Source organism: Bacillus sp. I-2 (assembly GCF_001974945.1).
Classification (GTDB): domain Bacteria; phylum Bacillota; class Bacilli; order Bacillales; family Bacillaceae; genus Bacillus; species Bacillus safensis.
In genome coordinates, this window is record NZ_LZRW01000047.1 from 1 (window position 1) to 57671 (window position 57671).

The window sequence follows — 57671 nt, forward strand, 5'->3', positions numbered from 1 at the left end:
TACACTAATCGGATAACTAACTCTTTTTCCCATACAAAAAACACCTCCAAATTGTTTTCAGATATGCTATACCCGATTTTTCAATTTAAAGGTGTTTTTATTTGTCTCACTTTATGGGGTCAGTCCCTTGCTCTACAGGTTTTTTATTTCCACTTCTTTATTCATTTAATTCCTCAATCATAAGCGACAGTTCTGTCCAGCGGTCCATTGCTTGTTCTAGTTCTTCCGCAACGGCTTTTTGTTCGGCCATCAGCTCTTGAATTTTCCCAAAATCACTGCCTGCTTCTGCAATACTTGCTTCAAGCTGCTGATGTTTTTCCTCTAATGCCTGTATCCGGTCTTCAATCCCGTCCCATTCAAGCTGGTCTTTATAAGAAAGTTTTTTTCTCTTTTTCGGCGCAGCTTCTACTTGTTTTTCAGCAGGCTTTGCCTCTGTCCGCTTCTGCTCTTTTTCCTGTTCCATATAATCACTGTAAGCACCTTGGAAGTGTGAAATGCGCCCATTTCCTTCAAAAACAAGCAGACGGTGAACCACTCGGTCTAAGAAATATCGATCATGGGACACGGTGATGACGACGCCAGGGAACTGCTCTAAATAATCCTCTAAAATACTGAGGGTCTCTGTATCAAGGTCGTTCGTCGGCTCATCTAAAAAGAGAACATTCGGCTCTTCCATTAAGACCTTCAATAAATACAATCTGCGGCGTTCTCCCCCTGACAGCTTACGGATAAACGTCCGCTGCATCGATCTTGGGAAAAGGAACCGCTCCAGCATCTGCTCTGCTGTGACAATGGCGCCATCAGATGTCTTGACGATCTCAGCTGTTTCCTTGATATACTCAATGATGGTCAGCTCATCATTCATTTCCTTGTGATCCTGCGTGTAATAGCCAATACGAACGGTTTGTCCAATGGTCAATTGTCCTGAGGTCGGTTCGATTTTACCCGCTAAACAGTTCAGCAGAGTGGTTTTGCCGACTCCATTCGGTCCGATGAATCCGATACGATCACCCGGCACGACTAAATCTGTAAACCGCTCCACAAGGGTCTGACCAGCAAATGAAATCGATAAGTCTTCTGCCTCGATCACTTGTTTTCCCAAGCGGTGCGAGCCGATGGCAAAATCAAGCTCTCCCTTCGCATCAGGTCCTTTTTGATCCTTCAGCTCTTCGACTCTGCCGATTCGTGCTTTCTGCTTTGTCGTTCTTGCTTTTGCTCCTCGTCTCAGCCATGCAAGCTCTCGTCTAAGCAAGTTTTGACGCTTCGTTTCTTTCACCTGAGCTTCTGCTTCCCGCTCCGCTCTTTTTTCTAAAAAGACTTCATAATTTCCTTTATACGTATAAAGCTGTCCTTGATTTAACTCATAAATCCGATTGGCCACCCTGTTTAAGAAATAACGATCGTGCGTCACGAGAATGACAGCACCGCTATATTGGCTTAAATATCCTTCAAGCCATTCAATAGTGGCATTATCAAGGTGGTTGGTTGGCTCATCTAAAATCAGCAAACCTGCAGGCTGAATTAAATTTTTAGCAATGGCGACACGTTTCTTCTGTCCGCCTGATAATGCATGTACAGAGCGGCTCACATCTTTCACACCAAGTTTTGTCAAAATCGTTTTGGCTGAAAGGTTCGCATCCCAAGCGTCTTCCTGATCCATTCGGTTTTGCATGCGCATCAGCGCCTCTTGTTTTGCCTCATTTTGCGGATCATGCTCTAAATCGGCGAGTGCCTGTTCATACGCCTTCATCGTATGAATCATTGGTGCCGTTCCAGAAAAAATGTAATCAAGAATCGTTTCATTTCCGCTCATTTCAGGATCTTGCTCAAGAAATTCAATATCAAGTGTCCCTGCTTTCGTGATGTCACCTTCCTCAAACGATTCAAGTCCCGCGATGACCTTTAAAAGCGTTGACTTCCCTGTTCCATTTGGTCCAATCAGTCCGATGCGTTCCTTTGGTTCTATATGAAAAGAAATATGATCAAACAGCGTTTTCTCGCCATAGGTTTTATATAATCCTTCAACATTCAATAAACTCATTTTATCAGCCCTTACTTAGATTCTTCCTTTATTTTAAATCAGCCAGTGGCAGAAAACTAGTTTTAAAAAACCCGCTGCGGAAAAGAATGTTTCCTTTTGATGCCCGATACACTATGAAGAGGTGATCTAAAGATGATAACCATTAGTTTATGTATGATTGTGAAAAATGAAGAGGAAGTGCTGGCGGACTGTCTTTCTTCTGTTCAAGACATTGTCGATGAGATGATCATCGTTGATACGGGATCAACAGATCAAACGAAGGAGATCGCTCATTCTTTTTCAGCAAAGGTGCTGGATTTTGAATGGGTGCAGCATTTTGCAAAAGCACGTAACTTTGCTTTCTCACATGCAGCGAAAGAGTATATTTTATGGCTCGATGCTGACGATGTTCTGCTTGAAGAAGACCGCCAAAAACTGCTTCAGCTCAAGCAGACACTTGATCCCTCGGTGGATGCCGTTTCGATGTTTTATCATGTGGGATTCGATGAAAGCGGTCAAGTCAATTTCAAATATAGAAGAAATCGCCTTGTGAAGAGCTCCTTAAACTTTCAGTGGTATGGGGCCGTTCATGAGTTTCTTCAAGTGTATGGAAACATCCTTCCAGCAGATATCGCCGTCACACATCAAAAACGCAAGAAAACAACTGCTGGTGAGCCTGGGCGCAACTTGCGAATTTATGAAGACATGCTGGCAAAAGGAGTGGACATGACGCCCCGTGATCTCTTTTATTTTGCCAATGAATTAAGAGACAACGGGCAGCATGTCAGGGCGATTCGTTTTTATCATGAATTTTTAAACACAAAACAGTGCTGGATTGAGGATGAAATTCGCACATGCCAATATTTAGCGGACTGCTATTATGCGGCAGGCTTTGAGGAAGCGGCCTTATCCTCATTATTACGATCCTTCTTATATGATCAGCCCCGGCCAGAATTTTGCTGCCGGATCGGGGATCATCTAAAAATACAAAATAAACATCAGGCGGCCATCTTTTGGTATGAGCAGGCGCTGAAGGCTCCTGAAAACGAAACAGCCTTCACACTTACACAATATAAAACGTGGTATCCTCACCTTCAGCTTTGCTACTGTTATTATCAGCTCGGCGACCTGGAGCAAGCCAAAATACATCACCATGCCTCCTCCGCCCATCATCCAACTCATCCAAGTGTCCTGTACAATGAAAAAATATTTGCTGAACAGACATAGGTCGTCTGTTACCACATCCGCCTTCCATCTCCCGGCGGATGTCTCTTTTTATACACTTATTCGGTTGTGACGTTTAACACTTTAGTGATTTAAAGCGTTTTTCAACCAATTGACTAAATTGTCATTTCCGCATATACTAACATTCGTCTTACGAAAAGATTTATCCATTAGGAGGTCAACATGAGTTCTTTATTTCGAAAAAAATCTCTCGACCAGCTCATGCTTGAAAGTCAAACAAAGCGGCTCAGCCGTTCGTTGAATACGTTTGATTTAATCTTGCTTGGCATTGGCTGTGTGGTCGGGACTGGAATCTTTGTCATTACGGGGGTTGCTGCGGCAAATGATGCAGGACCTGCGATTATTATATCTTTTATTTTGGCTGCGATCGCATGCGCCCTTGCTGCTTTTTGCTACGCTGAATTCTCCTCATCCATTCCTGTGTCAGGAAGCGTTTATACGTATTCCTACGCAACACTTGGGGAATTTCTCGCCTTCTTAATGGGCTGGGATCTCATGCTTGAATATGTTATTGCGCTCTCTGCTGTAGCAAGTGGATGGTCGTCCTATTTTCAATCACTGCTCAGCGGATTTGGCCTGCACATACCGAAGGCTTTATCAGCTGCACCTGGAGCCGCTGACGGGGCCGTCTTTAACCTTCCAGGCGCACTCATTATTTTGCTCATCACCTTTATCGTCTCACGAGGCGTCAAAGAAAGCACAAAGCTGAATAACATCATTGTGCTGATCAAAATTGCCATTGTCCTTCTCTTTATCATTTCAGGCTTTGCTTACGTCAAACCTGAAAACTGGACACCGTTTATGCCAATGGGCTTCCATGGCGTGATTGCTGGAGCGGCAACTGTCTTTTTTGCTTACCTTGGATTTGATGCAATCGCTAATGCATCTGAAGAAGTTAAAAACCCGCAAAAGGCGATGCCAATTGGAATCATCGGTGCGCTCGGTGCTTGTACGATTTTATACATCGGGGTTTCATTCGTCTTAACAGGCATGGTTCACTATACGAAGCTGAATGTCAGTGATCCTGTCGCATTTGCTCTTCAAGTGGTTGGCCTGAATAGTGTCGCTGGCATTATATCCGCAGGTGCTATTATCGGGATTACGACAGTGTTAATTGCACTTGTCTACGCTCAGGTTCGTTTAACCTTTGCCATGAGCCGAGATGGACTCATGCCGAAAATCTTTTCAAACGTTCATCCGAAATCGAAGACACCGGTTGCCAACACTTGGCTGACAGGCGCTGTTGCGGCCTGTATCGTTGGATTCGTCAACTTATCAACACTTGCTAATTTAGTCAGCATCGGTACACTTGCGGCCTTTACGGTGATCTCTATCGCTGTGATCGTACTCCGGAAAAAACATCCGAATATGAAGACAGCGTTTAAAGTACCCTTTGTCCCTGTCCTTCCTATCATTAGTGCGGTCATTTGTATGATCTTGGCTTTCACACTGAAATGGGAAACATGGAGAGCCTTCCTCATCTGGATCGTCATCGGTGTTGTTGTCTATTTCACCTATGCAAGACGAAAAAGCCATCTCAACGAAACACATTAGAAAAGAGACACGGGGAATCCCGGTCTCTTTTTTTGCTTAAATCACACTGTTTTTGACTGAATTTGAGTCCACCATATCTGGATCTAACACGCTTGAAATCGGAATGACAAGCGGTGAACAATCTCCATTGTCCTCACCAAAACCTTGGTTCAATTTCATTGAGAGAAAATAATCAATCTGCTGATAAGGTCCTAGCGTCAGTGATGCACCCCGATCCATTGCATTGATTTTAAAAGCACCGACATTGACGACTGAGGGTGAGAATAACATCACACGTCACTTCCTTTGAATGGGTTTAGCTGCTGGTGAAAAAGAGGCAGGTGAGTCCACTTGATCTCGATCATCTACATGGCTTTTTGTACCGACAAAACCGCTGGCATCTCCAAAATTCTGTCCGTAACCCTGATTTTTTTTATCTGAGTTTTGCCACTCTGCTAACAAATTTTGTCCGACATTCACCGCCGACGCATTTTCAAAGGAATTAATTTTTAACATGAAAATATTAATATTGATATACGGAGTTGGTTGAACCACAGATAAACCTCCTTTTTATAGGTATATGCAAGCACCCATCAAGTATGTTAACGGGAGGTCTTCACATGGACTTCGAAAAAATGAAGCAGTGGATGGATATTGCCCAGCAAATGCATGGAGATGATTTTTGGAAAATGATCTTCGATGATGAGCAAAGATCCCCCTTTATGGCAAACGGTCCATCTCCATTTACATTCACACAGCAGGATCAGCGGGGATCAGATGCGTCATTTCCTCCAATCGACATGGTGGAAACCCATGCAGAAATTCAATACTTAATTTACTTGCCTGGCTACCGAAAGGAAGATGTTCAGGTGTTATCATATGGTGAATATTTGGTTGTGAAAGGACAGCGTTTTTCCTTTTTTAACGAGCAGGACTTTCGCCAAAAGCAAGGGAAGTATGGTCCGTTTGAAAAGAAAATCCGCCTTCCAGAGATGATTCTCGGTCAAATGAATGCTGCCTTTAAAGACGGTGTACTTTACATCCGCCTGCAAAAGGATGAAGGAAAAGCGACGGCTATCATCATAGATGACGAATATTGATACTCACTGCGTCTATTTGATCACGATCATCAATTGTTTCAATTGGCAGGATCGTGATCACGCCATCAGCATTCTGTTCCCCAAAGCCATTGTTTCGTTTGATCGTACTGCAATGATTGCGAACAAACGTCGAGCCAAACGTCATAGATGATCCTGTGCCAATCGAATTCGTTTTCATATGAGCAATGTGAATCTGAGTAGGCAGCATGTGCGTCTCCCCTTTCTTGTCATCTCTATAAGTATATACGGGGCAGCTTTTCCATAGACTAGAGTAAGGCGGAAGAAAAGGTTGTGGTCTACTTGAAACATTTCATTCAATCACTCTTTAAAAAAACTGAATCCAATCCATCCCCATCTGTCATTGAGCTAGAAAAAAGACTCGCCGCTCTTGAGCAAAAAATGTCTGCACCAGCTGCTCCTGTCTCAGAGGATACACACATCCATATTGAATCCCTGCGCGTGGACAAAATTGATTACCATTTAGAATTTGGGGAGCTTTCTATTGACCAGCTTCAAGGCAGGCTCAATATTGGGGCAACCTATTACACGCCAAAGGACACATGCATCAAAAAATCCACACAAACACCGAAGCCAAAAGAAACAAAAACACCGGTTGTCTCGATTCGATCAAAGCCTTCATCTTCTTAATGCGCTCAGCTTTTCAGCACTACCGGCAGCCAGAAATAGACCGCAAGAACAATCACCACAATACTGATGATATTTAACCAAAAACCCGCCCTGACCATATCAGATATTTTCAGCACGTCCGCACTAAAGACAGCAGCGTTTGGGGGTGTGGAAATCGGCAGCATAAACGCACAGGAGGAAGCCAAAGCAGCCGCGGCCATTAACCCATACGGCTCGATTCCAATCGCAAGCCCAAGCCCTACCGTTATCGGAATAATCATATTGGCAACAGCCGTATTAGACATAATTTCAGTCATAAACAGAATCGCTCCCGTTAAAATAATCAACAGCATGATATACGAAAGCCCGTTTAAATGCTGTAAATTTTCTCCGATCCATCCTGTTAGGTTGGTTTCTGCAAAGCCCGTAGCGAGCGAAAGCCCTCCTCCAAACAAAAGCAAAAGTCCCCACGGCAGTTCTTTCATATCCTGCCATTCTAATATTCTCTCTCCATTTGTTGCTGGAATGAGAAATAACAGCATGGCACCGAAAATGGCGATAGACGTATCAGATACGGTCATCCCTCCAAACAAAAAGAGCTTAAAAATCCATAAGAACGCCGTCATGAGAAAAACAACAAATACCCATTTTTCCTCTCTTTTCATTTTTCCTAAATCCTCTAATCCCTTTTGAATGAACGCAGCACTCATTTCACCTTTGTGTTCTACCTTGAACTGTATCCTCGTCAAATACAAAAATAAGAGAATAAGCAGAATTATCGCAACTGGAAAACCAAACAAAAACCATTCGAAAAACATAATCTCTCGATCTAGCAGTTTTTTTGACATCGCAGCAAACACCGCATTTGGCACAGACCCGACAAGTGTCGCCAAACCTCCAATTGACGCTGAATAGGCTACCGACAATAAGATGCTTTTACTGAATCGATCAAGAGATGGACCAGATAAGATTTCATTTGTCTTGACCTCTTTAATCACTGCAAGTGCCACTGGCAGCATCATGAGTGCTGTCGCTGCATTCGAAATCCACATAGATAAAAAAGCAGTCGCGATCATGACACCTAAGACAATGCGGTCACTTCTTGTGCCAATCACCCTTAAAATGTGTAAGGCCATTCTTCTATGTAATTTCCATTTTTCAATGGCAATTGCGATCATAAACCCTCCCATGTACATAAAGACGATTGGATCTCCATAAGCCCTTGATGCCTGTTCCATAGAAAGCCCGCCAAGTGTCGGCAGCAGGATGATGGGCAATAAAGAAGTAGCAGGAATGGGCAGTGCTTCAGTCACCCACCATGTAGCTGTCCAAGCCGTAATGCCCAAGACTATCCTCGCAGCATAGGTCAATTCATCTTCAGGTATGAGAAAAAAAACGAGCAAAAAGAGTGTCGGTCCAAGAACAAGTCCAATCAAATTCACCTTTTTATAAACGATAACAATTCCCCCCTATTGAAAGCGCTTATCATATTTTTTCTAACATTCGATGATCTTTTAAGAAATCCTTTAAATCATAAGAAAAAATGAAGATATCTTTCATGATGAATAGCAGTTATTTTACTCCCATTACCCAACCATGACATGATCTCTTGGTCTATTTTCATAGGAGAAACTATACAAATCACGACCAATCACTGTAAAATATAGAGGATCTAATCAAAAATTGAGGTGTTTTCATTGTATACGGATCAAAAAAAATCATTTTGGAAACAGAAAAAGGTCATTATCCCTCTTCTTAGCATCATCGTCGTTGCTGCTGCTTTCTTTTTCTTAAAAGATACTCTTTTCTCAAAAGAAAAAGAGGCTTTAAAAGCCGCTCAAAGCTTTACGAAACATATGGAGAAGAAAGACTTTACGAAGCTGGCAGATGAGGTGACAAGTGCATCTTTGAAAGCCAATGACTTTTCAAAAAAACAACTAGCCGAAAAATACGACAATATTTTCAACGGCATTGGTGCTTATGATCTGAACATTTCAAAGCTCAACGTTGAAAAACAGGACAAAGGAGATGGGTATCAATTCTCCTATGATGTAACGATGAAAACGTCTCTTGGCAAGCTGCATAAGCTGTCTTACAAGGGCATTCTCACCGAAGAAGATGACAAGTGGAAAGTGGACTGGAAACCAAATCTCATCTTCCCGCAAATGGAAAAAGGAGATACCATCAAGGTCAAATCTGACCCTGCTGTCCGCGGAAACATTGTCGACCGAAAAGGGCGTACGCTCGCAGAAACAACTGGTGGAAACGCACTTGGCATCATCCCAGGTAAGCTCGGAACAGGAGAAGAAAAAGAACGCAATATCAAAAAGATCAGCAAAGCTTTTGATATAGAGGAAGAACTAATCAACAATCAGCTGAAACAAGCATGGGTCACAGACGACACGTTTGTCCCGCTCAAATCGATGTTAAAACAAAAGCCCATTCCAAAGGACGTAAATGGCGTTACCTATCAAACGAAGGAAATGCGCTACTATCCATATAACAAAGCCGCCGCTCATCTCACCGGATATGTCGGAAAAGCAAATGCGGATGATATCAAAAGAAATCCAGCATTAAAGGCGGATCAAATCATCGGCAAAACCGGCCTTGAATTCACATTTGACAAAAACTTACGCGGACAAGATGGCGGAAGCATTCTCATCGTCCATGATGAAACAGGCATTGAAGAAACATTGCAAAAATCAGCTCGAAAAGATGGAAAAACAGTGAAGCTGACGATTGATGCTTCTTTACAGAAAAAAGCCTATGATCAGCTGAAAGGTGAAAAAGGGGCCGTCACCATCATGAATCCATCAACAGGTGATCTATTAGCACTTGTCAGCGCCCCTTCCTACGATGTCAATCTCATGACAAACGGGATCACACCTAAGCAATATCAGGCATACAGTGAAAATCCAGACCTTCCATTCCAAGCTCGATATGCGAGCCGGTTTGCACCAGGGTCCACATTCAAAACCATTACAGCCGCCATTGGGCTGGAAACAGGTGTCACAAAGCCTGACAAAGTGCGCACCATTCACGGACTGAAATGGCAAAAGGATCAATCTTGGGGAAATTATCGCATCACACGTGTTCACGATAAAGAAAAAGTAAGTATGGTCGATGCCCTTGTGTACTCAGACAATATTTATTTTGGACAGGAAGCACTCGAAATCGGCAAAGACACCTACGAGAAAAAAGTGAAAGCATTTGGATTTGGCGAAGACTTACACATGCCATTTACAATGAAGCCTGCACAAGTATCGAACGATGGTATTCAATCGGATATCTTACTGGCTGACTCGGCGTATGGCCAAGGTGAATTACTCATGTCACCAATTGAACAAGTACATGCCTATTCTCCATTTGCTACAGGAGGCAAGCTTGTCTACCCTCGAGTGATTCAAGATGAAAAAACAGCATCACCAAAACAAATCATCAAAGAAGGCTCGGCAAACACAGTGAAAGATGCATTGACTAAGGTCGTGACCAGTCCAAACGGAACAGCCCACTCCTTACAAATCGAAGGAGCGGATATTGCCGCTAAAACGGGAACGGCAGAATTAAAAAGCAAACAAGGTGCAACAGACGGCACTGAAAATGGATTTTTACTTGCGTTTAATCCTAAAAAAGAAGATTACGTCCTCGTCGGCATGATCGAAGGGGTGAAAAACCGCGGCGGCAGTGGACTCGTCGTTCAAAAAATGAAGCCTGTCATTGCTTCTTTTTACAAATAACTCTTTAGAGACACAAGCTCAATCAAATGCTTGTGTCTCTTTTTTTCTAAATCATGACAATTTGCTATTGTTTTATAGTTCACCTTATGAATAAAATGAGAAGAATGCAAAAATCAGAAAACAGATAAATGAAGGGAGGAAGTCTCATTGGCCATTGCTGCTCGTCCAAAGGATAAACCTCAACATTCTGTTACCGGCTCAACGGTTTATCCCATCTTATTGATTATTGGTATTAGTCATATGCTGAACGACACATTACAAGCCGTTATTCCTGCGATGTTCCCTATTTTGGAACGCTCAATGGGGCTGACCTTTACACAATTAGGGCTGATTGCTTTTACATTAAATATGGTCTCCTCCGTGATGCAGCCAGCTATAGGGTGGTACACAGATAAACGGCCGATGCCTTATGCACTTCCGATTGCTTTATTTTCAAGTGCTGTTGGTATATTCGGACTCGCGTTTGCTCCGTCGTTTGCCACCATTCTGCTTTGCGTTGTCTTTATCGGACTCGGCTCTGCAATCTTCCATCCAGAGGGCTCCCGTGTTGCCAACATGGCAGCTGGTCCAAGACGAGGACTTGCCCAGTCCATCTATCAAGTAGGCGGGAATACAGGTCAAGCCTTTGCTCCGCTTATCGCTGCATTAATGCTCGTCCCGCTCGGTCAGACAGGCGTGGCTTGGTTTACGATTGTTGGAATGATGGCGGTTGGTTTCCTTCTTTATATTTCAAGATGGTACGCAGGAAGGCTTCAAACCATTCGGGCCCAAGCGAAAAAAACACCTGCAAAAGCGGCTAGATCTGATATTCATCGTAAATCAGCACTCATTGCACTTGGCATTATCGTCTTTCTCATCTTCGCCCGCTCTTGGTATGGAAATGCCATTTCGAATTTCTATGCATTTTATGCGATTGAACAATACGGTTTGACGATTAAAGAATCACAGACTTATATCTTCTTATTTCTTATTCTAGGTGCAATTGGGACATTTTTAGGCGGGCCGCTTGCAGACCGCTTTGGCAAGAAAAACGTGATTTTAGTTTCCTTATTGGCATCCTTCCCGCTTGCCCTGCTGCTGCCATTTACCGGACCGGTTTTTGCTTATGTTTTACTCGGACTGATTGGGCTCATTTTAACATCAAGCTTCTCTGTCACCGTGGTTTATGCCCAAGAACTATTTCCCGGGAAAATTGGCACAATGTCTGGTTTAACTGTTGGGCTTGCGTTTGGTATGGGTGCAATCGGATCGGTTGCCCTCGGCTCATTCATTGATGCCTTCGGCTTAACGCCTACCATGATCGGTGTTGCCTTTTTACCGATATTAGGCATCCTAGCCTTCTTACTTCCCAGCGACCAAACCATCTCTAAATGGAATGAATCATAAAAAGAAAACCGCTCAATAAATGAGCGGTTTTTTCATCTCTCATAAAAATGCGTGTCAGGAACATGCTTCCTTGCAATAAATCCTTGCTTAAATTCTGGAAATACCTTTTGCACCTGCTTAATCTTTTGATGAACCAAGTCGGCATACGGAATATACAAATGATCCACAAGCTTCTGTTCTTTCATATAATAATACCAATTAAGGTTAAAGGTATTCTCGTCAATGATCGTAAAGGCAGAAAAATGATAGAACAAGAGTGGACATTCGTCGAGATACATATCTCCTTTTACAACTGAAAGCTTGTAGTTTTCAATGTTCCAAATTGCCGCATTGGCTCCTTTAGATGCAACGATATGAACCCCTTCAAAATCATCAACCCATCTTTCCACATACCGCTGATCTCCGTACGTCTTTTTTTCTGTATCCATTTCTACAGTACAATGGGCAAGACAGTTTTCTTTCCATTGCGTGACTGCCTGTTTGGCAACATCTGTGTTACGGCAGCCTACAAACCCAGTATTAAAGCGGCCAGACAACTCATAAAAATGATAGAACCGCTTGGAATTCATATGATCCGTCAAAAATAAATGAGCGCTTGGATTTTCTGCAAAAACCGCCTCCGGATCATGATAAAAATACAAATCCGTATCCAGATGGGCAAGATAATCTGCATCTGAGGACTCAAGAATTTTGAGCAGAAAAGCAGGCTTTAATGTCCAGCAATACTCATGAAACGTTCGATCTTCTTTTGCCTTCCGCAGCGTATCATCTTCAATGTCCTCAAGCTGTTCATATTGAACATGCGGGTGAGGGAACTCCTTTAATACCTTATAAGCCAAAGGGTCTGCACATAAAACGGACAGCTTGAAGGCATGCGCGTTTTGTTCAAGCGAATGAATCAGCGCCAAAAGCTTAAAAACATGGGTATTCGACACAATGGTTGTAAAGTGATAAGACGCCATTTACAACACATCCACTTGGAACAAATCAACGCGCAACAGCTCTTTCGTCAGCCCTTGAATGGCTTCTACAAGCACCATGCAGCCATACTCCTCACGTGCAAGCTGCGCCGCTTCTGCCAGCTTTTTCAAAGGAACATGCTTGGCTGTCAACATATCTTTTTTATCCCGCTTGATGCCTACATTCCGTTCTGTGATCAAATGAAGCAGCTCTAAAAAATAGGATAACAGGTCATCAAATGCTGGATTCTCACGCAGCTGCCGAACTTCTTTCACAATATCATTTGTCACAGTGTGAGAAAACGGACCAGAGAAAGCCAAATGGACATCAATAGCGTCAATATGATTGTACTTCTCACACATATACAAAATGTTGTATTTGATGTCATCAAATGACGTTAAATTACTTGGATGCTCTTGATGCACACTCATGATATCCTCTCTCAATTCAAAGGAGAGACGAAGCTGATTCAATCGAATCCCTAAATCATAATCCTCAAATCCGTACCGAACGATATTTTCATCAAACATCCCTAGTGCCATGACATGCTTACGTTTAACAGAGGAGTTATTTGTAATAAAAAATCGCCATGGCAGCTCATAAGAACCTAAATCATAGTGGTACGTTTCCAAAATGTCTTTCAGGATATCAATAAACTCAGACTGCAAATCGAAGCTTTTCTCTAAAAATGCACCATTTTCGACTTCTTCCAATGATAAAAGAGGTGTTTTGTCCTCCATTTTCCGTTTATACAGTCCTTGCTTTTTCAACCGCTTCATATGATCCTTATCAAACGCTTTGTAAAAATAGCGATAAATCCGCTTCCAGCACACACCGCAAATGACAAGATCCTCCCTGTCAGCATGAGCCTCTGCATGCTTTTGAATAAATCTCGGTTCTGCCAGCATATCACTGTCATGAAAAATGAGCAGATCTCCCTCTGCCTCGCGAATGGCATGATTACGCCCCTTTGCAATCCCTTGATTGACAGGAATACGCACCTTTTTAAATGGGAAGTTTACCTCAATATTCTCGAGCATTTCCATCGTGCCATCCGTTGAGCCATTATCGGCAACAATGACCTCAAATGGAATATCTGTTTCCTGAAGCGTTAAGGAAAAAAGGCTTCCTTCTAAACGCTCTTTGGCATTATAGCTTGGAATAATGACGCTTACCTTTGGCTTTTCATTCATGCGTCATCCTCCTCCCGTTTGGCATAGCCGTTAAACAGCGGATCGACCTGCTCCACAGATTCAATCACATGGCGAAGCACTTGCCGATAGGCTTCTTGGAAAAACGGCAGGTCATTTCGTCCTTTTTCATGAATTTGCTGCATCTCATCCTTGCTCACAATCCGAAAGCCGCTGTAATGATAGCAAATGAGCGGGTGCCCATCCTCCAGAAGAATACGTCCATTCTCCTCCCGATAAGAATGCTGCCCATAGTTCCAATGACCAATATTCACGCCTTTTGTCTCAATATCTTCTACTTTGTCAAACAGCCTCGGCATATGATCTAGATATCCTTGATCGCCAAACTTGCCTTCTCCCGGTGCATTTTTACATTCTTTTAAACATTCTTCTTTCCACCAGCTGAGGCATTTTCGTCCGGCTTCATCTCCTTTAAAATGCAGAAAGCCTGAGTTATAGCGTCCTAAAAGCTTCTGAAGCATCTTCACTTCCTCTGCATCAAAGCTTGGAATGACAATATCCCCTCTCGAAATTAAAACAGAAGCATTCGGCTGATGTTGAAAAATCACCTGAGGGCTCTCATAAAAGAACAAATCCGCATCAAGATAGGTCACGCTCTCTGCCTGCTCCTGTTCAAATAACCACTCAATCCAAATCGGCTTTAGGGTCCAGCAATATTCCGATGCATCCCGTTCCTCTTTTTTCTCCAGCAGCTCTGGTGTTTCGAGCTCCCGTACATGAACAAGATCCACATGCGGAAAATTCATTTGATGAAGCAAATCAAATGCAGCATCATCCATGCATAACGTCTTGATGACAGCATCATCTTCTACTTGCTTCAACGATAAGAAAAACGCAATGGCTTGATAAAGTCTTCCACTTGAAAGAACCGTACAATATATGCTGTTCATCTATTTACACCTCTATTTTTGAAAGAATTCGCGGTACCATTCAATCGTCTTCTCTAAGCCTTCATCAATGGAGTAATCAGGCTTCCAATCAAGCAGCTTTCTCGCTTTCTCTGCTGACAAATATTGATGCTTAATTTCATGTGTTCCTTGATTGAGAATACGAGGCTTCAGTTCACTTCCCATTGCCTTTAAAATCTTATCCACAAGCTCAAGCACTGTCAGCTGAATTTCGTTACTAAAGTTAAAGGCTTCTCCCGCCAGCCCTTTTTCCTCCATCTTCTCAGCTAGCAGCAAATAAGCCTTCACTGCATCTTCAATGTAGAAATAATCACGAATAAATGTCCCGTCACTTCTAATTTCCGGCGCCTTTCCTTCTAACACAAGCTGAATGGTTTGCGGAATGATTCTGTTGAAATTCAAATCTCCGCCTCCATATAAATTACCGCAGCGTGTAATACAAACCGGTAGACCATATGTGTTGTAGTACGTATGAGAAATGAGATCTGCACAGCTCTTCGAAACATCATACGGATGTTTCCCGTTTAATGGCATGTCTTCATCGTATGGCAGCTGCTCTTGATCACCGTAGGCTTTGTCACTTGATGCCACGATCACTCGTTTGATCAGCGGCTGTCTTCTGCAAGCCTCCAGTACATTCCATGTCCCTAAAATATTCGCTTCAAATGTAGAAACAGGATGTCTATTTGCGACCCCAACAATGGCTTGGGCAGCCAAATGGAAGACGGTGTCAATTTCATATTCTCCCAACGCACGTTCAATCGTCTGCATATCCTCTAATGCGCCTTGCACCACATTCATTTTTTCAAATTGACTGCCTTGATATAAATTCGATCGAGGCACCTGATCACGCACAAGTCCAGTCACGTTTGCCCCTTGATCAATCAATTCCTTGACGAGATAGCTCCCTAACAGCCCTGTACATCCAGTTACAAATACGTTCTTTCCATTCCAAAATCCGCTCATGCTGTCACCAAACCTTCCATGGTTGTTTTCCATCTGTCCACATGTCGTTGATTTCCTTCAGGTTTTTATACGTATCAATTGCTGTCCAAAATCCGTGATGCTCATAAACGGCAAGCTCTCCATCATCCGCCAGGTTTTGAAGAGGCTCCGCTTCAAACACGCATTGATCATCATCTGTCAAATAATCAAATACCTTTGGAGACAACACAAAAAATCCTCCATTGATCATCCCGATACTGTCTGTCTTCTCAGAGAAGGATTGTGCCATCCCGTTATACACCTTCAGTGTCCCGTACTGGGACTTCTTTTCAATGCCTGTGACAGTCGCAGCTGCTCCAAGATCCTGATGACGTTTCAGCAAATGAAACATATTGATATTGGCCAGTCCATCACCATACGTCATCATAAAGGTCTCATCACCAATGTAATCCTGTGCCTGCTTTAAACGTCCGCCTGTCATCGTATCTTCACCTGTATCTAAAAAGGTGATTTTCCAGTTCTCCTTTTTCCCTAAAAGCTTCATTTCTCCTGTCGCCATATCGAGCTGCATGCTGTGATGCTGCCAGTCGTAGTTCAGAAAGTACTCTTTGATCTTCTCTCCTTTATATCCAAGCAATAGGATAAATTCGTCTACACCGTAATACTGATAGATTTTCATAATATGCCATAGAATAGGCCGATCTCCGATCATAGCAAGTGGTTTAGGAAGCGCTTGTGTGACCTCACTCATTCTCGTTCCCTTTCCTCCGCAGAGAATGACTGCTTTCATCTTCTCCCCTCATCTCTCTATGAAGATTTTTGATTAAAAACCCTATCTTTATGCGGAAAATCAGTACATGTACCCCCATACTTTGTCCGACATCAGGTTTTGAATCTACTCTATTCATATGTCGAAATGAGAGAGTGTGCCACCTAGCATTTAACTATTTTTACAAATAAAAAAAGAGCGAGATTCATATTCTCGCTCTTCCAAAGTTTAAATTGTATATTTTCAGGGTAGATGGTATGATAAACATGTGCATAACCAGCACAAACAGCCTCTTTCTACAAAGAGACTACTAGATTGAATGAATTCAAGTGGCAGCTTGTTTCATTCTCAATATGAATTACGGAGGTGAATTCCCTTGGCACAAAACGTTCTTTGTGAAGTGAACTCTTGCCGTTTTTGGGCTGAAAACAGCTGTACCGCTTCTACCATTAAAATTGGTAAAAACACGATGACTGAAGTGACTCGCAACGCTGAAACTGATTGCGAAACATTTGAAACAAAATAATCTATTTTTCTCTGAGATGAAGGAACTGGCAGGTTCCTTCTTTTCTTTTATCATTCTATCAAGAATGATAATTATTATCAAGTGTTTTTCAATAAACATTTCTCGGGAAATAATGACACGATATTTCTCCATTCGTTGACGATTTTCACTCCTTTTTCTATACTCAACATATCCGAAGAAGAAAAAGTGGTGACCAATCAATGGATTTTACGATACGTTTTCTATCATTCTTTGTCGTGGAAATCGAAGGCAAAGATGAACAAGCAAATAAACGATTTAAACATTATCAAACACTAGATCAAGAAGAATTTGAACAAAGTGAGCTGAAGGACTTTTTAGACGGTGAACTGAAAAAAATCGTCAAACGAAAAGTGGACAGACACCCTAAATCTGAACAAGTACCGACCAAAATTGGCCGATTTATTGTAGAGCCCGGTCATGAGCTCGATTCAAATCCAAACTACAACCTATTTCATCAAACGAGATTTGCAGATACAAAAGAATTGTTTAATGAATGCAGTGAACAGTTTGTTCGCACATATTTAGATACAAGTGCTGTCAGAGGCGGCGTTTTTTTAGTTGCTTCTGCTGTTCCTAAAAAGTATTTCGATGATTCCTTTGTCTTTATTATGAAATGCGATTTCGAACAAAAAGTGGCTTCTATCGCTGATACATCTACCTTAATTAGAAAAGTCGAAATGGCTATTACGACCAAAAACATGAAATCGATTCAATACCCGTTTATGCCAGAAGAGGGAATGACTGAGGAAGCTGAAGTGAAAATTCACCAATCCTCACACGCTCGTTATTTTGAGGACTTTTTGAAATTCGTCGAATACGGTGAATCCATGCCTGAAATCATGAAATCACAGGTTATGAATATGGTACAGGAACAGGTTTTTGAAACATTACAGGATGAAAGTGAAGAATTAAAGCAGTTTGAAGAGGATCTTGAAATATGGGAAGCGAGTGAAAAGCGAGAAATTAGAGAAACACTCGATACAGAGCAGGTCACACAAGCGGCCTCCCATATTGTTGAACAAACCCCTGATATCACAATGAAAATGCGTCTAGGCGAAACGGAAATCAAAGGTCTTCTAGCAGACTTTGGCCACTCGATCCATATTGCAAAGCTCAACAATCGATATGTCGTGCTCGTTGAAGCAGATCAAATCGTCTTCGAAAAAGGAAGCACACCTGTTGAGTTTCATAAACCAAATGGGTTAAAAGAGGTGGTCAGCCAGCTGACACAAAAAGCCTATGATTCAGATCTAGAATAAAAAAACACGACTGCCTCTTGCATTCAGCGCATGAGGTAGTTTTTTGTATAACGCTTGATTTATTACGCTGGATCAGAAGTAACATGCAGCTCTCTGCCTCTTGCCCACATGCTGACAAGCAATAAGCTTATAATGAGCATCAGCCAAAAGACGCTGCTTGATCCAAAAAACTGAATCATCGTATACCCGCACAAGGGTCCTAGAGCTGCTCCCATATCTTGAACAAAGGAATAGCTTGCGAGAAAGCGGTTTTTATCTGTTTGAGCAGACGCTTTTTGAAAAGCAAGCGTATCCGTTAATGTCGTTAAGATTGTTGACAGCAGCTGGATCAAAAGCAGCATCACAAGAAACCAGCCGCTTACCTTCAGCATGACCGCCAGAAGACTGAGACCTCCAAATGAAAGAAACATCCAGCAAAGCGTTCGTTCCTTCATCACAAGCCCATCAAACCATCTGCCCGTTTTCGGTGCTACAAATGGTTCCCACCCCCATCTGAGCGCTTGAATGATTCCACTTAAAGCCGAAGCTCCGATTACAAAGCCGAACAGAGCAAATTCACCATGACCGATCCTTGCTTCAATGACATGACTGAGTGTTGATGCGAATAACCCTTGGATCACAAGTGCGATCAGCATACCTGTCATTAATACTTTTACAACATCCCGTGCAAGCCACCTCTGTTTGATGACTTGATACACCTGCCCCTCTTCTCCCTTTTCAATCTCATCCAAAGAGACATAAAAAATGATTCCTAGTAATGTGAGTAAACCAAAAACAAGCGTCATGGACTGGAAGCCGATCAGGCTGGCGAATATTCCGCCAAATAACATGCCGAATAAACTGCCAAGCCGGTAAAGCCCATTATAAATGCCCGTATAATGCCCTTGAGAGCTTTCCTCCATCTCAGCAATTAATCTCATTCCACTCATACGCAATAACGTCCATGCCAGCCCCCAAGCGCAGCGGCAAATCAGCAGCAGCCAAAAACCGCTCACACCATATAGCATCGTGGTCACTGAAGCAATCGAAATAGCGATCAATACACCAGTCTTCATTGGGACAAACCGATAGAGCCACCAAACAACAGGTGTTAGCGGGATGCGGATGAATCGGTTAATGGACAGCAGCAGCCCGACCTCCCAAATAGATGATAAACCAACCTCTTTCCAATAGATCGGAAGCACAATATAAAGCATTGAATCTCCAATCAGTGCAAATGCTGTGATAAGCGATATTGACACCACTTGCTTTTGACGATGATCCATTTTCCCTTCCCCCTTCGCTATCTTTACAATAAGGGATGCCTTATAATAAATCTAATGAATGTTTTTGATTAAACCATCAAAATAATTGATAGGTGGTGCAAAGTTGAATTTACATGCCCTTCGGATTTTTGCAAAGGTCGCAGAGACAAAAAGCGTTACACAAACAGCAGACGTGCTATCTTTGACACAGCCAGCTGTGACGGCTCAGCTTAGAAGCATTGAAAGTGAGATCGGTTTCCGTCTTTTTAAACGAAATGGCAGAGGCATTACACTTACGGAAATGGGGAAAATTCTATACCCTTATGCCCGGCAAGTGTTCGAGGCTGAAAAAGAAGTAGAATATCAGATCACACTTTTACAAAACGGAAAAAAGGGGCGGCTCCGCATCGCTTCTACCTATGTCCCACTTAACTTTTTACTGCCAGATTGGCTTGCTGCTTTTAAAACATCTTCACCACAGATAGAAATTGAATTAAAAAGTGGAAACTCCGCTCAGGTTTTAGAGAGCCTACTTCAATATGAATCAGATGTAGCCATCGCTGTGATCGAGGATTTGCACCATGAGGAGATTCTCACTTCTCATTTAACGAATTTAAGCTATGATTTTATTGTGCCGGCAGACCATCCGTTAAACGGAAAAACCGTCCCGCTGGAGCGCCTGAGTCAGGAGCCTTTTTTGATGCGTGAAGAAGGCAGTTCCACAAGAGATAAGCTCTTTTCTCTTTTTACTTCGAAAGGAATCAAAAAACCGACCGTTGATTTACAATTCAGCGGTGTTCATGAAGCGATTCAAATGATCAAAGCTGGATATGGCATCACACTTGTTCCCCGTGATGCGGTTCATGGCAGTCTCAAGCGGCAAGAAATTGGGCGCGTGTACATTGAAGGCATCGAGATCGTCAGACCGGTTGTTGTGTGCAAACGGGCGAATGATCTTGAAGAAAATAGAACCGTGGATGCCTTCCTGCAAATGAAAGGTATCGGTCCATTTACTACGCCTGCTGCCAATTAAAAAAGTGCCTGCTTCTGAAACAGGCACTTTTTTTATTCAGCTGGCTGCACGATGTCAAACGGTACAGCTTTTGAGGCTTTCACTAATTGTTCTGGTGTGATGAGGATTTCATTTCCCCATTCGCCTGCCCCAACACCTAATATTTCCTCTTCTAATAACGAAGCCTCAATAATGGTGCGGAATCCTTCTGGCTGCCAGCAAAACGGCGGAATCGAGCCAATTCGATAGCCCGTCACTTCAAGAACCTTCTCCGGTGAAGCCATTTTAATATTACGGGAGCCGGCCGCTTTCTTGAGTTTCCCTGACTTAATATGCTGATCAGCGCCAACCATCACAAGCAGCTGCTCTCCTTCTCCTGTTTCAAAAATCAATGTTTTAATCATTTGTCTTTCACGAAAACCAAGAGCTGCCGCTACATTTGCTGCTCCCTTTTCTGTTTCGGCAGAAAATGTTTTGACCTCGTATGGAATGCCATGTTTGTCCAAAAAGTCATGTGCCGGTAATTTTTTCAATCGATTGAACCCCTTTCCTTACAATGTCCTTCATTTAGCTTATCACAATCTTCTCATCCTTAAGATGTATTTTTCAATGGAAAGCCTCTGGCCCCTTCATCACCATGCTATACTAAACTTGTTTTTGAAAAGGAGCCGGTTTGATATGGGAAACAAGTTTTGGTGTTATACAAGCAGTAAAAGCCTTCTCATGCTGAGTGATATTTTATTTGTGATGACGATCACGTTTGTCATTTATCAAGATACACAATCTGTTGCCTATGCGGCTGTATTTCCGCTGATTAGAACAATATGCCAGCTATTGGCTGGGCTCTTCTCTCCTGTTTTAACCGATTACTTTCAAGCTGGCCGGCTATTGAAATGGGTCCCGCTTTTACGTCTTGGGATGCTCATCGTGTTTACAGCCCAATTTCATTTGTTTCAGCAGCATATGGTCTGGCTGTTTAGTGCGCTTATTTTGATTTCCCTCACAGGCGGGTTCATCAGTCCTTTAATGCAGGCCATCATGCCGATGCTTGTACCAGCAAATCAGCTTGTGAAAGCAAACAGTACAGCCTCCATTTTTCATCAAATGATTCAAATCGCCGGCTATTCGTTCACTGGAATGCTCGTCCTATGGATTGGGCCATTTTATTTAATGTGGATCACCTGTGTCATGATTGTGTTGTCTTATCTATTATTCATCCCTGTCTTTCCTCTTCTCAAGCAAGAAGAGACGGTTCGAAAAGCAAATAAGATGAACAGCTTCAAAGATGGCTGGACGATCATTTGGAGAAATAAAACGGTGCGCACCCTGACCTTTATGGATGTTTGTGAAAATATTGCGGGTGCTGTGTGGATCGGGGCGATTACGCTTGCCTTTGTCACCCATGATTTAAAGCAAGGTGAGGAATGGTGGGGTTTTATCAATGCCGCTTATTATACAGGTGCCATCATAGGCGGGCTCTTAGCTGCATGGATGAGTCAGTTTATTCAAAAACAGCTTCTCCTCTATATGGCAGCTGGTTCATTCATTTATGCAGTGCTGACCATTGTCTATTCACTGAACAGCCTGCCGTGGCTTGCTTTGGTGCTTTGTATTTTGATGGGGCCTGCCTACCAAATCCGAGATGTTTCGCAGCAAACCATTCTTCAAACGGAAACGCCAGTACGTGATTTATCAAAGGTGTATTCGGCTCACTACGTCCTTTCTTCTGTATCGGTCGGTTTGTCTATTTTCTTTGTTGGATTGATGGCAGATGCATACGGGGCGAGGTCTGTGTATTTGCTGGGCGGTCTGTTTGTGCTCGTTTGTTCCGGCATTGCTATCCTTGCTTTTATGAAGCAGAAAAAAGAGAGCAGCTGATGTATGCAGCGGCTCTTTTACTTTTCTTTTAACATCGCAAACATGTCACGGGCCATGGCTTCTAAAATATACACAACTGGCGTCTGTGTGGTGATATTGGCTCTGTGGACCCGTTCATCTGTGACGTAGTAGGCAATATTTAAATCTGAAATGCGCGAAATCGTGCAGTGCTGGTTATTCGTAATACTAATGATCTTGCTGCCTTCCCTTTTTAACTTCGAAATATGATCAATCGTAATACTGTTCTCCCCTGATACAGACAGCACAATGGTGACACTATTGTCTAAATACTGCATATTCATCGGGAAAAACGGATCGTTGATGTAAAATGAAAATTTCTCAAGACTTGAAAAGTACCTCGCCCCATACTGCGCCAAAATGCCAGAACTGCCAGTCCCAATAAACAGCACATTTTTTGCCTCAGCAATGAGCTTTGCTGCCTCCTTAATTTTCTCCTCAAAGTCTCCCTTCAATGTTCGTTCAATAAATTCATATAGAAAGTGCTGTGTACTTTTTAAAGAAGGTGTCTGCTCTGATTCTAAATACATTTTGAGCTTCACTTTAAACTCTGAAAAGCCTTCACAATTTACTTTTCGGCAAAAGCGAAGGACAGACGAGGTGGAAATATGTGCAGCATCTGCAAGATCTCGAATTCTCATGTACACGACCTTTTCACTGTTTTCCATGATATATCGGTATAAAGCGCTTTCTAGTTCATTAAAGCTGGAAATGACCTCACTTGAAAACATCTGACTTCCCCTTTCTCCAACAACATGTCACAATGTGTTTCTTTTATGTAACAAATCTCTAAATAGGGCACCCTTGCCTAAAAACACTGAAGTCATTTACGCACACGATGCTCTCACGATAAGCTAAAGATGTACAAACAAGAAAAAAGACTTTTCTCTATTATAACATTGCGCGTTACATTATTCGGAGGTGCAGAACATGGCAAAAGGATTAAAGGTTGTCACAATTGGCGGAGGATCAAGCTATACACCAGAGCTTGTAGAAGGATTTATTAAACGATACGATGAATTTCCGATTAGTGAGCTTTGGCTCGTTGATATTGAAGCGGGAAAAGAAAAGCTTGAGATCGTCGGAAACCTTGCAAAACGCATGGTCAAAAAAGCAGGGCTCCCAATCGAGGTTCATTTAACATTAGACCGCAGAAAAGCACTTGTAGATGCTGATTTTGTCACAACACAATTCCGTGTCGGACTTCTTGAAGCACGTATGAAAGATGAACGCATTCCTTTAAAATATGATGTCATTGGTCAAGAAACAAATGGTCCAGGAGGTCTATTCAAAGGACTTCGCACCATTCCTGTCATTCTTGATATTGTCAAAGATATTGAAGAGCTTTGCCCGAATGCATGGCTTGTGAATTTCACAAATCCAGCTGGTATGGTCACTGAAGCCGTTCTTCGTTATTCAAACCATCGTAAAGTCGTTGGTTTATGTAACGTGCCGATCGGCATTCGCATGGGAATCGCCAAAGGGCTTGGTGTCGACGCAAGCAGAGTCGAAGTCAGCTTTGCTGGATTAAACCATATGGTCTTTGGACTCAATGTATTCTTAGATGGCAAAAGCATCATGGATCAAGTCATTGAAGACATGGCTGATCCAAACTCCAGCATGTCGATGAACAACATTCAAGCGATTCCGTGGGATGCTGATTTCTTAAAAGGGCTTGGCGTCATTCCTTGTCCGTATCACCGTTACTACTACAAAACAAGTGATATGCTAGCTGAGGAAAAGAAAGCAGCAGCAAATGAAGGAACTCGTGCTGAAGTCGTTCGCGCATTAGAAAATGATTTGTTCGAGCTTTACAAAGACCCTGATCTCGACATCAAGCCGCCACAGCTTGAAAAACGAGGCGGTGCCTACTACAGTGATGCGGCATGTAACTTGATTGCATCCATTTATAACGACAAGCATGACATTCAGCCTGTAAACACCATTAATAACGGGGCTATTAGCGACATTCCAAATGATTCTGCGGTTGAACTCAACTGTGTGATCACAAAAGACGGTCCTAAACCAATCGCTGTTGGTGAAATGCCGGTCGCTGTCAAAGGACTTATTTCTCAAATTAAATCCTTTGAACGTGTAGCTGCTGAAGCAGCCGTGACAGGCGATTACAACACAGCCCTTGTCGCAATGACCATCAACCCGCTTGTCCCATCAGATGCCATTGCAAAAAGCATCCTAGATGAAATGCTAGAAGCACACAAAGAATATTTGCCACAGTTCTTCAATAAAGTAGAAGCATAAAACTGTCTACCCGCTGACCGCACTTGTCGAAAGTGCGGTTTTTTATTTGGCTGCAAACAGCCGGTCCATCTTAGGACGATCATAGTCTAATAGCAAGTGCTGTAAGCCTTCATAGACTGGGCGTAGACGCTCAGCATCTGCCGCAATGAGATCACAGCCTCGATCATCATATAAGTGAAAAATCATTTTTTTTGAGAGATTCATTAAGTAAATTTCATACCCCAGTTTTCCCTTCAAGATTTGATTCGGTGCATAGAAGTCCTCCTGGCACATCGCATGGAGAAGCGGACGCAATCGAATGTCTTGCAGCTGGCATTTGAGTGTAAATCTCTCTAATGTCAGTGAATCTTCTATTTCTGGACGTACATAAGTCAAAAGCTCGTGGCGCAATCTGTTCCTTACTTGCCGATGCACATATTTTTGATAGACAAGGAGCTTATGCTTCGTTAATTCATGTTCATGATCTGTATACACATCCGTCACAAGCAGCATCTCGTCTTCTGGATCAAAAGTATATTTCACAATCTCTAAAGCACGATCTCCCGCTTTTTCTAATACAATCGATTCTTTTCCTAATGACCAATCTGCCACTTCAAACCGAAGCCCAATAGGCCAATCATAAAAAAGAGGCGGCGTGAGGATAAGATGAGGAAAATGATTTTTTAGAAACATATTTGTTTGATCACTCATTTGCTTTCCTTTCACTCGTTTTATTTTTCATTTTACCGTTGAAACATATAGGAAAACAAATTGGAAATAAACTGTCATTTCTTATATGATAGAAAGAGATGGAGGTGTGGTCAATTGAAAACATCAAAATGGTTTTTACAATTGTTCCTTACAGCACTGATCACCATGTGGATACAGGCTGGACTTGATCAGGCGAACATCATTCAGATCACCAATGTATGGGTCGATGTCAGCAGCTGGATCCTGATCTTCTTTGTCATCTACGCACTTTTTGAATGGACAGCTCACGTCTTAGCAAAACGGAAAACCGTTCATCGCTGAACATCTCTTTTCATAGAGATGTTTTTTCTTGAAACTCTTCTTGCACCAGTTCATGAATGACGCCCATTCCTGCCTGGCTTCCAGCTGCTGCTGCGAGAACTAACTGAGCAGGACCGCCTAGATTATCACCACATGCAAAGACACCACTGACGGTTGTACGTCCAAGAATATCTGTTTCAATACCCGCATTCTTCGTCATTTGACAGCCAAGCTTTTCTGCAAATGGGGCTGACTGCTTGAATTCACTTGCGACAAAACCGCCTTCCCTATTCACTATCTCCCCATTCGCAAGCTGTAGAGAGCGCAGCTGCCCATTGTCATGATCAATCGACACAATTGGCACATCAATGACTTGAATAGAATGTGCCGTCAGAAGTACCTTGTCCTCATCAGCCAACACGTGCCCATTCGTAAACACGATCAAATCCTTTGTCCAATTGGAAAGAAGCTTAGCCATATGCAAGGCTCGCTGATTCTCTGCAATGAGGGCAAGTGCTTTGTCCTTTAATTCCCATCCATCACAGAAAGGACAGCTAAACAACGTTTTTCCGTACACATCATGAATTCCTTCGATCTCTGGCAGTATATCCTGAAGACCTGTTGCCAAAATGATTTTTTTCGCTTCGAATGCATCCCCCTCGTGTGTCAGTAACGTAAAGCTTTCCTCTTTCTTTTGTATATCAATAATTCTACTTCGTTTGATTGTGATATTAGGGTATTTTTGAAGATCTGCCTCTCCGGCTTGTCTGATCTCAAATGGTGTCATTCCATCGTTTGTAATAAATCCATGTGATTCCTGCGTCACTCGATTTCTTGGCAGCTCATCATCAAATACAGTGACCTGCTTTCTGCCTCTTCCTACAACAAGTGCTGCACTTAATCCGGCTGGTCCGCCTCCGATAATGGCACAATCTAATAACATATCAATCTCTCCTTTTTCATTCAAGACTTTAAAGACTCTTAATATCTATAATCAGTTCAAAAAAATCACATGTTGAAAAATGGATTTTTTTCTGTCTGTTCAATTTGGTTCGCAATATCACTTAACCGTTTTTGACTTAACGTCTCCTGCATTTTCGTTTCAACATCCTGCATGACCTGTTCAATCAAACAGCCATCATGAGGCATGAAGGAGTCATGCTCTAAGGAGCAGCGAAATAAATTCGTTTGTCCTTCTACAGCCTGAATGACATCTAAAAACGAAATGTCTTCCTTTCGTTTGATAAGGGTATAACCTCCCTTTGCACCAGGTGTTGATTCAATCAATCCCGCCTTCACAAGCTTTGTTAAAATTTTAGATAAATAGGTTGGTGAAAGGTCTTGCATCTTAGCAAGAGGCTCAACGCCAATCGCTCTACCCTTTGGCGCAAGAGTTAAAAACACCATCGTATGCAGCGCATAGTTGGTCGCCTTAGAATATTTCATGAGGAAACTCCTTTCTATCTATTATAGATCTTTTATATCTGTAATTGATCATAGATGATTCAAGAGAAAAAAGCAAGAGTTGTGAATCTGCTCCACTTTTCATTCCACATTTCACATTTCCTTCCGATAATAGAAGTAAGCACGAAATAAAGTTTTGATTGAGAACGAGAAGGAGTGAAGAAAAATGTCAGATCAACAGCACAATGCAGCACACGAAGAAGAAGAGGAATTTAACGTATACGACATGCTTCCGCCCGCAGGTACAATCATCGGAGAAGCAACAGAAGAAGAAATGGAAGCCGCAGCAGCACTTGAAGTGAGACATGTCGCGTTCATGCGCCTTCAAGATATGTACATTCAATTTGATGGCTCGTCTTACAAAGACTTATTAAAAGACTTCCAAGAATTCGAATTGGATTCCACAAAATTCTGGAGAGCCATTGCTAGACGTCTTCAAATTCCATACGAATGGCCAATCCGAATCGACCACGCAAACGGCCCTATTTATATTGGTGAAACAGAGGATAGCCGTGAGGTTGAGGAGAGCGCAGAGTAAGGGGACCTTTTCCTCTCCATCACAATACATCAGTTGAAAAAACTAATAAGCAATATGAGCGCTGTCACGCCCATATTGCTTATTCTCGTGTTATGTTAACTCTGGCCAAAATGCTTGATTTGCCACAATTAAGTCGTCTAAAATATCTTTTGCTACTTTAGCACTCGGCACCGTTTTCGATAATGTGATAGCCTGCCATAGTTTTTGATAGGACCCTTCTTCAAATGCTTCTACTACTAATTTTTCTACGCCAACTTGCTGCTCCATGAGACTTTTTTGAAATCTAGGAATTTCTCCAACTACTAATTTTTCTGGACCATTGCTGCCAACGATACAAGGAATTTCAACCATAGCTGTTGGATCAAAGTTCCTAATGGCGCCATTGTTCTCTACAATCATCAGCATCCGTTCCTTTTTATTAAAAGCAATAGCTCTTGCCAAATCAACGATATAGGAAGCGTGCTCATCAATGGTCAGCTTTGTTTCCTTAGCAGTTCCTTTATCAATGATGGCCTGACATTCACTAAAAACAAAAGCTTCCCGCCCCTCCATCACTTCATTGGCACGCGTGAACTCGATATTTGAATGTGCCACTTCTTCATCTGGAAATAGATAGTATTTCAAATACGTATTCGGTACCGTTTTTGGATCAAGTGCTTGAATATCTTTGGCCTTTTTTAATGTGCTGTTCCAGCTCTTCTGCTGTTCTAATTCAGATGTTCCATCTGTTGCATAACCATGCTGGCTTACATGCTTAATCACCTCAGGCATTAAGCTATTTCCAGCTTTATCTCGAATATCTGTCCACCAGCCAAAATGATTTAAACCATAGTAATCGACTTCTAGTTCTTTCCGCGAAGATAAGCCTAAATTCTTTGCAATTAATTCTTCGATGCCAATTGGCATATCGCATATGTTTAAAATCTTGGAATTCGGTCTTAGCTTACGTGTTGCCTCTGCTACTATCGCTGCAGGGTTCGAATAGTTTAACATCCAAGCTTCAGGTGAGTATTTTTCCATATAATCGACAAGTTCTAATACACCTGGAATGGACCGCATTCCGTAAGCTATTCCGCCTGGACCGCAAGTTTCCTGTCCGACGACTCCATGCTTCAATGGAATTTTCTCATCTAATTCACGCATTGCATATTTCCCGACACGAATATGTGCCATCACAAAATCGACTTGAGTAAAGGCTTCTTCTGGGTCCGTGCTTGCCAGTAATCGCACTTCTGGTGCTCGTTCTTTTAACATAATCTCACATGCATCTGCAATCGTCTTTTGTCTAGCTTCATCATTATCATAGAGTTTAATTGTATGAATTGGGAACTTCTCTAAATAGTCTAATAGCATCAAAATGATCCCTGGTGTAAATGTACTTCCGCCTCCAGCGATGGTAATATTAAATTTTTTCATCATATCCAGCTCCTTTTTCAATCTAATGAAAGGTTTGTCTCAAAGGACTCTCTCACTTGCGGTACACTTAAGCCAACAATGATCTGAATGCTTTGACCACTCTTCGCCATGCCGTGGGCCAGTTTATTTTTTGTAAAGTAGTCCCTATCTTTCACCAAGCTAGGGTCAATCACTGTAATACGCAGACGCGTGGCACAATTTGTCACATCTTTAATGTTTTCTTTACCGCCAAGGCCTTCTAAGAAATAAACGGCTTTCTCTTCATACTCAGACGCATAAACGGGCGCTTCCTTTTGGTCATGACCTTTTTTATGAGCATTCTCATAATCCTGTTTTGTATATAGCCTCGTCTCCTCCTCATGTTTTCGTCCTGGTAATGGAATATCAAATTTCACAATCAGCCATCTAAATATGACAAAATACAATGCTGTAAAAAGAAGTCCAATCATCGCTTGGATCAGATAAATCCCTCCATGATTTGAAGAGAGCGGAATCCAGTTCAATGCAGCTATTTCAATAAGCCCGGAACCCATCATTCCGACAACACCAAACATATTCATGATTGTCACCATGGTCGCTCCAAGAAGTGCATGTATCACAAATAAATAAGGCGCGAGAAATAGAAACGTAAATTCAAGCGGTTCTGTAATTCCGGCAAATATGGCTGTTAATGTGGCGGGTAGTACCAATGCCAAAACCTTTTTTCTGTTTTCTTTCGGTGTAGAAAAATACATGGCTAAAGCTATCCCTAAACAGCCAAACATCTTAATATTCCCATGCAATAAAAATCCGTATGGATAAAGATCCTTCAAATCGGAAGTGGAGGTCGCAAATTCATTTAAGTGAGCAATCCAATATGGTTTTAAACCCCCATTTACAGCCGCTGGACCAAACTCAAAAGGTGTATAAATAAAATGGTGAAGTCCTGTTGGAATTAACACCCTTTCCAAGAAATGAAACAGCCAGACACCAATATAACCAGACTGTGCCATGAACCCTTGGAGAGATTGAATCCCCTGCTGAACATAAGGCCATACAAAAGCAACGATAAAAGCAATAGGAATCATCACAAAGAATCCGATGATGACAACAAATACAAGCCCCTGGAAAATCCCAAGCATTTCAGGCAGCTTTTGATCATAAAAACGATTATGGATCCAAATGACGATTCCAGATATCATCACCGCACCAATGATACTTGTATCCAGCGTAGGTATACCCGCTATTTCTTTTACTCCCGCTACATTTTCGACACCTTGCGATAAATCAACACCAAAAGTAGACGGCCAAAGTGTCAAAATAGCATGAATATAATTGTTAAATACAAGATAAATCATCAAAGCTGCGAGCGTCGCACGTGCTTGCGCTTTTTTTGCAAGTGAGATGGGCAATCCAATCACAAAGGCTAATTCCATATGATTGAAAATCGTCCATCCCCCGCTTTCAATCAGTGACCAAACCTTGTACCACATCGTACCTTCTGCAGCCATTTCCCCCATAATCGCTGGATTCTTACATAAAGTCGCGAGGCCGACAACAATACCAAAAAACGCGAATAAAAGTACAGGAACTACCATAGCACTGCCAAATCGCTTGATTGCATTCATAAGCATAACCCCTTTGCTTGATCCATAACACCACTGTAAAGGGAGCGCTTACAAAAACCAATAGGTTTGACGTATTTAGAAATCAAGTTGTAACATTAGATTATATTTTCACAGGAAGAAAATATTTTCATGTTGGAGGGCACATCGCATGATACTGGACAAGCTGGTAAATGAATACTTCGAAGATTTAAATAAGAATGACCTGCACATTATTAAAACAATCCATGATCATCTTGAAGAAATGAAGACAATGAAAATTCAGGACCTTGCCCGTTATGCTCATACTTCCATCTCATCCATCCATCGGCTTGCTAAGAAAATAGGGTTCGACGGCTACAGTGACTTAAAGTCTTATGTGAAATTAAATGCTTCCCCTGAAGAGACAACACAGGATTTAATGCAGCTGCTTGATCAAGACATCCGGCAGACAAGGAAGTATATGGAGCAGCTGGACTTTCATCAATTAAATCAACTGATTGATCGTGCACCGTATATTTATATTTATGGGACAGGAACTGCACAGCTTGATTTGGCAAATGATGTACAGCGGCAGCTATGGTCACTGCATAAGAAATCTCAAGTATTACGAAGCAAGCGAGACTTAACAGATGGAATCATTGAATTTGGTGAGGATGACCTTTTATTTATCATTTCTTTATCGGGTGAATCGAAGAATTTAGATGAAATCATTCAATTGGTGAAAACGAGACATATCAAATTTATCAGCATGACCACATTAAGGAATAACCTCCTTGCACAAAATGCCATGTTTAATATCTATGTAAGCAGCACCCCGTTTCACTTATATAACAAAGTGGACAACTCCAGCTTTCTGCCATTTTACATTGTGGCAGATATTATCGTCAGAAAATTTAGTGAGTGGAAAGTGAACCAATTGAATAATAAGACTTAAACATAACAGATACAGTTTTAGAGAGAGATTCAATGTTGCTTCGCAAAAAAAAAGAGAGACTCTTTTGTCTCTCTCAAAAAATACTATATAACAACGGTTTTAATGAAATATATCTACTCGCGGCTGCCTTTTCCTTTTCATGTTATTCAGCAGTATAATGCCCAGCAATCAGTTCATCAAACGAATCCGCTAATTTAAAATCCGTCTCATCTTCTAAATCAAAGTAGTGAATCGGCGGATGCTCCTTTGTTTCTCTATAATCCAATGCAATCCACGTATGACCATCCCCACAAATGAGCACAAGTCCCTCAGGCAATTCCCATTCTTCTATTAAATAATCACTATCCATAATGCCTTCGTCTTTGGCAATTCCTCTTAAATGATCAAATGATACATGATCCTCTGCCCATCCATTCGGCTGGTCCGTTGGAAAAGCGTTATGCAATGTATACCCGCCATTTTGTTCGAGGATCAGTTGCTTATATGTATCAGGCAGGATGACGCCTAGCTTCTTTTCCGCTTTTGCAATGCCTTTCTCATTGATTTTCTTAAATGTTTCTTCGCTTTCTCTATCTTTATCCCAAAATGGTTTCAAATAAAATACCTCCAATTGTTATTTCTATCTCATTTTACCATTTAAGTGAACTAGTTTAATAGTCCTATTCAATAAAAAAAGAGAAGGGTTCCCCCTCCTCTTGTTGGTCATGATTGGTCTTGATTTCTCGCTTCAAACTCATCCAGCATGGCACGCACTTCATCTGTTGATGATGTGTTCATTAATTGATTTCTCAAGAAACTCGCTCCTCTGAATCCTTTTACATAAATCTTAAAGAAACGGTGCAGTGCCTTGAATGGACGCAAACCTAGTGATGAGTATTGATCATGGAGATCAAGATGTAATCTTAAAAGACCGAGCAGTTCATCACTTGTATGCTCCTTCGGCTCTTTTTCAAAAGCAAATGGGTTATGGAAAATCCCGCGCCCAATCATCACGCCGTCCACTCCATACTGTTCAGCAAGTTTTAAGCCTGTTTGACGATCTGGAATATCACCATTGATTGTTAAAAGCGTATCAGGTGCTACTTCATCACGAAGTTTTTTAATCTCAGGAATGAGCTCCCAATGAGCATCCACCTGGCTCATTTCCTTTCTTGTGCGAAGGTGGATCGATAAATTCACAATATCTTGCTCCAAAATGTGTCTAAGCCACCCGCGCCATTCATCGACTTCAGTAAAACCTAGTCTTGTTTTGACGCTGACAGGTAATCCCCCAGCTTTTGCTGCTTGAATCAGCTCTGCGGCAACGTCTGGACGAAGAATCAAGCCGCTTCCCTTCCCGTTTTGCGTGACATTTGGAACAGGACAGCCCATATTAATATCAAGCCCCTGAAATCCCATTTCCGCCATTCCAATGCTCATTTGTCTAAAGTTCTCAGGCTTGTCTCCCCAAATATGAGCAACAATCGGCTGCTCATCCTCTGTAAACGTTAAACGCCCCTTCACACTTTGAATGCCATCAGGATGGCAATAGCTCTCACTGTTCGTAAACTCTGTAAAAAACACATCCGGTCTCGCCGCCTCACTCACGACATGACGAAACACAACATCTGTCACTTCTTCCATTGGTGCTAATATAAAAAATGGCCGCGGTAAATCACGCCAGAAATTTTTACTCATCTTTCATCCAATTCCTCTCATGACATAGCGCCTTTTAGGGCATGTCCTTCTGTAAATTCTTTCAGCAATTTTTATCATTATATACTTTAATATGAACCGGGCAAAATTGCAAAAAAGGACATTTGGTAATGAATTACGGGATAAAAATATAAATTCCACTTCCAAATATCATTTTTTAGTGCCGATTGAACATACAAAAATAAAAACATCCCGATATCGATGTTTTTCACGAAATCGGGATGTCTCAATACATTACTGATTAATCACAAGACTTGCTACACATTCTACATGGTTGGTATGCGGAAACATATCCACCGGCTGCACTTCCTCCGTCACATACCCGCCATCTTCAAGAATACGCAAATCACGAGCAAGCGTCCCAGGATTACAGGATACATAAACAACTCGGTTTGGTTTCATCTTTAAAATGGTGTCAAGTAATGCTTCGTCACAGCCCTTTCTTGGAGGATCAACGACTAATGTATCTGCTTTGATGCCTTCTTTGTACCAATTCGGAATAACCGCTTCTGCTTCGCCGACTGCGAATTCAACATTATTGATTCCGTTTAAGGCAGCGTTTCGTTTTGCATCTTCAATTGCTTCTGGAACAATTTCAACCCCATATACTCTGCCTGCTTTTTGTGCGAGAAATAAGGAAATCGTACCGATTCCGCAGTAGGCATCGATGACGGTTTCTTCGCCTTGCAGCTCTGCATATTCAAGCGCTTTGTCATAAAGCACCTTTGTTTGGGCTGGGTTCACTTGATAAAACGAACGAGCTGAAATGGCAAATTTGATGTCGCCAATCGTGTCATAAATGTATTCTTCTCCCCATAAAACGGTTGTTTCGTCTCCGAAAATGACATTTGTTTTCTTTGAATTCACGTTTTGCACAATTGACCGAACATGTGGGAAGCGTGCTATAATCTGCTCAATCACCTGCTGCTTTTGCGGAAAGTCAGCCGTTCTAGTCACAAACACAACCATCATTTCACCTGTTGCAATACCGTAGCGAACCATCACATGACGCAGCCAGCCTTTGTGCCGCTCTTCGTTATATGCTTTGATGCCAAACGCATTGCATATGTCTTTTACTGCCTGTACCACTTCGTCGTTTTCTGACTGTTGAATCAAACATTTTTCCATATCAATGATTTCATGGGTACGCTGCTGATAAAATCCTGCAACAAGTCCGCCTTCCCGTTCGCCAACTGGAACTTGTGCTTTGTTTCGGTAATTCCAAGGGTCTTCCATGCCGAGTACAGGATGAACTTTTACACGGCTCATATCAAGCTTGCCGATCCGCTCTAAAACGTCCTTTACTTGTTTTTGTTTGAATAGCAGCTGGCCTTCATAGCTCATATGCTGAATTTGACAGCCGCCGCACTGCTTGTAAATGGGACATGGCGCATCTTGCCTGTGCTGACTTTCCTTTGTCAGCTCCATGAGTCGTCCAAAAGCAAATCCTTTTTTGACTCGTGTGACTTTGATTTGCCCTTGTTCGTCAGGAAGGGCATTTGGTACAAAGACAGGGAATCCTTCAATTTTCGCTACACCTGCACCTTCATGCGTTAAGTCTTCGAAGGTTACATTGTAGTATTCATTCTTTTCAACAGGCGGTTTCATTTTCACCAATTTTATCACCTCATTTGCAAAGAAAAACTTGGCCGCCATAAGGAACCAAGTTCAGTCTTCACCCTATTTTTTCAGCTGTTGCTTTTGGCACAATAAATTCAATATGGCGATACAGGTTTTCAAATTCACCTGGCAGCATGCCGCCGTATTCACCATCTAAATTCAATTGCATTTTATCTTTTACATCTACCTTCACGCGATTCGCTTTTGCGTAGATGACATTGTTATCATGAATATGCTCGCCTCTAAGAGCAAGACTAACCACTCGAATGGCTTCTGCTAAATTGACCTTCTTTAGAATAATCAGGTCAAACATCCCATCATCTAAAATGGAATCTGGCGCTAGTTTTTCAAAGCCGCCTACTGAGTTTGTGAGTGAAACAAGAAACAGCATGATTTCTCCATGAAACAATTTGCCGTCATATTCAATTTCGACTTCTGTCGGGCGGATAGAAGGAAGCATCTCCATGCCTTTTAAATAATAAGCAAGCTGTCCAAGCATGGTCTTCAGCTTACTAGGCACCTCATAGGTGAGCTCTGTTAACCGGCCGCCGCCAGCAATATTAATAAAATAATGGCCATTGACTTTACCGATATCAAGCGGCTTTGCTACACCCTCAATAATGGCATCTGTCGCTTTCAAAACACCTTCTCGTGGAATTCCAAGTGCTCTTGCGAAATCATTTGTCGTTCCAACTGGAATAATTCCTAGTTTTGGTCTTTTTTCAAGCGGTGCTAGTCCGTTGACGACTTCATTGATCGTGCCGTCTCCACCTGCTGCTACAATTAAATCAAAATCTCTCTGTGCGGCTTTTTCTGCTGCTTGCGTGGCATCTCCTGCACATGTCGTCGCATGACAAGAAGTTTCATAGCCAGCTTGTTCAAATTTTTGCAAAACCTGCGGTAAATTCTTCTTGAAGAGTTCACGCCCAGATGTCGGATTGTATATAATTCGAGCACGTTTCATTCATCATCATCCTATATTCATTATGCAATCTATTTTCACCACTAACAACCTTTAATTATACTATGAGATTTGAAAATGGCAACAAAACAACCACCTAATTATGTGAAATCTCCTAGCCAACCTCCCTCAGCAAGAAAGCATTCTGATAAGATAAAGGTAAACACTGTAAAGGATGATATGCGATGAAAAAGCCTGTCTATTTTAATCATGACGGCGGTGTTGATGATCTCGTCTCTTTATTTCTTCTCCTTCAAATGGAACATGTGAAAGTCATTGGAATGTCTGTGATTCCTGCTGATTGTTATTTAGAGCCTGCTCTCAGTGCATCTCAAAAAATCATTGATCGCTTCAGTCCTTATGAAATTGAAGTTGCTGCTTCAACTTCTAGAGGCGTCAATCCATTTCCGAAGGAGTGGCGTATGCATGCTTTTTATGTAGATGCTCTGCCAATTTTAAATGAAAAAGGCACTGTTGATACAAAAGTGTCCAAGCTGCCAGCACACCTTCACCTGATTGAAACGGTTAAGAAGGCAAAAGAACCTGTCACCCTGCTCTTTACTGGTCCGCTCACAGATCTTGCACGCGCTTTAGAAGAAGATCCTTCGATCTCTAATAGAATTGAAAAATTGGTGTGGATGGGTGGAACGTTCCTTGAAAAAGGCAATGTTGAAGAGCCCGAGCATGATGGGACAGCAGAATGGAATGCCTTTTGGGACCCTTATGCTGTCAGCACTGTCTTTCAGGAACCGTTTCCTATTGAAATGGTCGCGCTTGAAAGTACAAATCAAGTCCCGCTTACACTTGATGTACGTCAGCGCTGGGCTTCTCTTCGTTCTTATATTGGAATAGATTTTATCGGACAGTGCTACGCCTTTTGTCCCCCGCTCATTCATCATGAAACGAACTCGACTTACTACTTATGGGACGTGCTAACAACGATTACTCTTGCTTCTACATCATTTACCCGTTCAAAAGAAGTGAACGCAATCGTTTATACCGAAACGCCTAGACAAGGTCGCACTGAAGAGCATCCAGATGGAAAATCAATTCAAGTGATTGACCATGTCGATCGTGATGCCTTTTTCCACGCATTTGAAGAGCTTATGAGAAAAGCTGTTTGTCAGATTTCAACATAAAAAAAGCCCCGCTCATTGGCGGGGCTTCCTCTTACTCTTCTTCTGCGTACTTTTTCTTACGTCTAAACTTGCTTAACATTTCATACACGATTGGAACGATAACCAATGTGAGAAGTGTAGAACTTGTTAAGCCGCCAATTACGGTAACACCAAGTCCTTTTGATACGATCTGGCTTCCGCCTTCAAATCCTAATGCGAGTGGTAGCAGTGCACCAATTGTCGCAAGTGCCGTCATTAAGATTGGACGTAATCTTGTTGTACCTGCTTCAAGTAACGCTTCTCTTGTTGAGAGACCTTCTTGTTCTTTATGAATCACTCGGTCAATCAAGACAATGGCATTAGTTACAACGATACCGATCAGCATGAGCAATCCAATCATGGCATTTAAGCTGATGGTTTCTTTTGCTATAAACAATCCAAGCAGTGCGCCAATAATCGTAAATGGCAGGGAGAAAAGAATCGCAAATGGTGCAAGACCTCCGCCAAATGTGATGACGAGAACGAGATACACAATGGCAATCGCTGCAAGCATTGCAAGGCCCAGCTGTGTAAAGGATTCCTCAATATCCGCACTTACGCCGCCTGTGTCAATCGTTACGCCAGATTTTAGATCAAGCTTGTCGACTTTCTTCTGAACATCCTGCGTTACACTTGAGACGTCGTCTGTTGTCATGTCACCAGACACTTCTGCGTAGATTTTTCCATCACGTTTTGTCACCGTATTTGCAGTCGTACCATCTTTTACTTTGACGACATCACCAATTCGGACTTCTTGCCCTGTTGGTGTGGTGATCTTTTTATTTTCTAAATCTTTTTTGCTCTTATATTCATCTTTTTCCGTTTGAAGCTTCACATCAAGTTCTTTGCCGTCCTCTGTGACTTTCGTCAGTGTTGTTTCACTATTTTGAGGTGCAATTGCTTGAGCGATTTGTGAAGCAGTTAGACCTAGTTTCGCCAGCTTTTCTTGATCTGCATTAAACGTATATTCGTCGTATTTCTCAGATAAGCTTGTGCTGACATTTTTCAGGTTTTTCTCATCTTTTAAGATGTTCTCAACATCTTTTACTGTGCCTTCAATATCACTTGCTTTGTCCCCGTACACATAGTATGTCACGGTATTATTTGCACCAGCAGATGAGAAGTTTTGTGATTTCCATTCCCCTTTAGACGCTTTGTCTTGAAGGGCTTTGACCACGCGGTCTTTTTCTTTATCAAAGTTTGGCGTGTCATCATCATATTGTACGAAGAATAACGCACCGTTAGAGTTACCGCCAACACTTGCGGTCATAGCATTTGAAGAGCCTAGTGAATACTGAACTGTATTGACATGATCCCGTTTCATCAAATATTCTTCAGCTTTTTTCGTTTCATCAATTGCTTGCTCTCTCGTTTGTCCAGGCTCTGGCGTGTATGTCACCATGGCCGTTTTCTCTGCTTCCTGTGGTAAGAAGCTGACACCGACAAGTGGTGCTAAGAATAAGCTTCCGACAAGCATAAGAATGGCAATTCCTGATGTGATCCATTTATGGTTGAGTGTCCAATTAAGTACACGTCTATAACCGCCAGCAAGCTTGCTTGGTTTATGTTCTTTTACCTTTTTCGCTGTGCCGTACAGATTCTTTTTAAATAGAGTGTGTGCCATCATTGGAACAATTGTAATGGCGACAAGCAGTGAAGCAAGCAACGCAAACACAATTGTTAGGGCAAATGGGATAAATAGTTCACCAATCATTCCACCTACTAATGCTAACGGTAAGAATACGGCAATTGTCACAATCGTCGAAGACATGATTGGGATAAACATTTCTTTTGTGGCTTCTCTGACGAGTGCCTTGCCTTTTAACGGTTCATCCTTTAACGCCATTCGTCGATAGATATTTTCTATGACCACTATCGAGTCATCGACAACACGCCCGATGGCGACGGTCATGGCACCAAGTGTCATAATATTTAACGTGATATCCAGCTGATTTAATATTAAAACAGCAATCAACAGAGATAACGGAATGGAAATGACCGAAATTAATGTTGATTTGATATCTCGCAGGAACAACATAATGATAATGATCGCAAAGATTGCTCCGATGATCGCCTTGTTCAGCATTGTGCTGACAGACTCTTTAATCGGCTCTGCTTGATCATATGTGGTGCTTACTTTGATGCCTTTGTTGTCTTTTTTGAATTTCTCAAGCTCTTTTGTCACTTCTTCTGCTACACTCACTGTGTTGGCATCAGAGCCTTTGACAATTTGCAGACCGATACTGTCTTTTCCATTCGTTCTAGAGATCGATTCTGCATCTTTTACGACTTTAATATCTGCTATCTCAGATAGCTTGATCGTCGGCAGCTCTACAGATTGACTGCTTGCTGCACCTCCACCTGTTGGCTGCTGAGCTGCTGCTTGCTGCTGACTTGCACTTCCAGCCTGCTGCTCCGCACCTTGCGCACCTGGGTTTTCTGAACCGCTAGAAGGTGCTCCAGCTCCAGCGCTTCCCGCACTGCCGCCTGCACTTGGTGTGACTGGAATGCGCATGTTTTTCAAATCTTTGACGCTTAAAATATTGCCGTCCACGACAACTGATTTTTGTTTGTTGCCAAATGTGTATAGACCTAATGGTACATTCACATCAGAGCCTTTAATCATGTTTTGGACGGTATCTTCATCTAGACCGTATTCTTTCAATTTCTTTTGTTTAAACGAAAATTCTACTTCTTTGATTTGCTGTCCTGAAGTTTCGACAGAAGAGACACCGTCTAATCCTTGAAGTGAAGGAACGAGATCATTTTCTACTTTTTGTGTAAGGTCTTGTAATGATTCTTTATCACCAGAGACACTAAGGGCTAGGATTGGAATCGCATTAATACTAAAGCGTGCGATTTTAGGTTTTTCTGCATTTTCAGGGAAATCGATATTGCTAATCGCATCTTCAATTTCCTTTTTTGCTTCATCCATGTCTTTGTTGTAATCGTACTCGATTTGAATGGATGATGCATTTTCAAAAGAATTAGAAGTGACTACGCTGACCCCATTGAGGTTTTGAATCGACTTTTCAATTGGATCTGTCACCTTATCTGATACTTCGTCCGGCGTTGCGCCAGGGTACGTTGTAGAAACCGTAATGACTGGCGTGTTGATATTCGGGATTGATTCTTGTTTCATATTCAATCCGGCATATAGACCAGCAACTGTTACGATAATCGTCATGAGCCATACAGCGAACTTATTCTTTAACACAAAATTGATGATCGAATTCATTATATCCTCCATTTTCCTTTATGTATTGACTGACTGGTCATTCTATATCATAATAAACGGTGATATACAATGCCGTCAACCATTTCACTTGCGTTTGACGTAACATTCTAAAGCTGAAGGGGCCTTATTTCATGAACGAAAAAAAAGAAAAAATCATTAAAGCAAGCATCCAATTGTTTGCGAAAAAGGGTTTTTCTTCTACGACCATTCAGGAAATTGCAGATGAATGCGGAATATCAAAAGGCGCATTTTATTTACATTTCAAATCAAAAGAACAGCTTTTCAACCGAGCGTTTGAATATTATATCGACACTTCGATGCAAACTATCGAAACGATTCGAAAAGAGAATCAGCATCTCGCGCCGAGAGAGATCTTTCAGAAACAAATCGCTGAACAGTTTCAGCATTTTGCTGAGAACAAGGATTTTATCATTCTGATCCTCAGCGAGAACATTATTCCGGAAAACCAGCAGATTAAAAAGTATTCAAAAACTGTGAAAAAGCAAATGAACGATGAAATTCAAATTTCCATCTTGACGACTTATGGACAGGAGATCGAACCCTATATAACTGACCTGTCAGTCATGATTCAAGGAATTATTCAATCGTATGTGCAGGTTCTGCTTTTACAGGATCAAATGCAATTATCATTTGATGAGCTCTCATCCTTTATACTCGAACGGTTTGATGATCTGGTCCAAGGCTTGCTTCGTTCTCAGACGAAGCCGATTTTGAAGCAAGCCATTTGGGATGATGAAGCGCCGAGTGCTGCTTCCCTTCAGGAGGAGCTTCGTTCGTTAAAGCTTGATCATCTGCTTTCAGATGATACCGTTGTATCCATTGAAGTGATTGAAGAAGAGCTGGCAAAAGCTGAACCTCGTAAGCCAGTCATCCAAGGGATGCTGACGAATTTAGAAAAGTGTGAGGAACCTGCTGTTCTAAGAGCAGTGGAGCAATTGAAGCTATTTCTTCAGTAACATGACGTGCTGTTTTTCGATTTAGCTCACCTTTTCCCCTTCGAATGTGCACTTTCGCTTATGCTTCATTATAAGAAAAGATTCTCTAAATTGATATACGGCGGTGGTCTGAATCTATGATAAGACCCTGTCATTTCAAGCAAAAAAACCGCCTATTTCATCAGGCGGTTTTTTGCTATTTAACGTTTTTTGATTTCTTCAAGGAGAATCTTGTTCACCATCGGCGGGTTAGCTTGGCCCTTCGATGCTTTCATGATTTGTCCGACTAAGAAACCAATCGCGCGGTCTTTACCATTTTTAAAGTCTTCAATGGATTGCGGGTTGTTATCAAGTGCTTCTGTAACAAGTTTAAGCAGCGCACCTTCGTCAGAAATTTGGACAAGTCCTTTTTCTTTGACGATTGTTTCTGCATCTCCCCCATTTTCAATGAGCTCTTTGAATACCTTTTTCGCAATCTTAGAGGAAATCGTTCCTTTTTCAATGAGCTTGATCATGCCAGCAAGTCCTTGCGGCGTTAGCTTTGTATCGTCCAGCTCTTTTTGAGCAGAGTTTAAGTAAGCAGATACTTCACCCATGAGCCAGTTTGAAGCTTGCTTCGCTTCTGCACCTTCTGAAATGGTCGCTTCAAAGAAATCAGACATTTCTTTCGTCAGCGTGAGTACCATTGCATCGTATGCAGGAAGTCCAAGCTCATCGATGTAGCGTTTGCGGCGCTCATCTGGAAGCTCTGGGATAGATGCTCTTACGCGTTCTTTCCACTCGTCATCAATGTACAGTTCCACCAAATCTGGTTCTGGGAAGTAGCGGTAATCATCAGAGCCCTCTTTGACACGCATCAGGATCGTCTTTTTAGACGCTTCGTCATAACGGCGGGTTTCCTGTTCAATCAAGCCGCCAGAAAGCAATACTTGCTCTTGACGCTTCTCTTCGAATTCAAGGCCTTTTTGTACGAAAGCAAATGAGTTCAAGTTTTTGAGCTCTGTCTTTGTACCAAACTCTTCACGGCCGATTGGGCGAAGAGAAATATTGGCATCACAGCGAAGTGAGCCTTCTTCCATCTTACAGTCAGAAACGCCTGTATATTGAATAATGGATTTTAATTTTTCTAAGTAAGCATACGCTTCTTCTGGCGTGCGAATGTCTGGCTCAGATACGATTTCAACAAGCGGTGTGCCTTGACGGTTGAAATCGACGAGTGAGTAACCGTCTCCTGTGTGCGTCAGTTTCCCTGCATCCTCTTCCAAATGGAGACGCGTAATACCGATTCGTTTTGTTTTGCCTTCTACTTCAATTTCAATCCAGCCGTTTTCACCGATCGGTTTATCAAATTGAGAAATTTGATACGCCTTTGGGTTATCAGGATAGAAATAGTTTTTACGGTCAAATTTTGTATCTGTTGCGATTTCACAGTTCAGCGCCATGGCCGCTTTCATCGCAAAGTTCACCGCTTCTTTGTTCAGTACAGGCAGTACGCCAGGATAGCCAAGGTCGATGACACTTGTTTGCGTGTTGGCAGCTGCACCAAAAGGTGTCGGCGAGCTTGAGAAAATTTTCGATTTTGTTTTTAGCTCTACGTGGACTTCAAGTCCAATTACCGTTTCAAAGTTCATTCTAATTCACCCCTTACAGTTCAGGTTTTGCTTTATGATGATCTGTTGCTTGCTCAAAAGCGTGAGCCACGCGGTATACTGTTCTTTCGTCAAAGTGCTTGCCGATGATTTGCAGTCCTAACGGAAGGCCATTTGCAAACCCACAAGGCACACTGATTCCTGGAACGCCTGCAAGGTTAACAGGGATCGTTAAAATATCGTTTGCATACATGGTTAGCGGGTCGCTTGTCTTTTCACCAATGTTAAATGCAGGTGTCGGCGTTGTTGGTCCTACAATGACATCATACTTTTCGAAAACATCTTCAAAGTCTTTTTTGATCAATGTACGGACTTTTTGCGCTTTTTTATAGTACGCATCGTAATATCCTGAGCTTAGCGCGAATGTACCAAGCATGATGCGGCGCTTCACTTCGTCTCCGAAGCCTTCAGAACGAGTATTTTTGTATAAATCAATGAGATTGTCTGCATTATCTGTACGGTAGCCATAGCGGATGCCGTCAAAACGAGCAAGGTTCGCAGATGCTTCTGAAGAAGACAGTAAGTAGTAAGTCGCAAGCGCATATTTAGAATGCGGAAGAGACACTTCTTCCCACGAAGCACCAAGTCCTTCTAATACTTTTAACGCTTGAAGAACAGATTCTTTTGCTTCCTCGCCAACGCCTTCGCCAAGGTATTCTTTCGGCACAGCAATTTTCAAGCCTTTGATGTCGCCAGTTAATGAAGAAAGAAAATCTGGGACATCGACATTTGCACTTGTTGCGTCCATTTGATCAACACCTGCAATGGCTTGAAGAACATATGCGTTGTCTTCTACATTACGTGTAATCGGACCAATTTGGTCTAATGATGAAGCAAATGCGATTAATCCGTATCTGGATACACGGCCATATGTCGGCTTAAGACCCACAACCCCGCAGAAAGATGCTGGCTGACGAATTGAACCGCCTGTATCTGATCCAAGTGAGAATGGTACTTCACCTGCTGCAACAGAAGCTGCTGATCCACCGCTTGATCCGCCTGGAACGGTATTTAAATTCCATGGGTTTTTCGTCGCTTTGAAGCCTGAGTTCTCCGTAGAAGATCCCATAGCGAATTCGTCCATATTTAATTTACCGATTGTGACTGCTTCAGCGTCTCTTAGGCGGTTCACAACGGTTGCATCATAAATTGGATCAAAGTTTTGCAGGATTTTACTTGAAGCTGTAGTACGCAAATCCTTTGTAACAATGTTATCTTTCACACCAATTGGCATACCGAACAATAGGCCAAGCTCGTCCTTTTCACCAACTACCTCGTCCAATTCCTTTGCATAAGCACGTGCTTTTTCTTCGTCCAGTGCAAGGAATGCTTGTACTTTCCCGTCTACTTCATTGATTCGTTTATAAGACTCGTCCACTAAATCAGAAACAGACAGTTCCTTTTTATGTAAAAGCTCTTTTAATTCAGAAATTTTGTGATCAAACAGTGACATGTCTCGGGCCTCCTTTAGTCCAAAATTGATGGCACACGAATATAGCCGTCTTTATGATCAGGCGCGTTTTTGACGACTGCCTCAATGGAAAGACCTTTATTCGGAACATCTTCTCTCATGACGTTTTTCATTTTTAATACGTGTGTAGTAGGTTCAATGTTTTCCGTATCTACCTCGTTTAACTGCTCTGCAAATGAAATGATGCTATCAAGCTGTTCTGTAAACATCTCAGCTTCTTCTTCTGTAATCGCAAGCCTTGCTAAATGGGCAACGTGCTTGACTTCTTCTATTGAAATTCTTGACATGCAGGTTCACCTCCAAAAATGATGCGTACTCGTGGTCATGATCATAAGTCATATACACTTTATCATATCAAATTTTACTGTTCTAAAGCAACTTTACGCAGGCTTCAGAAGGTAGCCATTCTCCCCATCACCCTTAAAACCAGAAAGTATGAAAATGATTTGTATCAGAAGTTGATTATTTATCAGAAAATTTTTTCTTTTAAATGTTTTTGATAACGCTTACATATAGATTCTTATCAATCATTTACGCATTTTTTTATGTAAGAAAGAGGTTTAAGAAGGTTGATCAGCAGGGAATACTCTGTTAGGTTAAGTAACCATAGCAGTGAGCAGACAGACGATTTGAATGTTCTTGTATATTTTGAATGAGGTGATGTCAAATTAATACGAAAAAGGTGATATGGAAACATGAGTATTGAGATTGGAATTTCTCTAGCTATTTATTTTATTGGAATGCTGGCCATTGGCTGGTATGCATTTAGAAAAACAAATGACTTAAATGATTATATGTTGGGCGGACGCGGGCTGGGTCCTTACGTGACAGCTCTATCTGCTGGTGCTTCAGATATGAGCGGCTGGATGCTCATGGGGCTTCCAGGCGCGATGTATACAACAGGGCTTTCGTCAGGATGGCTTGCTGTTGGTTTGATTAGTGGGGCTTACTTGAATTATCTATTTTTAGCTCCTCGCTTACGATCGTATACTGAGGTTGCTGATGATGCGATCACCATTCCAGACTTTTTTGACAAACGATTTAAAGATTCTTCTACTTTATTAAAAGCTGTCTCAGCTGTCATTATTATGATTTTCTTTACACTGTACACCTCATCAGGTATGGTATCTGGCGGTCGTTTATTCGAATCTGCGTTTGGTGCCAATTATATATTTGGTTTAATTTTAACCTCTAGTATCGTGATCTTATACACTTTATTCGGCGGCTTTTTGGCAGTGAGCTTAACTGATTTTGTTCAAGGAGCCATTATGTTTTTAGCATTAGTGCTCGTGCCGATCGTTGCCTTTACTCAATTAGGTGGCCCAATTGCCACGTATCAAGATATCCAACAAATTGATCCAAAATTGCTTGATATATTCAGAGGAACGAGCGTCATTGGCATTATTTCCTTCTTAGCATGGGGGCTTGGTTACTTTGGACAGCCGCACATCATTGTTCGATTCATGGCCATTACGACTGTAAAAGATTTAAAACCAGCACGTCGTATCGGGATGAGCTGGATGATTGTGTCTGTTATTGGTTCACTGTCTGTTGGATTAGTCGGTGTCGCTTATGTACATGAGACTAGTACCACTTTAGCAGATCCAGAAACCATCTTTATTGTGTTTTCTAAAGTGTTATTCCACCCGTATATTACTGGATTTTTACTCTCTGCTATTTTAGCTGCGATTATGAGTTCGATCTCTTCACAGCTGCTTGTGACTGCAAGTGCCATGACAGAGGATTTATACCGAACCTTCTTTAGAAGAAAAGCGTCAGACAAAGAACTAGTGATGATTGGGCGTATGTCTGTATTGGTGGTTGCCATTATCGCGCTTTGTCTTTCACTTAATCCAAGTGATACCATTCTTGACCTTGTTGGTTATGCTTGGGCAGGCTTTGGATCTTCATTTGGTCCAGTCATCCTTCTATGCCTATATTGGAAGCGAATGAACCATCACGGTGCACTTGCAGGAATGGTTGTAGGGGCAGTTGTAGTGTTAACATGGATTTCAACCGGCTTGAATAATACAACTGGCTTGTACGAAATGGTTCCAGGATTTATTTTGAGTGGTTTGACTGCCATCATTGTCAGCCTCTTGACCAATAAACCATCTAAAGCTTCTAAGAAACTGTTTACCAAAATGGAAAATCATCTTGAAGAAGAATCAAAATAAAGAATTGAAGAGTCATCTGCCCAATGCGGATGACTCTCTTTTTAAATAAAATAAAAAGCTTTTCTTTCTTCAGAAACTGAATAAAATAAGAGTTGTGCAGCTATATGGGCTGTGAGAAGATCATATACATGTTGTGAAACGTACATGAAGTGAAAGGAGCGATACGCATGTTTTGGACAATTGAATGGGATACAGTCTTAAAATTAGCCGTGGCCACCTTAATCGGTCTGATTATCGGGCTTGAACGAGAGCTGAAGAAAAAGCCCCTCGGCTTAAAAACGTGTATTGTCATTGCTGTCAGCTCCTGCGTCTTAACCATCATCAGCATTGATGCAGCCTACAATTTCCCTCGAGTCTCTAAGCTTCAAATGGACCCACTCAGGTTACCGGCGCAAATTATATCAGGTGTTGGTTTTATTGGAGCAGGTGTAATTCTTCGAAAAAGCAATGATGTCATCTCAGGTCTCACGACTTCTGCGATGATCTGGGGAGCAGCAGGACTTGGGGTTGCAACAGGTGCAGGGTTTTATAAAGAAGCCTTCCTCAGTCTTTTCTTTATTCTCATTAGTGTTGAATTTCTACCATGGCTCTTCCAGCGGATCGGACCGATTCGCCTGCAGGAAAAAGAAATCCGCATCAGAATGTCTCTTTCTGACCGAAACCGCATGACCGATATTTTAAAAGAAATGAAAGCCCTCAATATCCGTATTCATTCTGTTCGAATTGATGATTTAAAGGAAAAGGATTATCCGATCATGGAAGTACGCGTACGTGTGCATAAAGACCGCTATACAACCGATGTGTACTTTGATATTAAAGATCTAGAAGGCGTCGTTGGCGTGAAGTGTGATACGGTGTAGTCATAAAAAACCCCTTGCTGTTTGACACAGCAAGGGGTTTCTTTTATCGGGCCAGCTGTTGAAAGTCAAAAGGAGTAATTGGTGTTTTTTGCTCAATTTCCTTTCGAAAACATGACAGCATGGCTTTTTGGTCAGAAGTCATTGTTTGGAGATCAAATGCTTGATGTAAAAGCCCATAAATAAGCATATGACGCAGCATGAGAAAATCAGGAATTGTTGCCAGCCACGCGTCATCAAGCTCATTTTCCTGTCGATAGCCTTTTAGAAAATGACTCATAAATTCTGCCGTAAATTCAGCTTTATCATCATATGGAATCACTGGATACCAAAGAACATTGTATAGCAAAATACTAATATCATTGATAAACCAGTGATATCCAATATCATCAAAATCGAATGCGATAATCTCTCCTTGATGATAATGGAAGTTTCCATGATGCAAATCAGCATGCACCAGCCCATACACATCCTTCGAAATTCGGAGCTGGTGAAGCTTTTGCATCAGTTCATCTTTTCTTCGCAAAACAACCGTTTGATCAGACGGAATATATTGATCCAGCTTTAATTGCTCCTCTTCATACCACTCTTGACGCTTATAAAGAGGATCTTTTACTTGATATCGTTTTGTTATTTGATGCATTCGTCCTGTATAGGACCCTAACGCTTCAAACAGCTTCCCATTCCAATCTCCTTCATTCACTTTTCTCCCCGGTGCTTTTTCATACACACGAAGTAAAAATGCGCCTCCGGCTTGATCAGGAATGGTTTCAACGTCTTTTCCTCTTGCTGATGAAATCGGCTTTGCTACGGAAATACCATGATGAGACAGGAATCGAATCCAGTCCATTTCTCCTAAAATATATGTGGGTGAACGACGAATGGTATGGGTGATTTTTAATATATAATTCTCCCCATTCATTGCCTTATATTCATACACATAATTTTCTGCATCGGCTAGAAATGTGACTTGGTCAAGCTGAAATTTATACAAGTGAGCCGCTTTCTTTAAGACTTTCTGTTCATCGTATCGTGCTTTTACTTCTTTATGCATGCTGATTCTCCTTTTATCGTCTTTTTACATGTTCTTGACGGTAATCAGCATTATACGAGCATCAACATACCTGCCTTTCTTCTTGGTTTCTACTAATATTTTGACAAAAGTTTGGAAATTCCTCTTATTTAGTCATATATATGAACAGTCGGTTCTTTGTCTTCAGCATTTTTCGTAATAAGGGCTTCTTGTTGATCAGAAGATGTAATGTTGATTTCGATATTGGTACTCTTATAGTAATCCATCACTTCACCTGTTAAATATTGCGTGAAAGCTACGACTTCCGTTTTTCCATAGAACTGCATTGGAATCTCGATTTTCATTTTTTGCAGGTTGCCGTTTTTGTAAAAGCCTTTTCCTACAACACCAGTGTAATTCGGGAAGTAGTCTTCGACCTTTGTCTTGAAGCGGTCAAATCGCTCTGAATCATCTTTGTAGCTGCTTTTCGCATTATCTGAAGGGAAGAATACATTCTCCTCTTCGATCGTATCCCAATTTCCGATATCAGCGGAGCCTGCTTTCACATCCGTTTTGGCGATAAAGTTACCTGGAACGATAGATGATTTTGGTGCTTGCTTATAAAGGGCAATCATGACAGGCACTTTTTGCAGTCCGTCCATTTGACGAATGCGCTTGACCACTTGTTCAGCGATTTTTTCACCCTCTGCCAAAAGTTTCTTTGAATTTTTCGATGAATCGATGGTCACCTCCTGCTGCGGGTCACCGATCTTTTCACGGTAATAATAAACAGAGTTCAGTGCAAGACCAATGACAACTCCGCCAAGCTGTAAGCTGTTTTTGTCTTTTCGAATTAAGTAATTATGCTCTAGCATGGAAGCTAAGTAGATGGGACTATTTTCATTTTTAGACTTAGTTGAACCTGAGTTTGGAAGAGCAGGATTTAAGCCTAGATTCTTAAAGTCTTTATCTTCTTTTTCTGCCTTTTTCAGATCACTGCCTGTTTTTTTGCGTGCCAGCCAGCTGAGAACGGTGTCCTCATCTAAATGCTGTCCTTCTTGGAAAAGATAGTCGTTTGTATTAAATGACTCTGTTGCGAGGCGCATGAGTCCTGTTTCAAATTCATCAATGTCCAAGCGTGTGTTGAGACGCTCCGCTGTTAAACCTCTCGCAGCTCCTTGTTTAAACGGCAGCACCATTTTGTAATAGGAGTCTGAGATATTGTACATCGGGATGATGGCTGTTTCCTTTGTTTCCTTCGTTTCATCCGTTTTTTGTGTGACCTCTTCCTCTTCCTTTCCCCCAAAAGGTGCACACGCTGACAATACCAGTGTGAGCATTGTCAGCAGCAATAACAACTTTTTCAATAGAAAACACTCCTCTTATTTCTTTAGCTCCTCGAGCATTTTAGCTTCGTCCCAAATTTCAATATTGAGTTCTTCTGCCTTTGTCAGCTTACTCCCCGCTGCTTCTCCGGCAATGACTAGATCTGTTTTTTTACTCACACTACCTGCCAGCTTGCCGCCTAACGCTTCGATCGCTGCTTTTGCATCGTTTCGAGCCATTTCTTCTAACTTTCCTGTCAGCACAATGGTTTTTCCTGCAAAGTAGGAATCACTTTCTTCTGCTTTTACCGGCTTTGGTCCTGTATAGGTCATATTGACTCCAAGCTCTTTTAGTTCGTTTAGCAGATCGAGTATTTCTTCTTTCTCAAAGTACGTAACGACGGCATCAGCCATTTTTTCACCAATTTCGTCGACTTCAAGTAATTGTTCTTTCGTTGCTTGCTTTAATTGATCGATGTTTTCGAAATGCATCGCCAAGGTCTTTGCCGCCTTTGAACCAATAAATCGAATGCCGAGTCCAAATAGTAAACGCTCAAGAGAGTTTTCTTTCGACTGCTCAATCGAACGCAGTAAATTGTCGACAGATTTTTCGCCCATTCGTTCAAGCTGAATGAGCTCTTCTTTCGTTAAACGGTAAAGGTCTGACACACGAGAGACTAGCTGTTCCTTGAAGAGCTGTGTAATGACCCTCTCGCCAAGCCCATCAATATTCATTGCATTACGGGAAACGAAGTGAATGAGTCCCTCACGTATTTGGGCAGGACATTCTGGATTGATGCATCGCAAGGCCACTTCGCCTTCGATTCGCACCAGCTCACTATGACACTCTGGACATTCAGTTGGCATGTGAAACGGCTTTTCTTCACCTGTACGCTGATCGACAAGGACACCTGCGACTTCAGGAATAATATCGCCGGCTTTTTTCACAATCACCTGATCAAAATAGCGAATATCCTTTTCTTTGATCAAATCTTCATTATGAAGAGATGCACGCTGTACTGTCGTCCCTGCTACTTTGACAGGCTCAAGAATCGCTGTTGGTGTAATCACGCCTGTACGTCCGACACTTAGTTCAATATCAAGCAGCTTCGTTACGACCTCTTCAGCCGGAAACTTGTACGCAACCGCCCAGCGCGGGCTTTTTGCTGTAAAGCCGAGTTCTTCCTGCTGAGCCAATGAATCGACTTTAATGACAATTCCATCGATTTCATATGAAAAATCGGCACGCTTTACTTTTAATGTTTCAATGAGGTCGATGACTTCTTCGATCGTTTGGCACATCCGTCTTTCTTTGTTTGTTTTAAAGCCAAGTTCGTCGAGAAGATCAAGTCCTGCGCTTTGCGTTTCAACACCAATTTCATCAAGCTCCGCTATACTGTAGACGAATATATCAAGGTTTCGTTTCGCTGCAATTTTCGTATCAAGCTGACGAAGTGAACCTGCAGCCGCATTACGCGGGTTTGCAAACGGCTCTTCTTCGTTTTGTATTCTTTTTTCATTTAATGCTTCAAAAGAAGGTTTTGGCATAAATGCCTCGCCTCTCACTTCAATCGACAGAGGGCGTTTGATTTTAAGCGGGATGGAACGAATCGTTTTGAGGTTTTCAGTAATATCCTCCCCCGTTGTTCCATCTCCGCGTGTCGCTCCTCGGACAAACACGCCATTTTCATAACGGAGAGAAACAGCGAGTCCATCAATTTTCAGCTCGACATTGTAAGCGACATCGTCACCGACTGCTTGACGAACCCGGCGGTCAAAATCAAGAAGGTCCTGTTCATTAAACGCATTCCCAAGGCTGAGCATCGGTGTGCCGTGACGCACTTTTTGGAAGGCGTCTAAAACAGCGCCGCCTACTCTTTGTGAAGGAGAATCCGCTGATTTTAAATCAGGGTGTTCTTCCTCCAGAGAGATCAGCTCACGCATCCGCGCATCATATTCAGCGTCAGGAACACTTGGACGATCAAGTGTATGATATTCGTAGTTGTATTGATTCAAAATCTGGTGCAGTTCCTCGATCCGGCGTTTCGCTGCTTCTTTATCCATCTGCTTCTTCCTTTCAATTCATCCGTTTTGTCCTATCAGTTTATTGCTTCTCGATTGGTGCAAATGCTGCGAGAAGACGCTTAATGCCTGTAGGGCTTGGGAACGCAATGTCAAGCTCTGTGCTGTCTCCGCTGCCTTTCACACTGACAACCGTACCAACGCCCCATTTTTTATGGGCCGCTTTATCGCCCACAGCCCAGCCAATACTGCCGCCGCCTGTGTTTTGAATGGTTTGTGTTTGCGGACGTGAGACAGGTCCCCGTCTTTGCGGTCTTTCTCTTGTTTGGCCAAACGGTGTTTTTGTTTCTTTTTTCTCATTTAGGTTGTCCAATAAATCCGCTGGTATTTCTCGAATGAATCTTGATTCAAGGTTCATGTTCGTCCGACCGAAAAGTGTTCTCATTTTTGCACTTGATAAATAAAGCTCTTCTTCAGCCCGTGTGATGCCAACATAAGCGAGGCGGCGCTCTTCTTCCATCTCTGCATCTTCCATTAATGAACGGCTGTGCGGGAAGACACCCTCCTCCATTCCCATTAAGAAAACAACAGGGAATTCTAGACCTTTTGCGGCGTGAAGTGTCATTAAGATGACGGCATCCTGATCTTCTTCTTCATTCTCATCCAGCTTATCAATGTCTGCGACGAGGGCGAGATCTGTCAGGAAGGTCACAAGTGACTTGTCCTCATTCTGTTCTTCAAAATTCTTAGTGACGGATAAAAACTCGTCAATATTTTCTAAGCGGCTTTGTGCTTCAATCGTTTTTTCGAGCTTCAGCGCTTCACGATAGCCTGTTTTCTCTAGAATTTCTTCTGTTAATTCTGTGACAGATAAATAATCCTGCATGTTCGTCATTTGATCAATGAGCTGTTTGAACTCATCAAGCGCATTGGCTGCCCGTGCACTCAGTCCAATGAAATCCACCTGACCAAGTGCTTCAAACATAGACAGGTCATTCATCTCCGCATATGCTGCAATTTTATCAACAGATGTCGCACCGATTCCGCGCTTTGGTACGTTGACAATTCGTGCAAAACTAATATCGTCATCTGGGTTTGCCACTAGGCGTAAGTATGCCAAAATGTCCTTGATCTCTTTTCTGTCATAGAACTTCGTGCCGCCGACAATGTTGTATTGAATGTTGGCTTTCATTAACGTTTCCTCTATGACACGAGACTGGGCATTTGTCCGGTAAAGGATCGCAAAATCGGATAATTTGCGCTTTCCGCTCTGATGAAGCTGACGAATCTTTCCTGCGACAAATTGTCCTTCACCGAATTCATTATCTGCACGGTAATAGGCGATCTTCGCTCCTTCATCATTTTCTGTCCAAAGATTTTTCGGCTTCCGGTTTGCATTGTTTTGAATGACCGTATTTGCGGCATGCAAAATGCGTTTCGTCGATCTGTAATTTTGCTCAAGCAGAATCACTTCACTGGATGGATAATCTTTTTCAAAGGAGAGGATGTTTGTAATATCCGCTCCGCGCCAGCGATAAATAGACTGATCCGAGTCACCTACAACACATATATTTTGAAAGCGCTGCGCGAGCAGTTTCACAAGCATGTACTGCGCTCTGTTCGTATCCTGATACTCATCCACATGAATGTATTGGAATTTCCGCTGATAGTGCTCTAATACTTCAGGAATGCGCTCAAACAGACGAATTGTCATCATAATTAAATCATCAAAGTCGAGTGATTGGTTTTTGAGTAAACGCTTTTGATAATCTGTATAGACATCGCTGACCACTTGATCATAGAAATCACCGGCTGTTTTGGCGTATTCCTCTGCGTCAATGAGTTCGTTTTTTGCACTGCTGATTGATCCTAAAATGCTGCGTGGGTCAAACTTTTTAGGATCGATATTCCGTTCTTTTAAAATGTTTTTAATAACTGAAAGCTGGTCAGATGTGTCTAAAATAGAGAAGTTGCGATTCACACCAATGCGGTCAATATCACGTCTTAAAATGCGGACACACATGCTGTGGAACGTAGAGATCCAGATGTCATCTGCGCCAGGTCCTAAAATAGCTTGGACACGTTCACGCATTTCACGTGCTGCTTTATTTGTAAATGTAATCGCTAAAATGTTCCACGGAGCCACATGCTTTTCTGCCATTAAGTAGGCAATTCGATGTGTGAGCACCCGTGTCTTCCCGCTTCCTGCTCCTGCCATCAACAATAAAGGACCGTCAGTTGCTTTGACTGCTTCTTTCTGTGCGTCATTCAGCCCTTCTAATAGATGATTCGATATTTCATTCATTCCATTCACCGCCAATTCGAACTTATGTTCTATTTTAACCCGTTTCGTCTTATTTGACTATGATGACTTTTTGACTGCATCCACTGTCTTTAATGCTTCTTTGAAATTGTCATAAATGACGTTTCCTACAACCACGACGTCTGCATGCTGGGAGAAGTCTTTTGCCTGCTTAGCGTTCTCGATGCCGCCGCCATAAAAAAGAACTGTTTCATCAAGCACTGCTTTTGTTTCTTTGACAAGCTCTATGTCTCCAAGCGTTCCGCTGTATTCCAGATAAAAAATGGGCAGCTTCATCAAATGCTCTGCCACTCTTGCATATGCCCTGACGTCATCGATATCCAGCGCTGTATTTGCCTCTGTGAGCTTGGCCGCTTTACAATCTTCATTTAAGATGACATAACCTTCAGGCACAATCTCTTCCATTGACATCAAATCACCGAATTCCTTCATTGCGTCCTTATGCAGCCCAACAATCCAGTCAGGGTGAGAGCTGTTTAAAACGGTCGGGATGAAATACAGATCAAAGCCAGGCACAATCATCTCATGTGTGGAGATTTCGAGCACACATGGCACTAGAAACCGGCGGACCTTTGACATCAATTGAAGCACATTGTCCTCTGTCACATGATCACTTCCGCCAATCAATATGGCATCCGTCCCAGATTCGCAAATCGCTTCTAGCTGTTCATCGGAAATTTCTTTATTTGGATCGAGTTTAAAGACATGCTTCCACTCGGTAACATCATACATGAAAAACGTTCCTCCATTCGTTTCATTCCATTTAAATATTATAACAAAATCAGTGTCTGCAAAAAATGGGTAACCTCCTTTAGCTAAAAGTTTCATTCTTTTGAAAATGGGTGGCGTAATTTAAAGATTTAGAAACAAAAAAGCAGATGCTAAGCATCTGCTTTTTTAATAAATGAACACAGTTTTTTTATTTTTCAAGTGGAGCAACTTGTGCTGTTGGTGCACCACATAGCAAGAAAAAGCCAAATAATACAGGAGGTGATACCGCAATTCCAGTTAAAGTTAGGAACCCTAGAACACTTAACCATTCACCTTTTTCAATAGCCTTTTGAACCTGATTTAAAGCCCCCTTGGTTATACCAAGAGCATCTTCAAGACAACGTTGAACAGTGTTTTTTTGTGTAGTAGCAATACCTTTTTGTTGATTCATATAGTTCGCAAAAGCGATCATGCCTTCTTTTTGATAAACTGGGTATGAAGCTTTTTCTAATTCCTTTTCGTTAACAACATAACCTGCTTCGTCATCAAATACTAGAATTTTAGTAAAGATATACTCTATTTCAGCTACAGATTTTTCAATTTGTTCTTTTGTTAACCCTTTCAATCCAGCCTCAGGATTTACTGAATTTTCAGCTGATGCTACTGGCACTATTGTTGCAATAGAAAGTAATAAAGCCAATGTGAATACAAATAATTTTTTCATCAATGTATAAACTCCCCTTTTCCTTAAAATAACCTAACAAATAACCATAAATTTGATTTTATGGTTATTTTTGATAATAACATATAGTGTTAGTTTAGTTTTCGTTTTAAGGTAGAAATAATTTGTTTTTACATAAATAGTGCTAATTCGACTTTTTTCGCAGAATTATGAGACTGTTAAAACCACAAATGAGATTCCCCAAGTTAATACTCCAAATAAAATAAAATATTTTAGAAAAAGTTCAAAATTAGTGAGCTTCCTCTCATTTCTAGTTTTCTTAAGTCTCCAATAAAAAGCATATGCGCACAACACAAGTACTATATGGCTCAGTTCAGACATTTTTTCAAAAAAATACAAATCCGCCATTTATAATTCATCTCCAATATAGTTAATTTATCCCTTTAAAGTATATACAAATATACATTCGTTGCACATCCTGCTATGTTCTTAATTTTAGTTTATTATAATAATTGATATTCTTTAATTTATCTTCGATACCCATTCATAATTTCAAATCTCGTTAATTAGCTACAGTTAAAATTAAAATGAAGCAGGTGACCCCATTGAAAAGAACGATTACATATGAACAAAATATAGACATCGGTTACATCTATATCACCCCGCAAGCGGAGCATATGAAAATCAAAGAAACCATTGAATTAGATGTCAATGAATGTGTCAATGTAGATATCGACAAAGAGGGCCGAGTGGCTGGCTTGGAGTTATTTGCAGAAGAATCCAAGGTCCTGCAGAACGTACCGGTTTATGAGGATGAGCTTTCTTTACGTTTGACGGATCAGGAAATTCTCTCAACCTATCAACTGTCAGGCGTTGAATTTCAATTCTCGACACCTGATCACAATGGGCTGATCGGTTTTACTATTGTCGATCCAATTCGCTATAACGTCAAATGAAAAACAAGAAAAACCCGTTTTGATCTTTCAAAACGGGTTTTTTCAAATTATTGTCTCGCTTCATTAAAATAATGGACGGATGTCATGGCTCCTTCGTCGACCATTTTGTTGTCTTGGATATCTAATGGATCTGGGTGGCCGGCTTTTTCAGGAACCTTTTCATCTGACCGGAACATGCTTGCCCATTTTTTCAGATGCTGTTTATTTTTTACCGCTAATAACACAGCTCCTCCAACCCCTAATCCTGCAAGTACATACGCATTTGGACGCTTATTCATGTATGTTCCCTCCCCTTATGATCTTATTTGTAAGTTACCCCGCCTTTTCATTTCTAAACGTCACAATATGCTGATGTGGTTTCTCTTTCATTAAAAAGTGGAATATCAACAGCAATGAAAGAGAAAAGAGGGGATCTTCATGACAACAACTTTAATTGTCATCGGCACATTGCTAGTCATTTGTTTGATCATCCCAATCATTCTATTGATCTGGATTTGGATGAGGGATGAAAAACAAGAAGAACATTCAGTTCTGCGAAATTATCCGGTCATTGGAAAGCTGCGGTTTATTTTTGAAAAAATAGGACCTGAGCTTCGCCAATATCTGTTTCTGAATGACCGAGAGGAGCTGCCCTTCTCAAGAAGAGAATACGAGCAGGCGGTCATGTCAGGGAAGTACAAAAGCCGGACAATGGGCTTTGGCTCAAAACGTGATTTTGACAAGCCAGGCTATTACATTCGAAACGTCCTGTTTCCAAAGCAGCGAAATGAACTTCGAATCGATCAATCTGAAAAAATCAAAACAAAAGTATATCAGATTGATCAAGACAATTTACTGCGAAGAAGTGAACATTTCAAAGAAGTCGAAGCAAATCCTTACTTTCTCCATCAAGAGGATGTACAAGTCATTGGCGAACACACATGTCAAAAGCCTTTCCGTGTGAAAGGACTGATCGGTCAATCTGCCATGAGCTACGGCTCCTTAGGCGACAGGGCGATTACAGCTCTATCCTCAGGATTAAAAATGGCCGGCGGGACGTGGATGAACACAGGTGAAGGCGGGCTTTCTCCTTATCACCTCAAAGGCGGTGCAGATATCATTTGCCAGATTGGGCCCGGTTTATTTGGCGTCAGAACAGAGGATGGCGCATTTTCCTTTGAAGAATTCAAGAAAAAAAGCGAACACGAGGAAGTCAAAGCCTTTGAACTCAAGCTGGCACAAGGAGCAAAAACACGCGGCGGTCATATTGACGGCGAAAAGGTGACGGAAGAAA

Annotated in this window: 52 protein-coding genes and 1 pseudogene (1 of these 53 running past the window's edge); 20 read left to right on the plus strand and 33 right to left on the minus strand. The window is 41.8% G+C overall.

The genetic code is table 11. The annotated features are described in order from the left end of the window. Nucleotides 1-157: 157 nt before the first annotated feature. Entirely contained in the window at nt 158-2041 is a 1884-nt protein-coding gene (locus tag BAE31_RS18680; RefSeq protein ID WP_076841101.1) for an ABC-F family ATP-binding cassette domain-containing protein, read from the minus strand. Nucleotides 2042-2173: 132 nt separating this feature from the next. Between BAE31_RS18680 and BAE31_RS18685 the strand changes: the two genes are divergently transcribed. Continuing rightward, a complete protein-coding gene (locus BAE31_RS18685; protein ID WP_076841102.1) occupies nt 2174-3247 on the plus strand; it encodes a tetratricopeptide repeat-containing glycosyltransferase family 2 protein in 1074 nt (357 codons plus the stop codon). A 180-nt stretch (nt 3248-3427) separates the two neighbouring features. Further along, complete coding sequence (gene bcaP, locus BAE31_RS18690) at nt 3428-4819, plus strand: branched-chain amino acid transporter BcaP (RefSeq protein WP_076841103.1); 1392 nt, start codon at nt 3428-3430, stop codon at nt 4817-4819. A 36-nt stretch (nt 4820-4855) separates the two neighbouring features. Here the strand turns inward: bcaP and BAE31_RS18695 are convergent, their stop codons facing one another. Both BAE31_RS18695 and BAE31_RS18700 read right to left on the minus strand, forming a co-directional pair. Continuing rightward, on the minus strand, nt 4856-5089 hold the full coding sequence (locus BAE31_RS18695; RefSeq protein WP_008344178.1) for a hypothetical protein: 234 nt from the start codon (nt 5087-5089) through the stop codon (nt 4856-4858). A gap of 6 nt (nt 5090-5095) precedes the next feature. Continuing rightward, nucleotides 5096-5353 carry a hypothetical protein gene (locus tag BAE31_RS18700; RefSeq protein WP_003213975.1) on the minus strand — a complete coding sequence of 86 codons (258 nt, stop codon included), beginning with the start codon at nt 5351-5353 and terminating at the stop codon, nt 5096-5098. A 65-nt stretch (nt 5354-5418) separates the two neighbouring features. On the opposite strand from BAE31_RS18700, the gene BAE31_RS18705 reads away from it, so the two are divergent. Then, nucleotides 5419-5898 carry an Hsp20/alpha crystallin family protein gene (locus tag BAE31_RS18705; RefSeq protein ID WP_024424582.1) on the plus strand — a complete coding sequence of 160 codons (480 nt, stop codon included), beginning with the start codon at nt 5419-5421 and terminating at the stop codon, nt 5896-5898. Here the strand turns inward: BAE31_RS18705 and BAE31_RS18710 are convergent. Beyond that, complete coding sequence (locus BAE31_RS18710; RefSeq protein WP_039177063.1) at nt 5879-6106, minus strand: hypothetical protein; 228 nt, start codon at nt 6104-6106, stop codon at nt 5879-5881. The two genes, BAE31_RS18705 and BAE31_RS18710, sit on opposite strands and share 20 nt — an antisense overlap. 83 nt (nt 6107-6189) lie before the next feature. On the opposite strand from BAE31_RS18710, the gene BAE31_RS18715 reads away from it, so the two are divergent. Next, nucleotides 6190-6546 carry a hypothetical protein gene (locus BAE31_RS18715; protein ID WP_034667493.1) on the plus strand — a complete coding sequence of 119 codons (357 nt, stop codon included), beginning with the start codon at nt 6190-6192 and terminating at the stop codon, nt 6544-6546. Between the two features lie 5 nt (nt 6547-6551). On the opposite strand, the gene BAE31_RS18720 is transcribed toward BAE31_RS18715, so the two are convergent. Next, nucleotides 6552-7967, minus strand: a complete 1416-nt coding sequence (locus BAE31_RS18720) for an SLC13 family permease (protein WP_041108618.1) — start codon at nt 7965-7967, stop codon at nt 6552-6554. A 255-nt stretch (nt 7968-8222) separates the two neighbouring features. On the opposite strand from BAE31_RS18720, the gene pbp4 reads away from it, so the two are divergent. Together pbp4 and BAE31_RS18730 are read left to right on the plus strand one after the other, a co-directional pair. After that, nucleotides 8223-10262 carry a penicillin-binding protein PBP4(5) gene (pbp4, locus tag BAE31_RS18725; protein ID WP_076841104.1) on the plus strand — a complete coding sequence of 680 codons (2040 nt, stop codon included), beginning with the start codon at nt 8223-8225 and terminating at the stop codon, nt 10260-10262. A gap of 147 nt (nt 10263-10409) precedes the next feature. Then, nucleotides 10410-11648, plus strand: a complete 1239-nt coding sequence (locus BAE31_RS18730) for an MFS transporter (protein WP_076841105.1) — start codon at nt 10410-10412, stop codon at nt 11646-11648. A 32-nt stretch (nt 11649-11680) separates the two neighbouring features. On the opposite strand, the gene BAE31_RS18735 is transcribed toward BAE31_RS18730, so the two are convergent. The 5 genes from BAE31_RS18735 to rfbF are packed head-to-tail and all read right to left on the minus strand — an operon-like array spanning nt 11681 to nt 16462. Continuing rightward, nucleotides 11681-12610: a putative nucleotide-diphospho-sugar transferase gene (locus tag BAE31_RS18735; RefSeq protein ID WP_076841106.1), complete on the minus strand. Its 930-nt coding sequence runs from the start codon at nt 12608-12610 to the stop codon at nt 11681-11683. Continuing rightward, nucleotides 12611-13801: a glycosyltransferase family 2 protein gene (locus BAE31_RS18740; protein WP_076841107.1), complete on the minus strand. Its 1191-nt coding sequence runs from the start codon at nt 13799-13801 to the stop codon at nt 12611-12613. Further along, nucleotides 13798-14709, minus strand: a complete 912-nt coding sequence (locus BAE31_RS18745) for a putative nucleotide-diphospho-sugar transferase (RefSeq protein WP_024426658.1) — start codon at nt 14707-14709, stop codon at nt 13798-13800. Before BAE31_RS18745 ends, BAE31_RS18740 begins: the two co-directional genes overlap by 4 nt. 12 nt (nt 14710-14721) lie before the next feature. After that, nucleotides 14722-15693, minus strand: a complete 972-nt coding sequence (locus BAE31_RS18750) for a GDP-mannose 4,6-dehydratase (protein WP_025092661.1) — start codon at nt 15691-15693, stop codon at nt 14722-14724. 4 nt (nt 15694-15697) lie between these two features. After that, complete coding sequence (rfbF, locus tag BAE31_RS18755; RefSeq protein ID WP_024424573.1) at nt 15698-16462, minus strand: glucose-1-phosphate cytidylyltransferase; 765 nt, start codon at nt 16460-16462, stop codon at nt 15698-15700. Between the two features lie 355 nt (nt 16463-16817). On the opposite strand from rfbF, the gene BAE31_RS18760 reads away from it, so the two are divergent. Both BAE31_RS18760 and BAE31_RS18765 read left to right on the plus strand, forming a co-directional pair. Further along, nucleotides 16818-16967, plus strand: coding sequence for a DUF1540 domain-containing protein (locus tag BAE31_RS18760; protein ID WP_073204211.1), 150 nt, complete (start codon nt 16818-16820; stop codon nt 16965-16967). A 200-nt stretch (nt 16968-17167) separates the two neighbouring features. Beyond that, nucleotides 17168-18247, plus strand: coding sequence for a DUF3900 domain-containing protein (locus tag BAE31_RS18765; RefSeq protein WP_024426661.1), 1080 nt, complete (start codon nt 17168-17170; stop codon nt 18245-18247). 62 nt (nt 18248-18309) lie between these two features. On the opposite strand, the gene BAE31_RS18770 is transcribed toward BAE31_RS18765, so the two are convergent. Beyond that, the gene (locus BAE31_RS18770) at nt 18310-19512 is read right to left on the minus strand and encodes an MFS transporter (RefSeq protein ID WP_076841108.1); all 1203 of its coding nucleotides are present in this window, start codon (nt 19510-19512) and stop codon (nt 18310-18312) included. A 103-nt stretch (nt 19513-19615) separates the two neighbouring features. Between BAE31_RS18770 and BAE31_RS18775 the strand changes: the two genes are divergently transcribed. After that, on the plus strand, nt 19616-20524 hold the full coding sequence (locus BAE31_RS18775) for a LysR family transcriptional regulator (RefSeq protein ID WP_076841109.1): 909 nt from the start codon (nt 19616-19618) through the stop codon (nt 20522-20524). Nucleotides 20525-20556: 32 nt separating this feature from the next. Here the strand turns inward: BAE31_RS18775 and BAE31_RS18780 are convergent, their stop codons facing one another. Further along, a complete protein-coding gene (locus tag BAE31_RS18780; RefSeq protein ID WP_024426664.1) occupies nt 20557-21036 on the minus strand; it encodes an aminoacyl-tRNA deacylase in 480 nt (159 codons plus the stop codon). Between the two features lie 145 nt (nt 21037-21181). On the opposite strand from BAE31_RS18780, the gene BAE31_RS18785 reads away from it, so the two are divergent. Beyond that, nucleotides 21182-22381: an MFS transporter gene (locus BAE31_RS18785; protein ID WP_076841110.1), complete on the plus strand. Its 1200-nt coding sequence runs from the start codon at nt 21182-21184 to the stop codon at nt 22379-22381. 17 nt (nt 22382-22398) lie between these two features. Here the strand turns inward: BAE31_RS18785 and BAE31_RS18790 are convergent, their stop codons facing one another. After that, on the minus strand, nt 22399-23130 hold the full coding sequence (locus BAE31_RS18790) for a MurR/RpiR family transcriptional regulator (protein ID WP_041108639.1): 732 nt from the start codon (nt 23128-23130) through the stop codon (nt 22399-22401). A gap of 199 nt (nt 23131-23329) precedes the next feature. Here BAE31_RS18790 and BAE31_RS18795 point away from each other — a divergent pair, with 199 nt between their 5' ends. Further along, nucleotides 23330-24658 (plus strand): 6-phospho-beta-glucosidase, encoded by a 1329-nt coding sequence (locus BAE31_RS18795; protein ID WP_024424565.1) that lies wholly within the window; start codon nt 23330-23332, stop codon nt 24656-24658. A gap of 42 nt (nt 24659-24700) precedes the next feature. Here the strand turns inward: BAE31_RS18795 and BAE31_RS18800 are convergent, their stop codons facing one another. Beyond that, nucleotides 24701-25348: a DUF3885 domain-containing protein gene (locus tag BAE31_RS18800; RefSeq protein WP_076841111.1), complete on the minus strand. Its 648-nt coding sequence runs from the start codon at nt 25346-25348 to the stop codon at nt 24701-24703. 114 nt (nt 25349-25462) lie between these two features. Here BAE31_RS18800 and BAE31_RS18805 point away from each other — a divergent pair, with 114 nt between their 5' ends. Then, entirely contained in the window at nt 25463-25669 is a 207-nt protein-coding gene (locus BAE31_RS18805) for a hypothetical protein (RefSeq protein WP_041108643.1), read from the plus strand. Between the two features lie 10 nt (nt 25670-25679). Here the strand turns inward: BAE31_RS18805 and BAE31_RS18810 are convergent, their stop codons facing one another. After that, nucleotides 25680-26591: an NAD(P)/FAD-dependent oxidoreductase gene (locus tag BAE31_RS18810; protein ID WP_076841156.1), complete on the minus strand. Its 912-nt coding sequence runs from the start codon at nt 26589-26591 to the stop codon at nt 25680-25682. Nucleotides 26592-26656: 65 nt separating this feature from the next. Continuing rightward, a complete protein-coding gene (locus BAE31_RS18815) occupies nt 26657-27094 on the minus strand; it encodes an Rrf2 family transcriptional regulator (protein ID WP_076841112.1) in 438 nt (145 codons plus the stop codon). A gap of 184 nt (nt 27095-27278) precedes the next feature. On the opposite strand from BAE31_RS18815, the gene BAE31_RS18820 reads away from it, so the two are divergent. Further along, nucleotides 27279-27650, plus strand: a complete 372-nt coding sequence (locus tag BAE31_RS18820) for a hypothetical protein (protein ID WP_039177014.1) — start codon at nt 27279-27281, stop codon at nt 27648-27650. Nucleotides 27651-27740: 90 nt separating this feature from the next. Here the strand turns inward: BAE31_RS18820 and BAE31_RS18825 are convergent, their stop codons facing one another. Both BAE31_RS18825 and BAE31_RS18830 read right to left on the minus strand, forming a co-directional pair. Further along, entirely contained in the window at nt 27741-29066 is a 1326-nt protein-coding gene (locus tag BAE31_RS18825) for a 6-phospho-alpha-glucosidase (RefSeq protein WP_076841113.1), read from the minus strand. 17 nt (nt 29067-29083) lie between these two features. Beyond that, a complete protein-coding gene (locus tag BAE31_RS18830; RefSeq protein ID WP_076841114.1) occupies nt 29084-30673 on the minus strand; it encodes an alpha-glucoside-specific PTS transporter subunit IIBC in 1590 nt (529 codons plus the stop codon). Nucleotides 30674-30821: 148 nt separating this feature from the next. Here BAE31_RS18830 and BAE31_RS18835 point away from each other — a divergent pair, with 148 nt between their 5' ends. Next, nucleotides 30822-31586, plus strand: a complete 765-nt coding sequence (locus BAE31_RS18835) for a MurR/RpiR family transcriptional regulator (protein WP_076841115.1) — start codon at nt 30822-30824, stop codon at nt 31584-31586. A 145-nt stretch (nt 31587-31731) separates the two neighbouring features. Here BAE31_RS18835 and BAE31_RS18840 read toward each other — a convergent pair. The 4 genes and pseudogenes from BAE31_RS18840 to BAE31_RS18855 all read right to left on the minus strand — a co-directional run. After that, nucleotides 31732-32181: pseudogene (locus tag BAE31_RS18840) on the minus strand (SMI1/KNR4 family protein); the annotation flags it as partial. 107 nt (nt 32182-32288) lie between these two features. Beyond that, the gene (locus tag BAE31_RS18845; protein WP_073204180.1) at nt 32289-33263 is read right to left on the minus strand and encodes a tRNA dihydrouridine synthase; all 975 of its coding nucleotides are present in this window, start codon (nt 33261-33263) and stop codon (nt 32289-32291) included. Nucleotides 33264-33515: 252 nt separating this feature from the next. Then, nucleotides 33516-34895: a 23S rRNA (uracil(1939)-C(5))-methyltransferase RlmD gene (rlmD, locus tag BAE31_RS18850; RefSeq protein ID WP_076841157.1), complete on the minus strand. Its 1380-nt coding sequence runs from the start codon at nt 34893-34895 to the stop codon at nt 33516-33518. A gap of 61 nt (nt 34896-34956) precedes the next feature. After that, complete coding sequence (locus BAE31_RS18855) at nt 34957-35865, minus strand: diacylglycerol kinase (protein WP_024424554.1); 909 nt, start codon at nt 35863-35865, stop codon at nt 34957-34959. 182 nt (nt 35866-36047) lie between these two features. Here BAE31_RS18855 and BAE31_RS18860 point away from each other — a divergent pair, with 182 nt between their 5' ends. After that, complete coding sequence (locus BAE31_RS18860; RefSeq protein ID WP_076841116.1) at nt 36048-37001, plus strand: nucleoside hydrolase; 954 nt, start codon at nt 36048-36050, stop codon at nt 36999-37001. Nucleotides 37002-37032: 31 nt separating this feature from the next. Here BAE31_RS18860 and BAE31_RS18865 read toward each other — a convergent pair whose 3' ends face one another. Next, nucleotides 37033-40257: an efflux RND transporter permease subunit gene (locus BAE31_RS18865; RefSeq protein WP_076841117.1), complete on the minus strand. Its 3225-nt coding sequence runs from the start codon at nt 40255-40257 to the stop codon at nt 37033-37035. Nucleotides 40258-40388: 131 nt separating this feature from the next. Here BAE31_RS18865 and BAE31_RS18870 point away from each other — a divergent pair, with 131 nt between their 5' ends. Beyond that, nucleotides 40389-41234, plus strand: coding sequence for a TetR/AcrR family transcriptional regulator (locus tag BAE31_RS18870; RefSeq protein ID WP_041108661.1), 846 nt, complete (start codon nt 40389-40391; stop codon nt 41232-41234). A gap of 179 nt (nt 41235-41413) precedes the next feature. On the opposite strand, the gene gatB is transcribed toward BAE31_RS18870, so the two are convergent. The 3 genes from gatB to gatC are packed head-to-tail and all read right to left on the minus strand — an operon-like array spanning nt 41414 to nt 44620. Next, entirely contained in the window at nt 41414-42844 is a 1431-nt protein-coding gene (gatB, locus tag BAE31_RS18875; RefSeq protein WP_076841118.1) for an Asp-tRNA(Asn)/Glu-tRNA(Gln) amidotransferase subunit GatB, read from the minus strand. 13 nt (nt 42845-42857) lie between these two features. Continuing rightward, nucleotides 42858-44315: an Asp-tRNA(Asn)/Glu-tRNA(Gln) amidotransferase subunit GatA gene (gene gatA, locus BAE31_RS18880; protein WP_076841119.1), complete on the minus strand. Its 1458-nt coding sequence runs from the start codon at nt 44313-44315 to the stop codon at nt 42858-42860. A gap of 14 nt (nt 44316-44329) precedes the next feature. Next, the gene (gene gatC, locus BAE31_RS18885; protein WP_076841120.1) at nt 44330-44620 is read right to left on the minus strand and encodes an Asp-tRNA(Asn)/Glu-tRNA(Gln) amidotransferase subunit GatC; all 291 of its coding nucleotides are present in this window, start codon (nt 44618-44620) and stop codon (nt 44330-44332) included. A 408-nt stretch (nt 44621-45028) separates the two neighbouring features. Between gatC and putP the strand changes: the two genes are divergently transcribed. Both putP and BAE31_RS18895 read left to right on the plus strand, forming a co-directional pair. After that, complete coding sequence (gene putP / locus BAE31_RS18890; RefSeq protein WP_041108664.1) at nt 45029-46510, plus strand: sodium/proline symporter PutP; 1482 nt, start codon at nt 45029-45031, stop codon at nt 46508-46510. A gap of 167 nt (nt 46511-46677) precedes the next feature. Then, nucleotides 46678-47370 carry an MgtC/SapB family protein gene (locus BAE31_RS18895; RefSeq protein WP_024424547.1) on the plus strand — a complete coding sequence of 231 codons (693 nt, stop codon included), beginning with the start codon at nt 46678-46680 and terminating at the stop codon, nt 47368-47370. Between the two features lie 43 nt (nt 47371-47413). On the opposite strand, the gene BAE31_RS18900 is transcribed toward BAE31_RS18895, so the two are convergent. The 6 genes from BAE31_RS18900 to BAE31_RS18925 all read right to left on the minus strand — a co-directional run bounded on the left by BAE31_RS18900 (nt 47414) and on the right by BAE31_RS18925 (nt 55484). Next, nucleotides 47414-48421 carry a phosphotransferase enzyme family protein gene (locus BAE31_RS18900; protein ID WP_076841121.1) on the minus strand — a complete coding sequence of 336 codons (1008 nt, stop codon included), beginning with the start codon at nt 48419-48421 and terminating at the stop codon, nt 47414-47416. A gap of 128 nt (nt 48422-48549) precedes the next feature. Beyond that, nucleotides 48550-49746, minus strand: coding sequence for a CamS family sex pheromone protein (locus tag BAE31_RS18905; RefSeq protein WP_076841122.1), 1197 nt, complete (start codon nt 49744-49746; stop codon nt 48550-48552). 15 nt (nt 49747-49761) lie between these two features. Next, the gene (ligA, locus tag BAE31_RS18910; RefSeq protein ID WP_041108668.1) at nt 49762-51768 is read right to left on the minus strand and encodes an NAD-dependent DNA ligase LigA; all 2007 of its coding nucleotides are present in this window, start codon (nt 51766-51768) and stop codon (nt 49762-49764) included. 40 nt (nt 51769-51808) lie between these two features. After that, nucleotides 51809-54031, minus strand: a complete 2223-nt coding sequence (gene pcrA, locus BAE31_RS18915; protein ID WP_024426683.1) for a DNA helicase PcrA — start codon at nt 54029-54031, stop codon at nt 51809-51811. 57 nt (nt 54032-54088) lie between these two features. Continuing rightward, entirely contained in the window at nt 54089-54781 is a 693-nt protein-coding gene (gene pcrB, locus BAE31_RS18920; protein ID WP_056767551.1) for a heptaprenylglyceryl phosphate synthase, read from the minus strand. Between the two features lie 187 nt (nt 54782-54968). Continuing rightward, nucleotides 54969-55484 carry a hypothetical protein gene (locus tag BAE31_RS18925; RefSeq protein ID WP_117612521.1) on the minus strand — a complete coding sequence of 172 codons (516 nt, stop codon included), beginning with the start codon at nt 55482-55484 and terminating at the stop codon, nt 54969-54971. 563 nt (nt 55485-56047) lie between these two features. Here BAE31_RS18925 and BAE31_RS18935 point away from each other — a divergent pair. Beyond that, nucleotides 56048-56398 carry a DUF2283 domain-containing protein gene (locus tag BAE31_RS18935; protein WP_041108670.1) on the plus strand — a complete coding sequence of 117 codons (351 nt, stop codon included), beginning with the start codon at nt 56048-56050 and terminating at the stop codon, nt 56396-56398. A 47-nt stretch (nt 56399-56445) separates the two neighbouring features. Here the strand turns inward: BAE31_RS18935 and BAE31_RS18940 are convergent, their stop codons facing one another. Then, nucleotides 56446-56676: a hypothetical protein gene (locus BAE31_RS18940; RefSeq protein ID WP_039176971.1), complete on the minus strand. Its 231-nt coding sequence runs from the start codon at nt 56674-56676 to the stop codon at nt 56446-56448. Nucleotides 56677-56815: 139 nt separating this feature from the next. Here BAE31_RS18940 and BAE31_RS18945 point away from each other — a divergent pair, with 139 nt between their 5' ends. Next, nucleotides 56816-57671: the 5' portion of an FMN-binding glutamate synthase family protein gene (locus BAE31_RS18945; protein WP_041108671.1), read on the plus strand. Its footprint extends 725 nt past the window's final position; only the first 856 of its 1581 coding nucleotides appear in the window; the start codon lies at nt 56816-56818; its stop codon lies off the right edge, out of view.

Coding starts and splice junctions, on each gene's coding strand:
- BAE31_RS18680 (WP_076841101.1), bottom strand. CDS start 2,041: ATGAGTTTATTGAATGTTGAAGGATTATATAAAACCTATGGCGAGAAA.
- BAE31_RS18685 (WP_076841102.1), top strand. CDS start 2,174: ATGATAACCATTAGTTTATGTATGATTGTGAAAAATGAAGAGGAAGTG.
- bcaP (WP_076841103.1), top strand. CDS start 3,428: ATGAGTTCTTTATTTCGAAAAAAATCTCTCGACCAGCTCATGCTTGAA.
- BAE31_RS18695 (WP_008344178.1), bottom strand. CDS start 5,089: ATGTTATTCTCACCCTCAGTCGTCAATGTCGGTGCTTTTAAAATCAAT.
- BAE31_RS18705 (WP_024424582.1), top strand. CDS start 5,419: ATGGACTTCGAAAAAATGAAGCAGTGGATGGATATTGCCCAGCAAATG.
- BAE31_RS18710 (WP_039177063.1), bottom strand. CDS start 6,106: ATGCTGCCTACTCAGATTCACATTGCTCATATGAAAACGAATTCGATT.
- BAE31_RS18735 (WP_076841106.1), bottom strand. CDS start 12,610: ATGGCGTCTTATCACTTTACAACCATTGTGTCGAATACCCATGTTTTT.
- BAE31_RS18740 (WP_076841107.1), bottom strand. CDS start 13,801: ATGAATGAAAAGCCAAAGGTAAGCGTCATTATTCCAAGCTATAATGCC.
- BAE31_RS18745 (WP_024426658.1), bottom strand. CDS start 14,709: ATGAACAGCATATATTGTACGGTTCTTTCAAGTGGAAGACTTTATCAA.
- BAE31_RS18750 (WP_025092661.1), bottom strand. CDS start 15,693: ATGAGCGGATTTTGGAATGGAAAGAACGTATTTGTAACTGGATGTACA.
- rfbF (WP_024424573.1), bottom strand. CDS start 16,462: ATGAAAGCAGTCATTCTCTGCGGAGGAAAGGGAACGAGAATGAGTGAG.
- BAE31_RS18765 (WP_024426661.1), top strand. CDS start 17,168: ATGGATTTTACGATACGTTTTCTATCATTCTTTGTCGTGGAAATCGAA.
- BAE31_RS18770 (WP_076841108.1), bottom strand. CDS start 19,512: ATGGATCATCGTCAAAAGCAAGTGGTGTCAATATCGCTTATCACAGCA.
- BAE31_RS18785 (WP_076841110.1), top strand. CDS start 21,182: ATGGGAAACAAGTTTTGGTGTTATACAAGCAGTAAAAGCCTTCTCATG.
- BAE31_RS18790 (WP_041108639.1), bottom strand. CDS start 23,130: ATGTTTTCAAGTGAGGTCATTTCCAGCTTTAATGAACTAGAAAGCGCT.
- BAE31_RS18795 (WP_024424565.1), top strand. CDS start 23,330: ATGGCAAAAGGATTAAAGGTTGTCACAATTGGCGGAGGATCAAGCTAT.
- BAE31_RS18800 (WP_076841111.1), bottom strand. CDS start 25,348: ATGAGTGATCAAACAAATATGTTTCTAAAAAATCATTTTCCTCATCTT.
- BAE31_RS18810 (WP_076841156.1), bottom strand. CDS start 26,591: ATGTTATTAGATTGTGCCATTATCGGAGGCGGACCAGCCGGATTAAGT.
- BAE31_RS18815 (WP_076841112.1), bottom strand. CDS start 27,094: ATGAAATATTCTAAGGCGACCAACTATGCGCTGCATACGATGGTGTTT.
- BAE31_RS18820 (WP_039177014.1), top strand. CDS start 27,279: ATGTCAGATCAACAGCACAATGCAGCACACGAAGAAGAAGAGGAATTT.
- BAE31_RS18825 (WP_076841113.1), bottom strand. CDS start 29,066: ATGAAAAAATTTAATATTACCATCGCTGGAGGCGGAAGTACATTTACA.
- BAE31_RS18830 (WP_076841114.1), bottom strand. CDS start 30,673: ATGAATGCAATCAAGCGATTTGGCAGTGCTATGGTAGTTCCTGTACTT.
- BAE31_RS18835 (WP_076841115.1), top strand. CDS start 30,822: ATGATACTGGACAAGCTGGTAAATGAATACTTCGAAGATTTAAATAAG.
- BAE31_RS18845 (WP_073204180.1), bottom strand. CDS start 33,263: ATGAGTAAAAATTTCTGGCGTGATTTACCGCGGCCATTTTTTATATTA.
- BAE31_RS18855 (WP_024424554.1), bottom strand. CDS start 35,865: ATGAAACGTGCTCGAATTATATACAATCCGACATCTGGGCGTGAACTC.
- BAE31_RS18860 (WP_076841116.1), top strand. CDS start 36,048: ATGAAAAAGCCTGTCTATTTTAATCATGACGGCGGTGTTGATGATCTC.
- BAE31_RS18865 (WP_076841117.1), bottom strand. CDS start 40,257: ATGAATTCGATCATCAATTTTGTGTTAAAGAATAAGTTCGCTGTATGG.
- BAE31_RS18870 (WP_041108661.1), top strand. CDS start 40,389: ATGAACGAAAAAAAAGAAAAAATCATTAAAGCAAGCATCCAATTGTTT.
- gatB (WP_076841118.1), bottom strand. CDS start 42,844: ATGAACTTTGAAACGGTAATTGGACTTGAAGTCCACGTAGAGCTAAAA.
- gatA (WP_076841119.1), bottom strand. CDS start 44,315: ATGTCACTGTTTGATCACAAAATTTCTGAATTAAAAGAGCTTTTACAT.
- gatC (WP_076841120.1), bottom strand. CDS start 44,620: ATGTCAAGAATTTCAATAGAAGAAGTCAAGCACGTTGCCCATTTAGCA.
- putP (WP_041108664.1), top strand. CDS start 45,029: ATGAGTATTGAGATTGGAATTTCTCTAGCTATTTATTTTATTGGAATG.
- BAE31_RS18895 (WP_024424547.1), top strand. CDS start 46,678: ATGTTTTGGACAATTGAATGGGATACAGTCTTAAAATTAGCCGTGGCC.
- BAE31_RS18900 (WP_076841121.1), bottom strand. CDS start 48,421: ATGCATAAAGAAGTAAAAGCACGATACGATGAACAGAAAGTCTTAAAG.
- ligA (WP_041108668.1), bottom strand. CDS start 51,768: ATGGATAAAGAAGCAGCGAAACGCCGGATCGAGGAACTGCACCAGATT.
- pcrA (WP_024426683.1), bottom strand. CDS start 54,031: ATGAATGAAATATCGAATCATCTATTAGAAGGGCTGAATGACGCACAG.
- pcrB (WP_056767551.1), bottom strand. CDS start 54,781: ATGTATGATGTTACCGAGTGGAAGCATGTCTTTAAACTCGATCCAAAT.
- BAE31_RS18925 (WP_117612521.1), bottom strand. CDS start 55,484: ATGAAAAAATTATTTGTATTCACATTGGCTTTATTACTTTCTATTGCA.
- BAE31_RS18940 (WP_039176971.1), bottom strand. CDS start 56,676: ATGAATAAGCGTCCAAATGCGTATGTACTTGCAGGATTAGGGGTTGGA.